The 57671-nt window shown below is 42.8% G+C and carries 54 protein-coding genes and 1 tRNA gene (2 of these 55 running past the window's edge); 33 read left to right on the top strand and 22 right to left on the bottom strand.

Going from position 1 to position 57671, the window contains the following annotated elements; genetic code table 11:
• On the top strand, window positions 1-1550 hold the 3' portion of the coding sequence (locus EHO59_RS05220; RefSeq protein WP_135585424.1) for a transglycosylase domain-containing protein. The gene continues 838 nt to the left of window position 1, outside the view; 1550 of the gene's 2388 nt are visible here — the last part of the coding sequence; the start codon falls outside the window, past its left edge; the stop codon is at window positions 1548-1550.
• On the opposite strand, the gene EHO59_RS05215 is transcribed toward EHO59_RS05220, so the two are convergent.
• Window positions 1525-3027, bottom strand: coding sequence for an ABC transporter substrate-binding protein (locus EHO59_RS05215; RefSeq protein WP_135585422.1), 1503 nt, complete (start codon window positions 3025-3027; stop codon window positions 1525-1527). The genes EHO59_RS05220 and EHO59_RS05215 overlap by 26 nt on opposite strands.
• Before the next feature lie 9 nt (window positions 3028-3036).
• Here EHO59_RS05215 and EHO59_RS05210 point away from each other — a divergent pair, with 9 nt between their 5' ends.
• The 5 genes from EHO59_RS05210 to EHO59_RS05190 all read left to right on the top strand — a co-directional run bounded on the left by EHO59_RS05210 (window position 3037) and on the right by EHO59_RS05190 (window position 10528).
• Complete coding sequence (locus EHO59_RS05210; protein ID WP_135585420.1) at window positions 3037-4920, top strand: ABC transporter ATP-binding protein; 1884 nt, start codon at window positions 3037-3039, stop codon at window positions 4918-4920.
• Between the two features lie 11 nt (window positions 4921-4931).
• Complete coding sequence (gene lpxK / locus EHO59_RS05205) at window positions 4932-5981, top strand: tetraacyldisaccharide 4'-kinase (protein WP_135585418.1); 1050 nt, start codon at window positions 4932-4934, stop codon at window positions 5979-5981.
• 53 nt (window positions 5982-6034) lie between these two features.
• Entirely contained in the window at window positions 6035-7315 is a 1281-nt protein-coding gene (locus tag EHO59_RS05200; RefSeq protein ID WP_135585416.1) for an LA_0442/LA_0875 N-terminal domain-containing protein, read from the top strand.
• A gap of 155 nt (window positions 7316-7470) precedes the next feature.
• A complete protein-coding gene (locus EHO59_RS05195) occupies window positions 7471-8829 on the top strand; it encodes an LA_0442/LA_0875 N-terminal domain-containing protein (RefSeq protein WP_135585414.1) in 1359 nt (452 codons plus the stop codon).
• A 148-nt stretch (window positions 8830-8977) separates the two neighbouring features.
• On the top strand, window positions 8978-10528 hold the full coding sequence (locus EHO59_RS05190) for an autotransporter outer membrane beta-barrel domain-containing protein (protein ID WP_135585412.1): 1551 nt from the start codon (window positions 8978-8980) through the stop codon (window positions 10526-10528).
• Here EHO59_RS05190 and EHO59_RS05185 read toward each other — a convergent pair.
• Window positions 10503-11282 (bottom strand): HesA/MoeB/ThiF family protein, encoded by a 780-nt coding sequence (locus tag EHO59_RS05185; protein WP_135585411.1) that lies wholly within the window; start codon window positions 11280-11282, stop codon window positions 10503-10505. The genes EHO59_RS05190 and EHO59_RS05185 overlap by 26 nt on opposite strands.
• A 12-nt stretch (window positions 11283-11294) precedes the next feature.
• Window positions 11295-11768 (bottom strand): HEAT repeat domain-containing protein, encoded by a 474-nt coding sequence (locus EHO59_RS05180; RefSeq protein WP_135585409.1) that lies wholly within the window; start codon window positions 11766-11768, stop codon window positions 11295-11297.
• A 158-nt stretch (window positions 11769-11926) separates the two neighbouring features.
• Here EHO59_RS05180 and EHO59_RS05175 point away from each other — a divergent pair, with 158 nt between their 5' ends.
• Window positions 11927-13084 carry an LptF/LptG family permease gene (locus EHO59_RS05175; protein ID WP_135585407.1) on the top strand — a complete coding sequence of 386 codons (1158 nt, stop codon included), beginning with the start codon at window positions 11927-11929 and terminating at the stop codon, window positions 13082-13084.
• Window positions 13085-13151: 67 nt separating this feature from the next.
• Here the strand turns inward: EHO59_RS05175 and EHO59_RS05170 are convergent, their stop codons facing one another.
• Window positions 13152-13676 (bottom strand): hypothetical protein, encoded by a 525-nt coding sequence (locus tag EHO59_RS05170; RefSeq protein WP_135585405.1) that lies wholly within the window; start codon window positions 13674-13676, stop codon window positions 13152-13154.
• Window positions 13677-14037: 361 nt separating this feature from the next.
• On the opposite strand from EHO59_RS05170, the gene EHO59_RS05165 reads away from it, so the two are divergent.
• Both EHO59_RS05165 and EHO59_RS05160 read left to right on the top strand, forming a co-directional pair.
• A complete protein-coding gene (locus EHO59_RS05165) occupies window positions 14038-14562 on the top strand; it encodes an LIC10415 family protein (protein WP_135585403.1) in 525 nt (174 codons plus the stop codon).
• Between the two features lie 121 nt (window positions 14563-14683).
• Window positions 14684-15760 carry an SH3 domain-containing protein gene (locus EHO59_RS05160; protein WP_135585401.1) on the top strand — a complete coding sequence of 359 codons (1077 nt, stop codon included), beginning with the start codon at window positions 14684-14686 and terminating at the stop codon, window positions 15758-15760.
• 165 nt (window positions 15761-15925) lie between these two features.
• Here EHO59_RS05160 and EHO59_RS05155 read toward each other — a convergent pair whose 3' ends face one another.
• The 4 genes from EHO59_RS05155 to EHO59_RS05140 all read right to left on the bottom strand — a co-directional run bounded on the left by EHO59_RS05155 (window position 15926) and on the right by EHO59_RS05140 (window position 20762).
• Window positions 15926-17029: an alkene reductase gene (locus EHO59_RS05155; RefSeq protein ID WP_135585399.1), complete on the bottom strand. Its 1104-nt coding sequence runs from the start codon at window positions 17027-17029 to the stop codon at window positions 15926-15928.
• A gap of 139 nt (window positions 17030-17168) precedes the next feature.
• Window positions 17169-18269 (bottom strand): CapA family protein, encoded by a 1101-nt coding sequence (locus EHO59_RS05150; RefSeq protein ID WP_135586504.1) that lies wholly within the window; start codon window positions 18267-18269, stop codon window positions 17169-17171.
• 84 nt (window positions 18270-18353) lie between these two features.
• Window positions 18354-19469: an LIC_10091 family lipoprotein gene (locus EHO59_RS05145; protein ID WP_135585397.1), complete on the bottom strand. Its 1116-nt coding sequence runs from the start codon at window positions 19467-19469 to the stop codon at window positions 18354-18356.
• Window positions 19470-19574: 105 nt separating this feature from the next.
• On the bottom strand, window positions 19575-20762 hold the full coding sequence (locus EHO59_RS05140; protein ID WP_135585395.1) for an acyl-CoA dehydrogenase family protein: 1188 nt from the start codon (window positions 20760-20762) through the stop codon (window positions 19575-19577).
• A gap of 235 nt (window positions 20763-20997) precedes the next feature.
• Between EHO59_RS05140 and EHO59_RS05135 the strand changes: the two genes are divergently transcribed.
• The 11 genes from EHO59_RS05135 to EHO59_RS05085 all read left to right on the top strand — a co-directional run bounded on the left by EHO59_RS05135 (window position 20998) and on the right by EHO59_RS05085 (window position 33368).
• On the top strand, window positions 20998-23418 hold the full coding sequence (locus EHO59_RS05135; protein WP_167882066.1) for a glycosyltransferase family 39 protein: 2421 nt from the start codon (window positions 20998-21000) through the stop codon (window positions 23416-23418).
• A gap of 46 nt (window positions 23419-23464) precedes the next feature.
• Entirely contained in the window at window positions 23465-23761 is a 297-nt protein-coding gene (locus tag EHO59_RS05130) for an LIC10362 family protein (RefSeq protein WP_135585391.1), read from the top strand.
• Window positions 23762-23858: 97 nt separating this feature from the next.
• Window positions 23859-24620, top strand: a complete 762-nt coding sequence (locus EHO59_RS05125) for an electron transfer flavoprotein subunit beta/FixA family protein (RefSeq protein WP_135585389.1) — start codon at window positions 23859-23861, stop codon at window positions 24618-24620.
• Between the two features lie 11 nt (window positions 24621-24631).
• Window positions 24632-25591 carry an electron transfer flavoprotein subunit alpha/FixB family protein gene (locus tag EHO59_RS05120; RefSeq protein WP_135585387.1) on the top strand — a complete coding sequence of 320 codons (960 nt, stop codon included), beginning with the start codon at window positions 24632-24634 and terminating at the stop codon, window positions 25589-25591.
• Window positions 25592-25623: 32 nt separating this feature from the next.
• Entirely contained in the window at window positions 25624-26214 is a 591-nt protein-coding gene (locus tag EHO59_RS05115; protein WP_135585385.1) for a LolA family protein, read from the top strand.
• A 3-nt stretch (window positions 26215-26217) separates the two neighbouring features.
• Window positions 26218-28053 carry a hypothetical protein gene (locus EHO59_RS05110; RefSeq protein WP_135585383.1) on the top strand — a complete coding sequence of 612 codons (1836 nt, stop codon included), beginning with the start codon at window positions 26218-26220 and terminating at the stop codon, window positions 28051-28053.
• Window positions 28050-29024: a tryptophan--tRNA ligase gene (gene trpS / locus EHO59_RS05105; RefSeq protein WP_135585381.1), complete on the top strand. Its 975-nt coding sequence runs from the start codon at window positions 28050-28052 to the stop codon at window positions 29022-29024. Before EHO59_RS05110 ends, trpS begins: the two co-directional genes overlap by 4 nt.
• 72 nt (window positions 29025-29096) lie before the next feature.
• Window positions 29097-31031, top strand: a complete 1935-nt coding sequence (locus tag EHO59_RS05100; RefSeq protein WP_135585379.1) for a ComEC/Rec2 family competence protein — start codon at window positions 29097-29099, stop codon at window positions 31029-31031.
• Window positions 31003-31881, top strand: a complete 879-nt coding sequence (rsmA, locus tag EHO59_RS05095) for a 16S rRNA (adenine(1518)-N(6)/adenine(1519)-N(6))-dimethyltransferase RsmA (RefSeq protein WP_167882065.1) — start codon at window positions 31003-31005, stop codon at window positions 31879-31881. Before EHO59_RS05100 ends, rsmA begins: the two co-directional genes overlap by 29 nt.
• A gap of 133 nt (window positions 31882-32014) precedes the next feature.
• Complete coding sequence (locus tag EHO59_RS05090) at window positions 32015-32599, top strand: TetR/AcrR family transcriptional regulator (RefSeq protein WP_135585377.1); 585 nt, start codon at window positions 32015-32017, stop codon at window positions 32597-32599.
• A 55-nt stretch (window positions 32600-32654) separates the two neighbouring features.
• Window positions 32655-33368, top strand: coding sequence for an alpha/beta fold hydrolase (locus tag EHO59_RS05085; protein WP_135585375.1), 714 nt, complete (start codon window positions 32655-32657; stop codon window positions 33366-33368).
• A 107-nt stretch (window positions 33369-33475) separates the two neighbouring features.
• On the opposite strand, the gene rsgA is transcribed toward EHO59_RS05085, so the two are convergent.
• Complete coding sequence (rsgA, locus tag EHO59_RS05080) at window positions 33476-34600, bottom strand: ribosome small subunit-dependent GTPase A (RefSeq protein WP_135585373.1); 1125 nt, start codon at window positions 34598-34600, stop codon at window positions 33476-33478.
• A gap of 263 nt (window positions 34601-34863) precedes the next feature.
• Between rsgA and EHO59_RS05075 the strand changes: the two genes are divergently transcribed.
• A complete protein-coding gene (locus tag EHO59_RS05075) occupies window positions 34864-35343 on the top strand; it encodes a MarR family winged helix-turn-helix transcriptional regulator (RefSeq protein ID WP_135585370.1) in 480 nt (159 codons plus the stop codon).
• A 105-nt stretch (window positions 35344-35448) separates the two neighbouring features.
• Window positions 35449-35994: a redoxin domain-containing protein gene (locus EHO59_RS05070; protein WP_135585368.1), complete on the top strand. Its 546-nt coding sequence runs from the start codon at window positions 35449-35451 to the stop codon at window positions 35992-35994.
• Between the two features lie 54 nt (window positions 35995-36048).
• Here EHO59_RS05070 and EHO59_RS05065 read toward each other — a convergent pair whose 3' ends face one another.
• The 3 genes from EHO59_RS05065 to EHO59_RS05055 form a co-directional block, all read right to left on the bottom strand.
• Window positions 36049-37569, bottom strand: a complete 1521-nt coding sequence (locus EHO59_RS05065) for an HDOD domain-containing protein (RefSeq protein WP_135585366.1) — start codon at window positions 37567-37569, stop codon at window positions 36049-36051.
• A gap of 83 nt (window positions 37570-37652) precedes the next feature.
• Entirely contained in the window at window positions 37653-38462 is an 810-nt protein-coding gene (locus tag EHO59_RS05060; RefSeq protein WP_135585364.1) for an ABC transporter permease, read from the bottom strand.
• Entirely contained in the window at window positions 38459-39394 is a 936-nt protein-coding gene (locus EHO59_RS05055; RefSeq protein ID WP_135585362.1) for an ABC transporter ATP-binding protein, read from the bottom strand. The genes EHO59_RS05060 and EHO59_RS05055 overlap by 4 nt, the downstream gene beginning before the upstream one ends.
• A 99-nt stretch (window positions 39395-39493) precedes the next feature.
• Between EHO59_RS05055 and sixA the strand changes: the two genes are divergently transcribed.
• Together sixA and EHO59_RS05045 are read left to right on the top strand one after the other, a co-directional pair.
• Window positions 39494-39976 carry a phosphohistidine phosphatase SixA gene (gene sixA, locus EHO59_RS05050; RefSeq protein WP_135585360.1) on the top strand — a complete coding sequence of 161 codons (483 nt, stop codon included), beginning with the start codon at window positions 39494-39496 and terminating at the stop codon, window positions 39974-39976.
• A gap of 55 nt (window positions 39977-40031) precedes the next feature.
• Window positions 40032-40103: transfer RNA gene (locus tag EHO59_RS05045), tRNA-Pro, on the top strand.
• Between the two features lie 27 nt (window positions 40104-40130).
• Here the strand turns inward: EHO59_RS05045 and EHO59_RS05040 are convergent.
• Window positions 40131-40772: a penicillin-binding transpeptidase domain-containing protein gene (locus EHO59_RS05040; RefSeq protein WP_246052721.1), complete on the bottom strand. Its 642-nt coding sequence runs from the start codon at window positions 40770-40772 to the stop codon at window positions 40131-40133.
• 223 nt (window positions 40773-40995) lie between these two features.
• Complete coding sequence (locus EHO59_RS05035; protein WP_135585356.1) at window positions 40996-41253, bottom strand: LIMLP_16025 family protein; 258 nt, start codon at window positions 41251-41253, stop codon at window positions 40996-40998.
• 120 nt (window positions 41254-41373) lie between these two features.
• Between EHO59_RS05035 and EHO59_RS05030 the strand changes: the two genes are divergently transcribed.
• Both EHO59_RS05030 and EHO59_RS05025 read left to right on the top strand, forming a co-directional pair.
• Entirely contained in the window at window positions 41374-42414 is a 1041-nt protein-coding gene (locus EHO59_RS05030) for an SMP-30/gluconolactonase/LRE family protein (protein WP_135585354.1), read from the top strand.
• A 9-nt stretch (window positions 42415-42423) separates the two neighbouring features.
• Complete coding sequence (locus tag EHO59_RS05025; RefSeq protein ID WP_135585352.1) at window positions 42424-42927, top strand: acyl-CoA thioesterase; 504 nt, start codon at window positions 42424-42426, stop codon at window positions 42925-42927.
• Here EHO59_RS05025 and EHO59_RS05020 read toward each other — a convergent pair.
• The 4 genes from EHO59_RS05020 to EHO59_RS05005 form a co-directional block, all read right to left on the bottom strand.
• Window positions 42924-43547 carry an SGNH/GDSL hydrolase family protein gene (locus tag EHO59_RS05020; protein ID WP_135585350.1) on the bottom strand — a complete coding sequence of 208 codons (624 nt, stop codon included), beginning with the start codon at window positions 43545-43547 and terminating at the stop codon, window positions 42924-42926. The two genes, EHO59_RS05025 and EHO59_RS05020, sit on opposite strands and share 4 nt — an antisense overlap.
• A 2-nt stretch (window positions 43548-43549) precedes the next feature.
• Entirely contained in the window at window positions 43550-45052 is a 1503-nt protein-coding gene (locus tag EHO59_RS05015) for an ArnT family glycosyltransferase (protein ID WP_135585348.1), read from the bottom strand.
• Window positions 45053-45074: 22 nt separating this feature from the next.
• Window positions 45075-45410 (bottom strand): STAS domain-containing protein, encoded by a 336-nt coding sequence (locus tag EHO59_RS05010; protein WP_135586501.1) that lies wholly within the window; start codon window positions 45408-45410, stop codon window positions 45075-45077.
• Window positions 45411-45578: 168 nt separating this feature from the next.
• The gene (locus EHO59_RS05005) at window positions 45579-46157 is read right to left on the bottom strand and encodes a tyrosine-type recombinase/integrase (protein ID WP_135585346.1); all 579 of its coding nucleotides are present in this window, start codon (window positions 46155-46157) and stop codon (window positions 45579-45581) included.
• Window positions 46158-46420: 263 nt separating this feature from the next.
• Between EHO59_RS05005 and EHO59_RS05000 the strand changes: the two genes are divergently transcribed.
• Window positions 46421-47458 carry an alpha/beta hydrolase gene (locus EHO59_RS05000; protein ID WP_135585344.1) on the top strand — a complete coding sequence of 346 codons (1038 nt, stop codon included), beginning with the start codon at window positions 46421-46423 and terminating at the stop codon, window positions 47456-47458.
• Here EHO59_RS05000 and EHO59_RS04995 read toward each other — a convergent pair.
• Both EHO59_RS04995 and EHO59_RS04990 read right to left on the bottom strand, forming a co-directional pair.
• Window positions 47427-49556 carry an ATP-binding protein gene (locus EHO59_RS04995; protein WP_135585342.1) on the bottom strand — a complete coding sequence of 710 codons (2130 nt, stop codon included), beginning with the start codon at window positions 49554-49556 and terminating at the stop codon, window positions 47427-47429. The two genes, EHO59_RS05000 and EHO59_RS04995, sit on opposite strands and share 32 nt — an antisense overlap.
• A 162-nt stretch (window positions 49557-49718) precedes the next feature.
• Window positions 49719-50150, bottom strand: a complete 432-nt coding sequence (locus EHO59_RS04990; protein ID WP_135585340.1) for an SET domain-containing protein-lysine N-methyltransferase — start codon at window positions 50148-50150, stop codon at window positions 49719-49721.
• A 265-nt stretch (window positions 50151-50415) separates the two neighbouring features.
• Between EHO59_RS04990 and EHO59_RS04985 the strand changes: the two genes are divergently transcribed.
• From EHO59_RS04985 to EHO59_RS04970, 4 genes are read left to right on the top strand one after another with little or no spacing between them, the layout of a single operon-like run.
• Window positions 50416-50892 (top strand): RNA pyrophosphohydrolase, encoded by a 477-nt coding sequence (locus EHO59_RS04985; protein WP_135585338.1) that lies wholly within the window; start codon window positions 50416-50418, stop codon window positions 50890-50892.
• A 3-nt stretch (window positions 50893-50895) separates the two neighbouring features.
• A complete protein-coding gene (locus EHO59_RS04980; RefSeq protein WP_135585336.1) occupies window positions 50896-51327 on the top strand; it encodes a globin domain-containing protein in 432 nt (143 codons plus the stop codon).
• Between the two features lie 36 nt (window positions 51328-51363).
• Window positions 51364-51651 carry an acylphosphatase gene (locus tag EHO59_RS04975; protein WP_135585334.1) on the top strand — a complete coding sequence of 96 codons (288 nt, stop codon included), beginning with the start codon at window positions 51364-51366 and terminating at the stop codon, window positions 51649-51651.
• 41 nt (window positions 51652-51692) lie between these two features.
• Complete coding sequence (locus EHO59_RS04970; protein ID WP_135585332.1) at window positions 51693-52811, top strand: hypothetical protein; 1119 nt, start codon at window positions 51693-51695, stop codon at window positions 52809-52811.
• 25 nt (window positions 52812-52836) lie between these two features.
• On the opposite strand, the gene EHO59_RS04965 is transcribed toward EHO59_RS04970, so the two are convergent.
• Window positions 52837-54114: an MFS transporter gene (locus tag EHO59_RS04965; RefSeq protein ID WP_135585330.1), complete on the bottom strand. Its 1278-nt coding sequence runs from the start codon at window positions 54112-54114 to the stop codon at window positions 52837-52839.
• A 175-nt stretch (window positions 54115-54289) separates the two neighbouring features.
• On the opposite strand from EHO59_RS04965, the gene EHO59_RS04960 reads away from it, so the two are divergent.
• Together EHO59_RS04960 and EHO59_RS04955 are read left to right on the top strand one after the other, a co-directional pair.
• Window positions 54290-56215, top strand: a complete 1926-nt coding sequence (locus EHO59_RS04960; protein ID WP_135585327.1) for a gamma-glutamyltransferase family protein — start codon at window positions 54290-54292, stop codon at window positions 56213-56215.
• Window positions 56216-56327: 112 nt separating this feature from the next.
• Window positions 56328-57347, top strand: coding sequence for an aldo/keto reductase (locus EHO59_RS04955; RefSeq protein ID WP_135585325.1), 1020 nt, complete (start codon window positions 56328-56330; stop codon window positions 57345-57347).
• 34 nt (window positions 57348-57381) lie between these two features.
• Here EHO59_RS04955 and EHO59_RS04950 read toward each other — a convergent pair whose 3' ends face one another.
• Window positions 57382-57671 carry the 3' end of a DUF4136 domain-containing protein gene (locus EHO59_RS04950; protein WP_135585323.1) on the bottom strand. 394 nt of this gene lie beyond the right edge of the window, so the window shows 290 of its 684 coding nt (coding positions 395-684); its start codon lies off the right edge, out of view; its stop codon occupies window positions 57382-57384.

Below are 57671 nucleotides of genomic sequence, written 5' to 3'. Positions count from 1 at the left end.
TGGATTCGAATATCCGTAAGTTTAGAGCCGCCTATTCGGTCGAAGAAACCAAAGAAGAAGGAGATAAGATCAGCATCATCTCCGATATAGGAAAGTACGGTTTCGATAAAGACTTCACAGTGAACCTCGCGCCCGACTTCAACTTCGGGATCCGTCAATTCGTGATCGAGAACTTCTCCGAAGTAGATCTCGAAAGCAGAGGAATGAACGTATACACCACTCTGGATTACGACAAACAAGAAGCAGCGGAGCGTTCTCTAAGAGAAGGAATCGAATCCGTTCGTAAAAAACTTACAGAAGAAAAGCTCGCCTACTTAAAAGCAGGAAAAACGGACGAGGTATCCATCGAGAACAAGATCATAGAGAACATGAACGGAAGCCTGATCTCCATCAATCCTTCTAACGGCTATGTGGAAGCGATGGTGGGTAGTTACAAAATTTCTAATATATTCAGATTGAACCGTGCGATCTCAGCCGTCCGTCAACCAGGGTCCGCAATCAAAGGACTCATATATCTTCTCGCATTCGAGAAGAGACTTGCCACACCTACTTCCATCGTAGTGGATGAACCGGTTCAGATCAGAGGCTACGCTCCTAAAAACTGGTACAAGGGTTACCGAGGCCAGATGCAGGTCCGCGTTGCATTCGCTCAATCGGTAAATACAGTCGCAGTGCGTTTCATGGACGAGATAGGAGTAAGTGATTTCATTTCCACATTAGGAAAGATACTCGATCTGGATCGTTCCGAGTTAAACAGAAGATTCCAACCCAACTTAACATTGGCATTAGGCTCTGGAGAGGTATCTCCCAAAGAACTCGCAACTATCTACGCAACCATCGCCAATCTAGGAAAGAAAGTAAAACCCATAGAAATATTAAGAATTACTGATTTTGAAGGATCGGAATTATTTTCGATTCCTCCTTTTGATCCTAAGGATGCAGAACAGATCCTGGATCCGGTAGCCTGCGCAATGACTCTTAACTTGTTAGAGGCAGTTGTCTCCGAAGAAGGAACACTAAAAGTTGCCGTAAAAGAAGGAGATAAATTTCCTCTTGGTGGCAAAACCGGAACAGTCCAGTCTCCTAAAGAAGCCCAACAGCGCTGGGGAAAAAGAAAAGGAGTCCGAGATGTATGGTTCGCAGGAGTGAATCCGAACCTAGTGACTTCTGTCTGGGTGGGCAACGATGTGGGAGCTCCTTTTCCAGGCTCCGGTTCTGCAAACAGCGGTTCCATCTGGTTCAGATATGTTTCTCATGTTGCGAGAACCATCGGTTTCGGAGAAAGTCTGATTCCTTCGTTTAACGGAGATTATGTGAAAGTAGATATTTGCGCAGAGACCGGCGGATTATTGTCCAACGAAGCGGACTGTAAGCATCCTCTCTACGGACAGTACTATTACGTAGGCGACCAACCCACTTCTAATGCCAGCACGAACACTGCCAACCAAACAGACACGACTTCTCCTTCAGGAAGCGAAGAAGCATTGTCTGGCGAAGATGCAGTAGAATTGGATCTGCCTGAGACTAGAGAAAATTCGAGCGAAGAGTAGAATTTCCTTCTACTCTATCTCCGACTAGATACAACTCAAAAGGTGACCAAAGAAAGATCCAAGGCGCCTCTTCTGAAAGAATAGAGAGTGTCTTTTCCGTTTGAGGTCTAAGATCCGATCGATCCGTGGACCTTACATCCTCGAAAATCTTTTGCAAAGAAGGATCAGAGAAGAAGGCTCGATTGCCTCCATTCCCAAAACGATCTCCTGCAAATAAAGGATCCAAGAAACCCCAAGGTCCAGGAATATCCGCAAACCAAAAGAGAAGAGTCAGGTCTCCCTTTCCTTCTCCATTCTCCTTATACAAAATCGCCTTCTCCATAGGAAGGATCTTGATTTTCAATCCGAGTTCTTTCAGATCTTGAACGATTGCAGCTCCATTCGCTTGGTTCTCTTCGTCCCCTCTCATCCTAAATTCCAATTCTCTCTCTAAGATCTTCGGATAACAGGAAGACTGGGATAGATATTTCTTCGCCAAACTGGGATTATGCGGATATGATTCTTCTGGTTTAGTCCATGCATTCGCAACAGTTTGGGGGAAGGGGCCGACGGAAACCTCAGCCTTGCCTTCTAACAAAACCTTTATGATGCGCCTTTTATCTACGGAATAATTTAAGGCTTTTCTAAAATTCTTATCGAAGCATTTATCCTTGGCATTGATCGCAACGTATTGTACACCGCCTCCTTTGCGAACAGAGATATGATCCTCTTGCACCATGGAGTTACGAGCAAGAAAGATCGGCAGCTTCATCAGATCCAATTCATCCTTCCTATACAAATACAAACCTGTACTCGCCTGCGGAAGAATTCGGAACAATATCTCCGAAACCGAAGCATTCGGATCGCTAGCGACCAATCGAATATAATTATTTCTCTTCCATTCAAAAACTTTAAAGTCTCCACAAGCCTTCTCCGGAGATCCACAATCGATCCAAGCTTGAGGAAGAGAAAGTTTTTCTAAAGCTTCTCTCAAACCTCCTTCGAAATAGATCTCTAGAGAGAAATCGGAGAGTATTCTTCCTCCTTTTAGGAAAGAGTACGTGCTTCTTCTCGGCCCGGGAGTGTTTCTTAATTTTTCTAAGGAAGCTAAAACGATTCCTGCAGAAATCTTTCTCTGATCTACTTCTGAGTTTTTTAATTCTAAGACAAGTCCTCTAGCCTTAGGATCTCTTCTTTCGGATAACTTGTATGATCTCACGAGAGAAGGGACCGGAACACCTTCCTCATTCATCTCGAATAATTTAGGTGAGATATATTTTAGAATAATTCGAGAAGATAAGTCCGTGGATCGGAAAGGCTCCAAAGAAATAGGATCAGATGGCAGCGAAAACACCAGTTTTCCGGGGATTCTCTCCGCTTTTCCGCAATGACAAAAAAGAAGGGACAAAAGAAGGAAAGCCACAGAAAAGGTAAGAGTCGGTTTCGTTTTTGCCTGAGAAAGGCTCGGAGCCGCATCTAGAAAGCTAGGATAAAACATTCCGGACCTATGAACGTCTATAGACGCCTCTTGGGGTATTCCTTCAAGTATAAATACAGACTGATCACCGGGGTCGTACTATCCTTTCTCGTCTCCGTACTAAATGGAGCGTCCTTAACCAGTATCATCCCTATCTTCGATGCGATCGGAAAAGGCGGCAAAGCCGACTTTCAGATCACTCTTACAAAAAAAGACAGATCCGTTTTAGAAATACAAAACTCAGGCAAGGAAGTAGAAGGCGTTCAGAAACTAGAATTGATCCTTGCGGAAGCAAAGGTAGGCGCTAACGGATATTTATCTTCTCTTCCTAAAGACGAATTAGTACTTCTTTTTTGTTTGTTCATCTTTCCGATCTATTTGGCAAAGCTTCTTTTCCTCGCAGGTGCAGTGTACTGCATCAACTCGGGAGGATATCTCGCCGTCAGGGATTTGCGACTCGAGCTATATTCCAAGGCCCAAGAACTTCCTCTCAATCAGTTCGTGCAGGAAAAGACGGGAATTTTCATGAGTAGGATCATCAACGATGTTGAGGTCTTGGCAAAGTTGATCAGCTCGGACTTGAAAGATGCAATTGTAGACTTCTTCTATATCATAACTCACTTGCTCATCCTCCTCATCATCAGTTGGGAAATGTTTGTTGCGGTTCTCGTAATCGTTCCGTTGATCATGGGACCGGTAACTTCTTTCGCAGATAGAATTCGCAAGGCCACACGCAACCAACAGGAAAGATTATCCGCTTTGAACGGTCACTTGCAGGAAGTCATCTCAGGGATCCGAGTCATCCGAGCCTTCTCCATGGAGAAGACCGAAGCTGGCAGATTCTGGGAGATCAATAACGATCTCTCCGAGAAAACATTCAAGGGACATTTTTATCATCAGATCGGTCCTTCCTTAGTGGAACTTTCCAGTTCAATTGTCGCGGTAATTTTCTTAGGCTTCGGAGCCTATTTAATGGAACTAAGACAATTCTCTTTAGGAGACTTCATGGTCTTCTTCTTAACTCTTGTGTTCCTTACTAGACCGTTCAAGCAAATGGGAATGCTATCCAACTCTATCCAAAGTGCGGTCGCCGCAGGAAACAGAGTATTCGAAATGCTGGATAGCGAAACGGATATCAAACAACCTGCAAATCCGATCCTTCCTAAAAGACTTTCTAAAGAATTAAAATTCGAATCCGTAGGTTACACATATCCGGGAGCAAAAACACCTGCGCTCTCCGATCTGAATCTTACTATTCCGAAAGGCGCCACAGTTGCGTTAGTCGGAGCTTCCGGTGCAGGAAAGTCCACCATCGTGGATCTAATTCCTAGATTGGTTGATCCAAGCGAAGGCTCCATCACTTGGGACGGAACCGATCTAAGAAATTTGGACCTTGCTGCATTACGCAAAAAAGTCTCTATCGTAAACCAACAGGTATTTCTATTCAACGGAACCATCAGAGAGAATATCTGCTACGGAACCGAAAACGTCTCCGAAGAAAAAATGAGAGAAGCTTCCGAGATGGCATTTGCCACCGACTTCATCCTTTCCTTTGAAGATGGATTCGACACGGTGGTGGGAGAAAGAGGGGTCATGCTATCCGGAGGCCAAAGACAAAGGATCTCGATAGCAAGGGCATTATTGAATAATCCAGAGATATTGATCCTGGATGAAGCTACCTCTGCGTTAGACACAGAATCCGAAAGAGTGGTCCAACAGGCACTCGAGTCCTTATACAAAAATAGGACCGTACTTATCATTGCGCATAGACTTTCCACAGTGCAGATCGCAGATACTATCTTTGCTATGGAAGCAGGAAAAGTGGTAGAATACGGATCTCATTCCGAGCTGATCCGCCTGGATGGAAAATACAAGAAATTATACGAAATGCAATTCGCCGAGTCTCCGACTTAAGAGGCAGAGCCATGCTTTCCTTTCTTAGAATCCTATTCTTTCCTATTCTTTATCCTCTCAGTCTAGTCTATAAGATCCTTTTCTATTTGGATAGACGTCTTAAAAAGACAAAGACTCTTCCGAATGCATTTACAATCAGCGTAGGAAATTTCAGTGTGGGAGGAACCGGCAAAACTCCTTTTACCATCCATCTCGCAAATTTACTTCATTCAGAATTTCCTAAAGTACCCATCCTAATATTGACTCGAGGTTACGGCTCTTCCGGTTCAGGGATCCGAAGAGTGGATCCTAGTTCGGAACCTTCTCAAGTAGGCGATGAACCTTATTTATTAAAAAAGAATCTGCCCTTTGTGAATGTCTATGTAGGAAGCAATCGCTACGAGTCCTATTTGCAATACCGTAAAGATGAGAGTTTGAAAGAGAATGATATCGTCTTCGCATTGTTAGATGACGGATTCCAACACCATGCGCTCGCAAGAGATTTGGATCTGGTGCTTTTGGATTGCACTCGGATTTCCAAAATGGATTTCGTACTTCCGCTAGGACTTCTTAGAGAATCCTATTCTTCCATTTCGAGAGCGGATGTTTTGATCGCGTCCAAATACCAAAGAGAGTTCGAAACGGATCTCTCCGATTGGATCTCCAAGTACAAACCCAAACATACCTTCAAATTTCAATTCGAATCCAAAGAATTAGTATCTCTCGGTTCTTCTTCTAAATTAAAAACGGATCAATTGGCGGGGAAGTCAGTGTATGCAGTCGCAGGACTCGGCAATCCTACCCCATTTTGGAGATCCTTAAGCGATTTAGGTCCTTCTCAATTGAAAACCAAAGCCTTTCCCGATCATCATTCTTATACTCAGAATGATGTATTAGAAATCTCGAGAGACTCGGAGAACTTCGATCTGATCGTCTGCACAGAAAAGGACGCGGTGAAAATTTCCCGCTTACTAAATTCCTCTAAAACTAGTTCTAAATGGTTTTATTTGGCCCTGCAAACCTCCTTACCTTCCAAAAAAGATCTGGCAGAATTGATAAAAAAGAAATTTCCAAATAGATAAAAACGCTTTTCTTTACATTAAAACTCTTTAAGATCTTCAATCTTGCTCAGGTTATGATGAGAAAGAAACTCGCATTTCTAATTTGTTTATTCCTTCTTCCGTATTCCGTATTTTCGGAACCGCAAACGATCTATTTGCGAAACGGCAAGACATTGAAAGGAGAAATCCTTAACCAAACCGCAACCTATATAGAGCTGGAATTGCCGAACAAGGAAGTGCAAAGGATCCAAAAGGTTACGATTCTTAGGATCGCCTATAAGGATGGAACCACTCCTCCTCCCGAAAAGAAACCGGAACCGATCCCAGAAAAGCCTCCAGAGCCGGCAGTTGTTCCTCCTCCTGTGGTAGCGCCTCCTCCCGTAGCAAAAGTGTACAAGAGAGTCGTCAGAAATCCTTTGGAAAGAAATTTCTTAGAATTCTATGCAGGTGGTGGCGGTGGAAAAGATGATTCTCATGCTATAAATCTCTATTATAAGTACCAGAATATTTTTGCAGTGGTCACGAACGGGACACCTTTCCTTTTAACTAAGGGACCGAATCAAACTCCGAATGGAGCAGGCACCGCAGGCATCGCATATAAATTCAAAAGGTTTTCGATAGAAGCTGGGGGAATGAGCACTCACTCTTCTTCTACTTCACAAAATATAGGACCAGAAGCCCAACTTATCCTAGTCACAGGAACATATCCTCAAGAACTAAAGGCAGGAATGTTCAAAACGTCTTATTCTCTTCTGGCAAAGCCGAATTTCGAACTCTATCCTACGATCGGTTACACAAGAATTTGGAATAAGACTACGGACGATCAATCCACAGTCTTCCAACCGAGTAACGTAACAGGATACTCTATCTTCCATTCTTCCGAGCAATTAAAAGGAGGCACCTTTGGCCTTGGCTTCGCTTACTTACTCGGATCCAAATTCGAAGCAAGATTGGAAGTGGAAAGAATGCAATTGAAGGGAAACCAAACTCTTCATCAGCAATATTCAGTTACTACTTTGGCAATTCCTACGCAGCCACTCATCCTTCCTGCAGATTACACCTTTAGTTGGAAGGCTACAGGAAATCATGTTTCCTTAAAGCTAAGTTATTTCTGGAGAATGGGTCTTGGTTTCTGGATCAGATACGACAGTTACCAATGGAATTATTCTCTCCAAGATGGAACATTCCCTTCCGTCATCAAGCCTGGAGATCCGGCGCCTTCTCTCCTTCAAGCAACGCAATTGAATTTGCAAGACAAGGCAATTGCAGGATCTGTAGGAAGTGTTTCTAAGGCGACCACTCTGCAGATAGGAATTTCCAAAGCATTGAATTTCGGACCGGAAGAAGATTTCTAAAATTCTTTTGCCATCTTTGCATCATTAAGCGAATAACAATTTTTTCTGTAGCGCCTACTATATTGAGGAATTGCATTTCTGGTTAGTCAATTTATTGCTTGAATATCGTTTTTCGGAGGAGAGATTGGCTTTCCAACTATTGGATCGGAATTCGAATGCAACAAATACAAATGAAAATTCGAGTCTTACTCTGCGTCGGATTTGTAATATTCTCCGCGAGCCCATTATTTCCAAACGATCAGGTAATTTATCTGAAAGATGGAAAAGTACTGACCGGAGAGATCATCAACCAAACTGCAGTAAAGCTTACCGTAAGATTGCCTGACGGAACCATACGAGAGATTTCCAAATTGGAAGTGAGGCGGGTCGCCTTTAGAGAAGCCGGCAAACTTCCGGAAACAAAAGACAAAACCGCTACACCACCTATAACTCCTGTTCTTACGCCGGAACAGATCGCTCAGCAGCAACAAGAAGATTTAAAAAAACAGGAAGAAGAATCTAAGAAGCTGGCCGCAAAGAATGAAAAGGCTGAGCAAAGAAAGAAAGAGATCGAAGAATCAAGACGCCATAAATTAGAAATCTTTTTGGGTTCAGGTGCAGGAAACCTAAACTACCAATCTCCTTACTTCTATGAGCAAGCTGTCGCTACTGCACAAGAGATCGGAGGAAATAACGGCCAATTCACCGCGCCAACACCTCCGCAGATCTCTTCGGGAAAGGCAAGTGCTGCAGAGATCCGATATTCTTTAAATCGATTCGTTGCCGAAGTGGGTGGAAGCACAATTACGTCTAACGCAAAACAAACATCAGTAGGGACAAACAATATCAACGCAGTGACAGTCCCTGACGTAGAATCCGGCTCCTACCAGAATTCGATGAAACACGTATTCGGAAACGTTTCTTATTCGGTATACCCTAAACCTAAATACGATATAAGACCTGTCGTTGGAATGCATCAATTTTGGTTCAAAGGAGATGATAACTCTCGATTCACTTTTTCTCCAGGTTCTTCTACCGGGACAGAGCAATATTACGGTTTAATCCCCAAACCTGTAAGCGATTCCTTAAAAGGATATTCTATAGGATTGCAATTCGATATGAAATTGCCCGGAAATTTCGAACTCAGAACAGGAATCCAATCCATGCATTTGAGAGGCGACGGAACTTATAAGCAAAGTACTTACCTGTTCGCTCCTATTCTGGACCAGTTCAGTACTGATTCATTCGGAATTTATAATAAATGGAATGTCACCGGGACTACCATCAATCTGAAATTATTATATAATTGGAAGTACGGAGTAAATTTCTGGATCGGGATCAATTCTATGGATTTGAAATATAAGATCAATAACGCGAATCTTTATTTCGAAGGAGGAGGCAATAACGCAGCCCCAACCGATCTGATTGCAATCAAAGCTCTATTCGATTCGTTTCTTGGACCGACTTATGCCAAAGATACAAAATCGACTACAGTACTAATCGGTGCTTCTTATTCTCTCGATTTTAACAAATAGGGATTTTCTATTTCTCGCGAGATTTTCCATTTAGAGAAAAATAAGACTTCAATCTTTCCGATAGAATCTTTTTTTGAGAAAAACGTAACCTCAAATTTTTTGACCTTTCGGATATAGATTTTAATCTCTTCGTCTAATAACCTCGCGCATGAGTAAATACTCTCGTTTCTTTTTACTATTCTTATTCTTTGCAACAAGTACGTTTGCCGAGGACCAATCCGTTTACATGAAGAACGGAAAGATCATCAAGGCAGAAGTGGTACAGCAAAACTCCACCCAAGTATTTTTGAGATTAAAAGACGGGACGATTCGAGAAGTCTCCAAATCCGATATCAGAAAGATCAGTTTCAAAAAGACAAAACCAATCGAAGAACCTAAACCGGAACTAAAACTAAAGAAAGCAGAGAAGAAGCGCAAACTAGAGATCGGCGAGAAAGAAAAGGTCGAAAAGCCAACACCGGAGCCTAAGCCGAATGAAGAAGAGATAAAGGCCAAGCCGGAACCTCAACCAAAAGAGGAAGAAAAGCAACCCGAACCACTTCCTGAAGAAGTTTCGAAACCTACTCCAACAACAGAAGAGCCGCCTAAGCAAATCCAAGTCCAGGAAGAGCCTGTTAAGCCAATCCAATTACAAGAAACGCCGAAACCTCTCGAGGTGCAGGAGCAAACTCTAAAACCTCAGGTTGCCGAGAGCAAGGATCAGGATGAAGAGGTTCGTAAACGGATTGCAGAAAGGAATGGTCTTGAAATTTCCTTCGGACTGGGTAGGAGTTCCTACCAAAGCCAAGTCTCCAATTTCCAAAGAGGAGTAGAACAATACGCAACCATCCTTGGAAACAACGGAGGGTTTTTATATTCTTCGCCTCAGTACCAGAACGGCCCGGCAAAGACCATCAATCTAAGATATTATTGGAAACGATTCGTAGGAGATCTAGGCGGAAGCGAACTGCAGGCCAAAGAATCCGCACAAAACTTCGGGCAGATCGTTTATCCAGTCTCGGGAACTTCTATCTTTCAGAATGCTTTTACGGTAGGTTCTCCTTATCATTCTCTGAGTTATAAACAGGCTTATGCGCAAGTGTCTTATACAGTATATGCCAACCGATTCTTTGAATTAAGACCGATCCTAGGTTACCAAAGGATTTGGCAGAAGGGAATAGACAACTCCACAACAGAGATCTCTCCTAAAGATCCTTCGAATGCACTCGCGTTTAACTGGGCGATCCGAAACGGCACAAACTTCAGCGATTTTCTACAGGGCCAGTCGATGGGATTGGCAGTCGACTCCAAATGGAATGAGAAATGGGAGACCAGATTCGAGATCCAGAAACAATTCCTGCACGGGGACTCCAATTTTACCAGAGACCAAATAGCTGCAGTCCTAGGAGTAGGATTTGAGGCAAGAAGTGAGCTGACCAATCAATGGAAAGCAAGCGGGCTCACACTTTCAGGAAAGCTAATATACAATTGGAAGAGTGATATCTTTTTCTGGACTGGCTTTCAATATTCCAAGATCAATTATTCCTTACAGCATTTCGGAGGAGATCTGAATCTAAGTGGAGGACCTGTTAGCGCTTATGTAAGCCAACAATTGATCGAGAGTCTTACAAAAGGATTGGCGGGGAATTCGGTCGCAATGGGGATCTTTTTTGGCGCTGGCTATAATTTCGATTTTAAACGGTCAGTTTCTTTGCAATAAGCAAAGAACATGCTTCGCAATCTTCTCTCTTGCAAATAGGAATTGTTCGGAACTCCATAGATTTAGAATCCACCTGCAATATTTTCCCGAAAAGCCCGGATCTACTATCTTCCGTATTTAATAAAAATTGAATACTCTCAGTGGCTTGGATTGTACCGATCATTCCGGCCATGCTCCCGATCACTCCAGCATCAGCGCAAGAAGGCACATGTTCCGGAGCAGGAGACTCCTCGTAAATACAACGAAAACAAGCATCTTCTCCCGGACGAATTCCCATCACCATTCCTTCGAATCTCAAGACTCCTGCGGTGATATACGGGATCTTTTCCTGAATACAGATATCGTTGATCAAAAACTTGGTCTCGAAATTATCCGAACCTTCTAATACCAGATCGGAACCTTTCAATAGATCGGAAGCATTCTCCCGAGAGATCCTGGCCTGAATCCCTTCTACCGAAATATATGGATTGAGAGAAGATGCATTCTTTGCCGCAGCGATTGCCTTAGGCTGGCCTATATCTGAATGTTTGTAAATGATCTGTCTTTGTAGATTGGTGGTATCTACAGTATCTGAATCTATAACACGGATCTTTCCGACGCCCGCAGCGGCCAGATACAACAAAGCCGGCGATCCTAGTCCGCCGGCTCCTACGATGGTCACAATTGAATTTTTAAGTCGCTCTTGACCACTTCTCTTAACTTCGTTTAAGAGAATATTTCTAGAATAGCGACTGAGTTCTTCCGGACTCAACATCCGAAGAGAAGATTAACCTTTTAATTTCTTGTTCAGAACGTTCAGGAAATCCGCTACGAACTCGTCGGATCTACGGTTCTTATCCGCAAACTCGACTGCTTCTCTCGTTGCGTCCTCGACCTTCTCGCTTTTGATCACGATATTCAGAAGAGCAGCTAACGCAGTATACACGATGTCTCCGCTGTCGGAGCTGATAATCTTGTTCTTAAGCGCGATCGTTGCGTCGCCTGGCTCTGCAATTAGACCGAGAGCGATCTCCGCAGGAACTGCGACTTTCGAGTCGTTCGAGCGGTTCAGCAAATTGATTAGTTCAGGGATTGCGGATTTTTCTTTTTTAGATCCCAAATAATTGGCGGCTTCGATCTTATCTTGGTCGGATCCGCTGGACAGGGACTTGATATAGTCCTCGGTGCTTTTTTCGGCCGCGACCGAAGATGCGAGAATAAGGGTAGTGAAGATTACGAGCGAAAGAATGCTTTTTTTCATGGTCTCCTCCTGGTAACCGAGGAATCTTCTCGCCTTGCTCCTTGCAGTCAACCGAAATAAAGAGCCCGACCCTTCTATTTCCATAAAGGGACGTAAACTGGACCCCCTAAAATAGATCGAAGGAATCCGAACTACTCCGAAAATTGGACAAAGGGATTATGCAATTCAAGCTGGAGCAAATTCGCCCCAAAGAACTTCTGCAAAAGATAAAGGAGGAATTTTTTCCGCCTAAGATCTTGGACAGATACCTATTTTCGGAATTCATCAAGACCTTTATCGGGACATTCATCGCAATCACCTTTCTTGCCTTGATGATGAAGTTCAACGATATCAGCAATGATCTCAAGGCCACCAAGGCACCGAAATTTCATGCTTGGCTGTACATACTCTATTCCATCCCGGACATAGCGGTAAATTACTCGGTCAACTTATCCGCATTATTCGCAGTATCTTTCACCCTCGGGCAATTCTCCGCGAACAAGGAGATCGTTGCGATGATGTCTGCAGGAGTTTCTTTTCGTAGGATAGTCGCTCCCATCATTGCCTTCAGTTGTATGCTCTGGGTCGGGGTCTTCTTCTTTACCCAGCTCGCAGTGGCTCCTATGAACGCAAAGGCAAACGAGGAGCATAAACTTCTTAAGGAAGGAAGCGGAACCAACCTCTCAGGAGTCGTCTACCAATTCCACTTCAAAGGAAAAGAAGGTTTTTATTATATATATTACTATGACCCGAAGGACGAGGAGATCAAAGGAGGATTCAACTATATCAAATTGAATCCGGACCAAACTCCGGATTTCCTCTTGGTTTCTCAAAAGGCAAAGTATGATCCAGCCAGAGATATTTGGATCCTAACGAATGTAGAAGAGACTAAGATAGACGATCTGAATCTTACTTACGTAAAGAAGTATACGGAGAAGGAATACTATCTTCCAGAAAAGCCAGAATACTTCAAAAAACCCAAAGGCTCCGTCGAGGAGATGAATCTATTCGAGCTCTTGGAAGAAAAAGAAAGCAGATTAAAAAAAGGACTTTCTTACGGAGATGTGGATATCGCAAAACATTCCCTCTTTGCGAATCCTTTCTTTATTGTAGTGGTTACCTTAGTAGGTTGCGTGAGCGGATATTTTACCAAAAGAATGGCGGTGGTCGCTTCCTTAGGAGTCAGTATCATAGTCGCGCTTGTATATCTGATCATGAACCCTTCCTTCAAATCAGTGGGAGAAAACGGACTCATTCCCGCTTGGCTCGCTACCTGGATCACACCTGCAATCTTTCTCTCTGTTCTCTATATTGTTTATAAGAGAATGAAGCTTTAAATTTTTAGAATATAAAAAAGCCTCCGAATGGAGGCTTTTCTTTTTAAGACCGCAATCAGAAAATATCTTATTTTGCGCCTTTAGGAGTTACGGTAGCTTTTGGAAGAATGACCCTAACGTTACTCAACTGGATCTTGTAACCGCCGGAAACAGTGATCATTCCCTTGAACAGATCCGAAAGATCCGTGACTCTCGCCATGAACCAGCTTCCTGTTCTAGCTTCATCCTTAGTCTCAGGAGAGCGGTATCCGTCATCGGTGCCCATATCGAACATGATCACGTTCATTCCTAATTTAAGATCCTTTTCGGTAGCTAGGCGAGTGAGATAAAAATACTTGGTCCAGAACTTCTTACCGTTCGTAACTTGTAGGAATTCCCCTTCTCCCTTGGTCTTAGTCACAGAAGCAGCAGTGATCTCTTTCGCAAGAAACACGTTAATGTACGTTTGATCCGTAAAATCTTCTCTAGTAACGAAGAAATCGTCCGGTTGGATAAATTGAGCGTCCTCTTCTGCAAAGATCTCGGTAGAGAAAAGGCTCGTAAGAAAAATAAGGATCGCAACGGCTTTCACGCCGAAAGATTGTTTTGTCATCTTCAAACTCCGTAAACTGAAATGTTCCTTCCCCTTCCGAAGACATTCCTTCCAGGTAATAATTTTTTTCATATTCAAGATCGCCGAAATTTAGTCAAGGGTTCGTTCAGACCCCAAACCGGTTCGGATCGGAAGATTGCCGGCTTTAGGCCATCCTGAATATTTCGGAATTTTTTTTACAAAAACCGAGGCCAGGCAAAAAAAATTCATTGGTCCTCGAGAGTTTTTCCGATACTTAGTACAGATATACCTGCGGAGTAACCGTTTAGATGCGACATAAAGGCTCTGAAAAAAGAAGAATCGGACTTATCGACCGATTTTCCGAGCAGTCGCCGGATACACCGAAAGGAGGGTAAAGAACATGGACGTTCAACTAACGAATCTAGTCTCCTCAGCCGAGAAACTTCTCCGCGAAAAGAGATCTTCCGTTCCTGGAAGAACGGGAGTACCCTCAGAAGCCCAGAATGCGACCGACAAAACCGAGTTTTCTAGCGGTTTGACTTCTAGATACCTCAAAGTCCAAGAGACTTTGGCGAATCTTCAGGAAGAACTTTCCAAGGAACAAATGAAACTCGGAGTCCTGAGCGAAGGGAATGTACCAAAAGATGATCTAATCAATATTCTTTTTGGCGACACTCCTCTGTTTCGCGAATTAGTAGAAAATCCGAAACAAGACTTAGAACAGGTACGTGCACAGGTCCAAGTGAAGAAGGACCAAATCATGGATTCTATCCGTAAATTCGAAGTAGAATCCGAAAACGTGCTATCTGTCGGAATGCTGAAGAGTCCGGACAACTTCCGGAAATCCATCGAAGATCTTTCCACCAAAGATATTCGTATGAAACAGCTATCTGAGAAAACAATAGAAAGACTGATCCAAGACTGATCGGGGACTTACATTCCACATTTCTAAAGCTCCCCGCATGTCGGGTCAGAGAGTCTTATAATCTTTTCGCTTAATAAAAAAGCTTGCGAGTCGCAACTTGAGCATGATTCTTTGGTAAGCAATGCTTTCCAAACTTAGGCTGCTCGCATTACTCTTATTAATCTATGTTTATGGTTCGATCCAGGGACAACCCTCGGACCCTTATCACTATGTGCTGATCACCTCCGGAGTTCTGAATGTTCGAGAAACACCGGAAACAGGAAAAGTGGTCTTTACCCTAAATAGGGGAAATCGAGTCCGTATCCAAACGGATAACGCAAGTAATACGACAGAGTGGACCAAGATCAAGACTGAGGATGGCAAAGTAGGTTTCGTTTCCAGAAAGTATTTGGGACTCACTCCGCCGGATACATTGGATGAATACAAACTCATCGGCTTTGTCTGGTCCGGATACGATCCAAAAGATCTTCCAATCTTTGTGCCTCTTGCATTCTTCAGCAAGAACGGTTGGCAGGAAGCCAAAGACGAATACGAATTCGATTATAAGTTCCGAAGCGGAGTGAATTCTGCACTTCCTTCTGTCGCACTGTTAGAAGGAGAAAAGGGTCCTTCCTTTACTGCTTCCGCATCGACCACATACGGTTGCCAAGAATTCCCCGCATTGAAAGTAAAACCTTCGGTACCAATCACTGCAAAGAAGGATTGGCTCGTATATTCCCCCGATCTCTCTTTACAATCCGTTCATCTGCAAGAACTAGCAAAGACAGATACCGATTATACTCTCTTTAAGAATTTAGCCGAAACGATCTGGAAGGCTAAAGGATATCCAGAAACAGAATGGCTTCATTCTACTATCGAAGAAGTCTATTTGTTCAAGACATCTAAGAAAGAGACATTTATCTCCGGAAGAATCGCTTATCATTCCAAAGGTGCGGAGAGAAGATACTTATATCTACTCGGGAGAAAATCCGGTGCGGATCGCATCCTAGTCTCCTATGAAAAATCCGAAAAACTGACTGAGGAATTGGGATTTTACGGCGGTTCCTATCATTTGATCGGAGTCATCTTTAGAGAAGAAGATCCAACTCCCATTCTATTATTCACAGATATTGGATACGATTCCTCCATACATTCTCTCTATGAATTGAGAAACGGAACTCTACAGCTACTTCTTAGAGGAGCCGGAGACGCCTGCTAATTCTGCCGAAGAATAGATTTCAAACCGAAGATATATTATAAAAAATTGATATTTAAAAAGAAAGGCCGGATTTTCACCCGGCCTTTTGATTTTTCTCCATTTGCTATCTACGCAAACGAAAATTCGTTTTACTCCACTTGCAATCCATGCGGATGGAAATCGTTCTTAAACTCCAGAAAGCGAAGCTACCGGATAGTCGGTATATCCCTTTTCTCCAGGAGTATAAAAGGTAGAAGCATCCGGTTCCGCAAGAGCAAGTCCCTTCTCTAATCTTGTCACTAGATCCGGATTAGAAATAAAACTTTTGCCGAAAGCGATCAGATCTGCGTCACCTGAACTCAGGTCCTTATGAGCTCTCTCCGGATCATAACCACCTGAGAGAATAAAGGTACCATTCGCGTTGCCAGCCTTGTACGCTTTACGGATGGATTCGATAGTCGAAGCTTCCGGTTTCGGAGCTCCCATCGAAGAATGATCCACAATATGAATATAAACCAAACCAAGCTTACCTAAAGAAGAAGCAAGTTCGGTGTATTGTTCTTTGATCTCATCAAAAATCCCTAAATCATTGAACACGCCATAAGGAGAAATTCGGATCGCCACCTTGTCCGGCCCGATCGCTTCTACTACAGCTTTTGCAACTTCCAAAGCGAATCGATTTCGATTGCTTGGACTTCCGCCGTATTCGTCTGTTCTTTGATTAGAAGTAGGATTGATAAACTGATCGATCAGATAACCGTTCGCTCCGTGTAATTCCACACCGTCAAAACCTGCTTCGGTCGCAAGCTTAGCAGCGTTCGCATACTCTTGAACAGTCTTCTTGATATCTTCCTTAGACATTTCCTTAGGAGTGGTATGAGGTTGACTGCCTTCTGCATCCGTCCAAATCGTTCCTTTCATCTCGATTGCAGAAGGAGCCAGCACTTCAGCTCCTTTGGGAAGATTGATAGTAGTTCCCACACGTCCGGTATGCATGATCTGCACAAAGATACGTCCATCGTTCTTGTGAACTGCGTCAGTCACCTTCTTCCAACCTTGGACTTGTTCTTGAGAAAAAACTCCTGGAATGCGCGCATAACCCAATCCGTTAGGCGAAGGAGAAGTTCCTTCCGTAACGATCAGACCGGCACCTGCCCTCTGCGCATAATATTCCGCCATAAGATCATTCGGAATATTTCCGATGGCTCTCGATCTGGTCATCGGACTCATCACGACTCGATTTTTTAGCCAATTCTTTCCAAGTAAATGTTTCGTATATAACTGATTCATAAGCTCCTCGACTCTTAGACAGAAAATACTTTAAAAGTGAACTATTTAATGGCAAACAGAAATAAAAATTTGGGCAACTATTGCTTAGTGGGACCGGGCCACCTTGGGTTCGCGGTTGCTCCCCTTCACCGACTCTTGTCTATTTAATTGGACCTAAAACTTCTACAGTATCTTTATAGAACTGTTTCATTCTTTGGAAGGATGCCTCAGGAAGCTTTCTTTCCTGGTCGTTGTTCAGATACTTTTTCACAGGAAGAAGTCGAAACTTGGATTTAGATCCGCTTCGGTCAATATAAACCCAAAGAGGTTCGTAACCTATATCAGAGATATTTAATCTATCTCCATCTTTAGAAAGAGAGAACTTGAGAATAATCCCTCCATCCACGTGTCTTCTATCCTGGCCCGAGATGAAATTTCCCAAGGAATAAATGAAGAATCTCTCCTTCTCTATTCCGAATTTATCTTTTAAAGTCTTCTTTCCGAATCTTTGCAGAGTATGAGGATGTCCTCCGAGAACTATATCCGCTCCGGACTGAAATGCAAAGTCGACCATCTCCACTTGGAACGGATCGGGCTCATGCAGATATTCCGTACCATAGTGATACATCACAATGATTGCATCGGGCTTGGATTTCTTAGCAAGTGCTATGTCCGAGGCAATCAAATCCTTATCGATCAAATTGATCACAGTTCCCGCAGGAATTTCCAGACCGTTGGTTCCGTACGTATAATCCAAGAAAACCAAGGAAAGATCTCCGACCGAAACCTTTAATATTCTATTTTTTGAATATTCGTCCTGGTCCTTGTAGGTGCCCAAATGTTTTAGGCCGAGCTGGTCCAGAACGGAAAGAGTGCGAACTACTCCGATCTTTCCTTTATCGCAAGAATGATTGTTTGCGGTCGAAAGAACATCGAAGCCTATATCTTTTATCGCTTTTGCTAAGGAATCCGGCGCTCCAAACTGAGGATAACCTGAATACATCTTCGGGTCTCCAGGCAAAGTGGTTTCCAAATTTCCAACGGCAAGATCCGCCTCAGAGATCATAGAAGCAACTTCATCAAATACTCCGGAAAAGTCCCAGCAATCACAGTCTTTACTATAAGCAGAATCAATCTGGGTCTGGTGGGACATGATGTCCCCCACCGCCACGATTCGCACCGGTTCGCTCGGAGAACTAAATCGGATATTCTGAGGAGAACAAGGAACGGAAAGAAGAAGCATTCCGAAACAAAGGATCATTTTTTGGAATTTTATATTTTTATAAAATGGATCTCTCATTTCGGACTTTGCTTTCTTTGTTTGGATCTTTTTGTCGGCCGACTTTTACTGTTTATTTGCGGGCTTTTGATTTGCCGCAGCAGTAGCCTCATTCGGCTTGCTTGTTTCGGTTGGTAGAGCCTCTATCGTCGAAAATCCTTTTACTCCTGGAGTGCGAGCCTTCAGGATCAAAGTAGTATATACAGGATTTAACTTAGTCAGCCATACTTTAAAATTATCTAATGATTGCACATTATAGTGAAAAGGAAATTCTTTAGGGAACATTTCTCCGTCAGGAAATCCGTAGATCTTTGCTCCCTTAGTAAGAGTCCTGACTACGATACTCCTGGAATCACCGTATAAATTCAGAAAATTACTCTTCATTCCATCCGGATATCTAAAGTATTCCTCAGCATTGGAAGTGTATAGAATGCGGACAGGGATCCCCAATTCCTTTGCTTTTTCGGAAACGGAATGCAAGGTTTTGTCCCCTAAAAGATTTCCATCTACGGCCAAGATCCTACCTTCCAATACCATGTTTCTAAGGAATTCATAGTCCTTAGTATCATTGTGGAAAGATGTAAAGGCAGGATATACCTTGGAAATCTTTGGCAAATCTCCCAATCTCTGAGCCACTCCTCCCTTACGAAGAGCGATTTCATAGGATTTCAAGATCACTTGGTATTCAGGATCGGTGGAGAATTTCTTTTCCAAGACCAAGAGAGTTTCTTTTTTATTCTTAGGATCCCAGAGCTTTGCAAATTCAGCATAGTTAGGAGCCAATTCTAAAAAGTATAAATGGATTCGGTTAATAGAGACTGTTACTGGATCGAAATCGGAAAGATAGGCGTAGTCGCTTTTTGCCCATGCGATTAAGGTAAGATTCTGATCCGTACCCACTCCCACATAGCCTCCGCCTAAGCCTTCTACTCTGGATTTGAATAGATCTAGCCTTCTCTCATTAGAAGCAGGATAATGTTCCGCATGAAGGTGACGGTCTGCAGGAGGAGCATCCGTTTGCTTTAATATCAGATCCTCGGCATCAATGGACCCTCTTCTGCGAGAAGAACCGTCCGCGCTGGGCAAACTAGAGCAGGATTGTAGATAAATTACGGAGCCTAATAATAAGACAGCTATCCTTGAAATCGTTCTTTCTTTTCGAATCTTTTGTAAAGCGACCACTCTGTTCTTTCTTCTTGTATGAATTTCCCGTGTATCTCTTAAGTGCTTCCGGGAAAAAGCCCTTTGAAACAGAACTTACAGAGTGGGCCTTATACGGGAAGAACTTTACGGGGTAGAGCTTGCGTAGATTTTCTTCAAGTCGGCAGCTATATTCTTCTGCATCGCCTCGTTGGTCCCTCCACCAATAGAAAGAAGGATGGCATCTCTATGCAGTCTCTCTACAGGATATTCTCTACAATATCCGTATCCACCTAATACCTGTATTGCGTTTCTTGAAACTCTTTCGGCCATTTGAGTCGCTACAAGTTTAGCAGAAGCAGCACCAAGAGAGTTTCTATTCTCTGGATGGATCTTAGAAGCTACATCATATACAAGAGCTCTTGCTGCTTGATAATCTGCGTATGATTCTGCCAAAAGTCTTTGGATCTGACCGAACTCGATCAGCTTCTTATCGAATGCTTCTCTATGAAGAATGGAGTATTCACACATAACGTCAACGCAACGCTTTGCAATTCCCAAAGATTGAGCCGCCAAGGTAACTCTTTCTATCTCCAGGTTTCTCATCATGTGAGTTAGAGCACCATCCTCGCTTCCGATCAGGTTCTCTGCGGGTATCTCCACATTCTCGAATACAAGTTGAGTCGTAGGAGAAGATCTCATTCCCATCTTCTCTTCCTTCTTGCCGAAGCTGAAGCCGGGATAACTACTCTCTACGATAAAGGAAGTTGTCCTTCTGGAGTCCTTATGAGTCTTTGCGTATATTAGAAAAACCTGTCCTACGATTCCGTTGGTGATGAATTGTTTGCGACCATTCAGAACATATTTATCTCCCTTTTTGATCGCGACACTTCCCATTCCCAAAACGTCAGTACCTGCTCCAGGCTCTGTCATTCCCATTCCACCGATCCATTCGCCGGACAGCACTTTGGGTAAATACTTTGCTCTTTGCGAAGGATTCCCGCTGTTATAGAAATTGTTTACGAATAGAACTTCGTGAGCGAGATAAGAGAGAGTAAATCCGGGATCGTATGCCGAAAATTCCTCGTGAATGATCACGCTGGCAACAGGATCCAATCCCATTCCCCCGTCTTCTTGAGGAACTGTAACTCCGAAGATCCCTAGTTCGGCTCCCAAACGACGGAATAACTCTCTATTAAAGATTTCCTCGTCGTCGTGATCCTTGGCTTGTAAGTCCAAATTCTGTTTTGCGAACGCACTTACGTTCTCTCGTAACGCAAGATGATCCTCTGTAGGATTGTATAAATCGATCTTTCTCTCTTGGATTCCCTTCATTCTGAGCCTCTAACTATATAACAGCTTAAATGTTTTTAATGAGTCGAAAAAAGCAACCTAGTTCCGGGTCAAATTTTACCTCCTTTTCTTTCTTTGGTCTTTCCTTTTTATATTCTTCGCGGTAACAAACCATGTTCGTTGCATGATTCTTTAATTCTTGACCGGATCGGATCGGAGTCCAAACTTTCTTTCGAACCTGGCTCCAAATTCGATTCAAATTGTAGAAGGAACCGACTTGGCATTATTTTTCTTTTTATCCGCGCTCGCGCTCGCCTACCTGATCTCCGTTTTTCTTTTTCACAAAGGATATCTATTATCCTTGGAAAGAAATAGTATCTCGATCGCTCTAACCGTTCTCGCATGCGGAACAGTTTCCTTTCTCTTGGTTCTCCTCGGAATCTACAAACTATTGTATGTAGTTTATATTATTTTAATATTTTGTTATGCTATTGCGGGATATCTTCTTGTTTCGAAAAAGAATTTAAGGCTTTCTCCTTTAGTGGGGAAGGATCCGAAACTAAAGCCTTTTCATAAGATCGCATTTTGGATCTTAATTCTTTCTAGTTCTATTCTATACTTCTTCTTTCCGACTGAATACATTAAGGGAGATCGGGACCAAGGAGTTTACTTAATATTCGGGAGTCAGATCCAAAAAACGGGAAGCTTCGAATTTTCAGATCCCCGTTACAAAGAACTCTCTCCTATTTTAGAGAAAGCGATCGTTCTCGGTTATCCCGCCATCGAAGCAGACAAGTCTCTTCCGGAAATAGACGCTAGCCTCTCTCCTAGATTCTATCCTTTGTATCCCTCCTTCTTGGCAATCGCACTCGATCTTTTCGGAATAGAAGGAGCCTTTCGAATCAACGGTGTCTTTGGCATCTTATTCTTATTTTTTGTTTTTCTTCATACAAAGAAGATCGTGGGTCCGAGAGGAGCAATCTTAGCAGTATTTTTCGGTTCCTTGAACACCGCTCAGATCTGGAATCTTAGGACCACTCTCTCCGAACCTCTAGGGCAATTTCTTTTGATCTTCGCGATCTATCTGGCCCAATCCAGTTTCGAAAAAAGAGCTTTCTCTAGAATGATATTCGCAGGAGCGATCTTGGGCGTTAGCGGCTTCAATCGGATCGACAGCCTGATCTATCTGCCTGCAATCTGCTTTCTTGTTTGCTATCTGTTATTTGTGAGTAGAAGATACGCGATCACTGCAATTTCATTTCTATTCGGATTCTCTCTACTTTCCGGACTCGGGATCCTTTACGGATACTTTTATTCCAGACCATATTTGATCGATCTTTGGGAAAGAGGTCCTCTTTCTAAACTAGTATTTCTTTGTATTCTTTCTTTAGTAGGAACTGGGATCTTATACGCATTTTCTCGTTCTTCTGTTGGAACTAAGATCTTGGATCTACCAAGAAGATTCGCTCTGTCACAAAGAAATCCTCTTCGTATCTTGTTAGCAGCGTTCTTGTTTGGGTTGATCGGATTTGCATACTTTGTTCGGCCCAAACTCGGGATCACGGAGAATATCTCCCAAGCTCTTCTGTTTCAAAAGAATTCCTTTCTATGCTTCTTATTCTATGTTCCTACAATTCTAGTTCTATTCGCAGTAAAAGGATTCGATACCTTACTCTTTCGCAGAAGGTATTTGAGCTCTCTCTTCTTCGTATTTATAGGATTCTTTCTTTTGATCGTATATCTATATGAACCAAGCATTCATCCGGATCATTTTTGGGCCTCCAGAAGATGGATGTTATTCCCGGTTCCGTTTGCGATCATCATGGGGATTGTAGGACTGAACACTTTCCCGATGCCTACACAGTTCTGGAAGAATGCTCTACTAGTTGCTGTAATCTCGAGCAATATATACAATCTCTATTTTCATGATTCCTTGATCTTTTCGGAAAGAATGCTTTCCGGTTATGCAAAAGAATATGGGAGATTAGGCTCTTCCTTACCCAAAGAAAACGCATTATATTTTACTAAAAGACAGGATATTGCAAGCCCGCTCAGATATTTGGAAGAAAGAGAAACCTATCTGATCTCGAACACAAATCTCTTCCTATCCAAGGCAACGAAACTTTTAGAAACAGGCAGAGATATCTACCTAATCGAAGAGGATCCGAATTTACAAAGCCCTGGATTTTCTTTTCAAAAAGTAGAAGAGATCAATCTCTCCGGTAATTTTCCTATAGAGAGCATCAATCGTTATCCGGACATGTTGTTAGAAAGATCTTCTAGACTGCAAGTGTATAGGATCGAGAAAAATACTTCTTTTCCAAAGATCCAAAAGGATGAGATCCCAGTCTCCAAACCTTCTTATTCCATTCGAATCTCTAAATCTACTACGAAGAGTCGCTTCTCCGGATGGGACGAAGTGATCGGTTACGACAAGCATATCTCTGAGAATGCAAAGGGTGAATATAGATTGGAGCTTTCGGGAGAATTTTTGTCTCAATCCGCATTCAGCGTGGTCGCTGGAGATAAGGGAGCTCGGGTACTTCTTCAGGAAACCGCAGGAAAAGGAGACGATCAAAACAGATATGCCGAGTTTGTTTTGGATGAAGATCAAATCGACCAGATACAGATCCGTTTTCATCGCAAGAAACAGAGTGGGTCCAAGTTAAAGTTTGTAACTCTCTCTAAGATCCGCTGAACTGAATCCGAGTGGACAGATCATCAAGGCAAACTATTATTTCATCATGCTGTATTCTGTCGTATTAACTTTGATTTGCCTCTTAAGTTTGCTTCTTGGCATCCGCAATATTAGGACTTCCTCTAAGGACTTGGATGGGATCAGGGGGGCAATTGAAGGATCGATCGCTTCTCCCTTACAAAAAAGATCATGGATCTGGTTTCTTTTTATAGCTTCTTTCTTTCTCTTACCGTTTTTTTGGGGGCTTACTATCTTCTTAAAATCGGATGCGAACGTAGTAGTGATCATCTTAGGATTAGTTTGGATCTATTTCTGGAGTAGAACACTCATTCTGTTTCGATAAGGGAGATTTCCCGAAATGCGGCCAAAAAAGTAGTTTGCATTCAAGCTTTTCAGAAATTTCGTGTTTATAGCCCTATTTTATTGGAGAACCCAGGTTCATGAAGATCATCGTTTTAGTGAAACAGGTGCCTGACACCGAAACGAATATCAAAGTCGGGGACAAGTCCATCAACGAAGCCGGAATTAAATGGATTATCTCTCCGTACGACGAATTCGCAATTGAAGAAGGACTTAGATTACGTGAGAAAAACGGAGGAGAGGTCATTGCAGTATCTCTCGGACCGGATCGCGTGCAAGAGTCTTTACGCCAAGCTTATGCTATGGGAGCGGACCGTGCCGTTCAGATCAAAGTGGACAACTACGTTCCATTCGATACGACTCTGACATCGGAATTGATCGCTAACTTCGCAAAATCAGAAAACGCAGACGTTATCATCGGCGGACGCCAATCCATCGACAGCGACAGCTCTCAAGTAGTTGTTCAAGTTGCCGAGGCTCTTGGTATAGCTCATATCGCTTTCGCAGTTAGTTTAGAGATCAGCGGAACAGCAGTAAAATCTACTAAAGAAGTAGAAGGTGGAACTCAAGTTGTTGAGACCAGCCTACCTGTTGCAATCACCGCTCAAAAAGGATTAAACGAACCTCGTTATCCTAACCTAAAAGGTTTGATGGCTGCTAAGAAGAAGCCTATCGAAACCAAAACTCCTGCCGACCTAGGCAACCCTACCAGCAAGATCGAAGTCGTTGGATTGGAGCCACCTCCACCACGTATTCCTGGTCGTAAACTGGAAGCGGCTGACGCAAAAGGTTTCGCAGAGCAACTCGTTAAAGCTCTTCGCGAAGAAGCTAAGGTTATCTAAGGAGAACACCCGTGAGCAACGTATTAATCGTAGGCGAACTCAAAAACGGAGAACTCAAAAAGATCTCCAAAGAAATCACTTCCGCGGGCCGCAAAATCGCAGACGCTCTCGGAGGAAAAGTTACCGCTCTTTTGATCGGATCCGGAGTTGAAAAATTCGCAGGAGACCTAGGAGCAGTAGGCGCAGACAGCGTAGTTACCGTTAACGCTGGTGACTTCAACGCTGAGACTTGGGCAAATCTGGTTGCTGGAGTGATCAAGGACAAGAATCCATCTGTGGTTCTTCTTCCTCACACTTCTCAAGGAAAAGATTATTCTCCAAGAGTCGCTGTTAAAGCAGGCGCTGGAATCATAGCCGACGTAGTCGGTCTTTCCGTAGACGGAGGAAAAGTCGTAGCTAAGAAGCCGATCTACTCCGGAAAAGCATACGGTAACTTCAAAGTTACAAGCCCTGTTGCAATCTTCACCGTTCGTCCGAACTCTCAAGAAGTAGTTCAGAAAGCGGGAGCAGGCGCAGTTGAAGCTGCAAGCCCTGCTGCTGGCGACGCAAAAGTTAAGATCGTATCTTCTGACCTGAGCGGTGGAAACAAGGTTCAATTAGCCGAGGCTTCCATTATCGTATCCGGCGGACGCGGTATCAAAGGACCTGAAAACTGGCCTGTTCTCCAAGCATTGGCGGACATTCTTGGCGCGGCTCTTGGAGCTTCCCGTGCGGCAGTTGACGCAGGATGGATCCCTCACAGCCACCAAGTTGGTCAGACTGGAAAAACCGTTTCCCCGAACTGCTACATCGCTTGCGGAATCTCCGGCGCGATCCAGCACTTGGCCGGAATGGGCTCTTCTAAGTACATTGTTGCAATAAACAAAGACGGAGACGCTCCGATCTTCAAAGTTGCTACCTACGGAGTCGTGGGAGATCTTTTTGAAGTCGTGCCAGCTCTTACCGACGAGTTTAAAAAAGTACTTGGATAATTTCGTCTAATGAAGCCATAGTAGGAACGATTATGGCTTCATCTAAGGGTATCTTATCCTTTATGGGTGCCGCAGTTCTATTGGTCTGCGGCACTTCTATTTTATCCGATCCGGGCAAAGATCGGCTCAATTCAGTCATCGGAAAGATGAATGAGATCAGCAGTTTTCGGGCCAGCATCACCATCAATAACGAGCTGACCGGAACCCTTTCTTATAAAAAACCCAATCAGATCCACGTTAAATTTTCCGACGGAAGAGTGATCGCATCCAACGGAAGATATCTTTGGTTTTATTCCCCCGCAAGAGGGATTGTAGGCAAACAGGACGTAAAAGGTCTTACCGGAGGAATGGCAGGGCTACTTTCCGGTTACGAAGAAGTGACGCCTGTTGGCGGTTCTATCCGTCTAAAATCAAATAACCGGACGTACGAGGAAATCGTGGTCACATTGGGACCCGATAATACTCCCAGAACTCTCAGAATGAAAAATAAGGGAAGTGGGGAATATACCTCCGTAAGTTTTTCCGGCGTGCAAACGAATGTTGGTCTCTCTGCATCTCTTTTCAATTTCGGGGCTCCTTCTAACGCACAAATTGTGGAGAACCCTCTAAACGAAAGGGAGTGAGTCTTGTCAAATTCACGTACAGACGCCCATAAGACCTTTGCGGATCTTTATCGCAAGTCTCGCTCTGCGGAACACCAACAGCAGATAGACGAAGTCATACAAAAATCCAACGATATCTTTATCCGGATCGATCTGATGAAAAAGGTCGATGAGGAATTCGAGCAAAAAAAGAGAGAAGAGAATAGCAGCAAAAAAGCAGAAGAAGACGAAAAGTCTTCTCGGTCTAGCGGCACTTCTTCTGCAAAGACTCCTCCTAAACCTGTTAAGAGACAAACGGATGTTTCCGGACCAGGACTAGGATTCTTAGCAAACCTGTTCGGTGGAAATGCGAACATCACGAAATTCGCGAAAGAAACCGGAACTGTCGAGGTAGGTTTCTTAGGAAGAAATTCCAAGATCGCTCCTTCTGTCGAAAGGATATTCAAGGCTCTTAAGGAAGATCAGATCATCTCCACTCTGCAAGCACTTCGCTTAGCAGAGAGCCAAGGCTGGAGACACTGGAGACCTTTAGTATATAATGTTGTTCTAAATTTTAATAAGTTCTTCAATAATTTCATCTCGTTGGACTCTCTCTTTATCGACGAGATCTCTCCCGAGATTTTCCTAAATCGTTCCTTAAAGATGCAGATGTACTACGCTCGTCATCTTTCTAGAAACGATGCTCGAGAGATTATCTTAGGAAATGTTCCGGAGCTTGTGAAGAAGGATGAGAAATTATCCACGAAACTTCCTTCCATCATTTCAGGGCTCAACTACGGACTGAACCTCGAAAACGGAAGACCTAAATTAACGGATGCGATCCGTGCCTTCTATGTGGTTTCTAATAAGAAAGTGATTACTTGGGATGAGATCCTGGATTCTTTGAATGTCCCTCCAATCAACGAGACCAAGTTCCAAGGAGCTCCGGATATCACAAAAGAAGTGGATACCACTCTTATCAAATTGTCCGACGATATCCAGACCAGGACAAACAAGAAAGAAGAATTACACGGACTCAGACAACGTTACTTCAAGATAGATGAGAACGGAAAAATCTCTTTCGATTTCTTGAACGGCGTTGTGGATGATTATTTCGCACATCACATGCCGGAGAACATGAACTCTGCGGCTTTCAAATCTTCGTACAAGGGAATGCCTCATAAGCTGATCCATATCCTTCTGCGCGATTTTCAATCTTGTTATACTCCTATCTTAGAAGGTACTGTCAAGATCGGGACAAAGAACCACAACAGAGATGTTCTTGTAACACAACCCGGCCTATTCAAGACTGAGATCGAGGAGATCAATAATCTTCTCCGTCAGTTGGACGCTTTTAACAAAAAGTATCCGAGCTTTCAATACACGTTCAGTAACTTCAATCAGAACACTACCGGCGGAAATGCTGTAGAAGATCAGATTACGGTAAACTTGCTCAGGCTTCTCACTGAGGCTTCTGCATTTATGGGCAAGTTCGCGGAGAAGATCAACGTTCTTGTCGAAAACCATCTATTAGCTAAAGACTACGAAGCTAAAGGTCAATTGAACGAAAGAGTGTTGGCTTCGAAAGAAAAGGTCATAGAAGAGGTCAAGGTCCTCCATAGATTTATACCTTATTATGATTCCACCATGGTTTCCGGAAATCGTCTGAACGGAAAGACTCTCGAGTATGTGTTCGTGGACATGGCCCAGTTATTATTCAATTATGCGGTAATTTATAAGGATAAATTCACCGTAAACAAACTTACCGCACATAGAAAAATAGATGCGGAACTCGTTGCATTAAGAACAGAGTATGAGCGTTTATCGGGTAAGACTTTCGATGATCCGCAAAGCAGAATGAATTCCTCGGAGGTACAATGAGGATATTAACCGGGGTTCAACCTTCTGGTAAATTGCATTTAGGAAATTACTTCTCCGTTATACGCAAGTTAGTCGAATATCAAAACAACGTAGATCTATTTTGCTTCGTAGCAGATATGCATGCGTTGACTACGTTTACTTCTGCCAAGAACCAAACCGAGAACACATACGATGCAGTCTGTGATTTCTTGGCGTTGGGAATAGACCCGGACAAATGTTCTTTTTGGATCCAATCAGAGGTTCCGGAAGTTACGGAGCTTACCTGGTATCTGAGCATGTCCATCACGGTTCCTAAGTTGGAATTGGCTCATTCATATAAGGATAAGGTCGCAAAGGGAATTACTCCGAGTGGAGGGCTTTTCTTTTATCCGGTGCTAATGGCCGCGGATATTCTAGCATTTGATAGCGATCGAGTTCCTGTTGGAAAAGACCAAAAGCAGCATCTTGAATATACAAGAGACATCGCTGAACGTTTCAATGCGCAATACGGAGATACATTCAAACTACCTGAGCCCGAGATAGACGAAGAGACCGCTATCGTGCCCGGAGTAGACGGAGCGAAGATGTCCAAATCATACGGAAACACGATCAATTTCTTTGATGATGAGAAGAAGCTTAAAAAATCCGTAATGGGGATCGTGACAGATTCCGCTGGCGTAGATGAGGCAAAAGATCATGAGAAAAGCGTAATATATGCCATCCATTCTCTTTTCTTGGACGCAGAAGATAAGAAAAAACTTCAAACAAGATTCTCTACTCCTGGAACGGGTTACGGGGACTTGAAAAAAGCTCTCTTAGAAAATATCTTGGATTATTTCGGCCCTTACCGCAAAGAAAGAGAAAGAATAGCCGCAGATCCTGCATACGTTCGTTCCGTAATGAAGAAAGGCTCCGAGAAAGCAAGAGCCACTTCTTCTCAGATCCTGGATCGGGTCCGGTCTAGATTGGGAATAGGGATCTCCCGAGTTTAAATCCAACTCCATTTAAGATTCGCGGAATAGAAATTCCGCGAGCGACTCCTTTCATTCAATACAGGTCCAAACATGGGCCTATCCTTAGAAAAACATTATAGGGACTGCATCCCTTCTTCCTTATTTTCCTATTTTCTGTTCGGTGTCTTGTCCGGTTGTTTTTTCGAAAGATTCTATCCGGACCTGACCCTGATCTGGTCTTCAATACATGCGGTAATTATAATATTCTCCTCTCTTCAAGAAAGAAGAAACAGAAAAATACTCTCGCTTTCCTGGGGAGTATTATTCTTTCTATTGCTAGCCATTTGCGGATACACAAGACGTTCTGCACCTTTCTTGTCAGAATCCCAATTTTGGAAAAAAGACTTCCAATCCAAAATAGAAATCTTACTCGACGAAGCGAATGTCAAAGACGACGCGAGAGAAATTTCCTTGGGATTAGTTTTGGGAGATGCAAAAAATCTAAACAGGGATTTCAAAAAGAGTGCTAAAGAAGGCGGAATCCTACATCTATTCGCCGCCTCCGGCTTGCATCTCGGAATACTGATAGGATGTTTGTTCTCCATTTTTAAAAGGATTCCATTCTTAGGCTACTCTCTGCCCAGGGTCCTTCCGATTCTATTAGGATTTCTTTATCTAGCAATCCTTGGATTTCCGATCTCTCTTGCAAGAGCCTGGGTATTTTCCACTTGGATCTTAGCACAATCCTTGGTATTCAGAAAATCCAGGCCTGCAGATCTACTGATTTCTTCCGCGGGAATTTTATATCTATGGGATCCTATCCGATCTTTTGGAGTTTCCTTTTTACTTTCCTTCGGCGCGGTTGCAGGCATTCTTCTTTTGCTTCCTAGTTTAAAGAATTGCTTACCTAAAGTCTCCGAAGAGAAAACAATCTTAAACAGGATCGCGAGCTTTTGGAGAGAGAATCTTTCTGTCAGCACTGCCGCAGGCTTAGGGACCCTTCCCAGTTTAGTTTATTATTTCGGATCTTATAGCTTCGGATCCTTAGGATTAAATCTGATCTTAGTTCCCATCTGCGGGATCTTATTGCCTCTATTATATTTTTCATTATTACTCCAAGCCTGCTCATTCACATGGATCGCAAAGCCGATCTGGTTGATCGTCCTCTCCTTATTGGAATTTTTAGAAAGAACTACTCTGCTTTGGAGTGAACTCGATTGGAGTCTAGTTCGCACGTATCGAGGAAATACGAAATTCTTTGCTTTAGTGATCTGGGTAATATTCTTACTCTTCTTGTTTTTATGGAAATGGATGGGAGCTCCCAAAGAAGAAGAAGGTCACAATTTAGATCTGAGACTTGATTTGTTAGAGAGCGAGGCATTCTTAGAAACAAAGTCTCATGTCGATAGAGGCAGGATTTTCAAATTTCTCCGAAGAAAAGTTTGGATCTTAGGATTTTTATTCTGCATCTTCTTTCAATTGCTACTCGCAAGATCTTCCCATTGGATTAAAATTCCGCCGGTCTTCTTCGGAGACAAATTTAGTTTAGTTTTGCAAGAAGAGAAGAAGCTCGCATTGCTAGGCAAATGCAAATACAGTTCTAAACTATTCTACAAGTCTTTCGGAAAAGATCCTGAGCTATTTTGCGGAGAACATCTGAACATAAGAGAGATCTATATAGAACATGAATCCTGTCTGCAATGGATCTCCGAATGTTTAAAAAGAAGAAATGATCTCCACCTAAAATATGGAGGAAAAGAAATCCCAAAGGTCGCGAGTTTAGAAAATTGGATCCTTGTACCAAAGCAAAAAGAATTCTCGCTTTCCATTCCCTCGAAAAAAATGATCCGATTCGAAGTTGGAAAAGATTCTTTAATCGAATTGAATACAAGGACTAAAAAAGATTTTGGAGTCATCTTGTTAGTGTCCAGGTTCGGCATTCCGGAAGATCCAAGAGAATGGAATCGACTCAGAAAACAGCTTGGAATCGGCCCCGGCTGGCAGTTTATTGGAAGCGATGAGCTCCCCGGAATACCCGTTTTATAAACCTACAGCAATCCGGGAATTTCTCTCTCAAAGATCTTCCGCCCCTTTAAAGAAATGGGGACAAAATTTTCTAATCGATCCGAATGCGGTTCGCACCTTATTTCAAAGTGCAGATGAACAAGCCTTATCTAATGCAAAACTTGTGATTGAGATCGGCCCCGGCTTGGGTGCTCTCTCACATCTATTGGCAGGCCTGAATAAGCGCCTCAGATTGTATGAGATAGATCCGGTATATTACGAATGGCTAAAGGAATTCCTGCCCGATTCAGAGATCATTCTAGGAGACGCGAGAGAAACGCTCCCTCAATCAGAAACCCAGACTTGTTTTTTATTCGGCAACTTACCGTATTATATCACTTCAGAGCTCATCCTACTTTCCTTAGAACGACTAGAAGGTTTACTCGGAGCAGTCTTTCTGGTGCAAAAAGAATTCGCGCAAAGGATAACTCAGGAGATCTCGTCACTTTCCATTTATGCCGGAGCGTATGGAACCTTTCAAAGTAAGAAGACAATCAAGGCAGGGTGCTTTTATCCGGCTCCGAATGTGGATTCAAGTATCCTTACCTATTCTTCTAATAAACGCTTTCAGAAGAAGGAATCCTTTCTCGTTTTAGAACTACTTTGCCGTACCGTCTTTTGGGGAAAGAGAAAGAAGATCGGCTCCTCCTTAAAAGAAGCGCCATTGCATTCTTTCTATCCGCAAGGTCTTCCTTTTTCTTTTTCTGAAGAAGTCTTGAGACAAAAACTGAAGTTCTCTTTAGAATCCGCCGGACTCTCTTTCGATAAACGACCAGAAGAACTATTGGCCGAGGATTTTTATAAGATTGTAGACCAATTCCAACTTCCTTAATACGAAAATTGAAATCCGTGCTTCAAGATGTGGAAGATAAATCTTCCTGATGATGAATAAATTTGCTTCTTTTCTTCTTTAGAAAATTAAAAATGAGTTGACTATTGGACCGATTGGTCCAATAGTAAGACTAATGAGTACTGGTCGACCTATCGAATATGATAGAGAGCATTCTCTCCAAAAAGCCTTAGAATTGTTTTGGCGTAACGGATACAAGGGAACGAATCTCAAAGACCTTTGCGATGAAACGGGACTTTCCAAGAGTAGTCTTTATTCCGTATTTGGGGACAAACACCAAGTCTTCTTACTTAGTATTCAAAGTTATAGTGATGCTCTTTTAGATGAACTTCGACTGCAATATCAAAGTAGCGAATCTCCCTTGCGATTCATTGAAAAAGTCCTTCTCGATTTAGCTGACGAAGCGAGCCCCGGAAAAGATCGAAAAGGATGCCTCGTTATGAATTCTGCTACTGAATTTGCCCAAACCGATCCCCAGGTTGCAAAGATCGTCGGAAATACTCTGCGAAAGATGGCTTCTATATTCGAAAATGCTGTGAGCTCAGGAAAAGAAAGTTCAGATATAAATAAGAACGTCGAGCCTCATTCGACGGCCCTCTTTCTGGTGAATTCGATAGCAGGAATGAAAACAATGGTAAAGGCCGGACATCCGAAAAAAGAATTACTCGAAATAGCAAAATCCGTTATGAAGCATCTGTAGTTTTTTTACGCAATTATGGACCAATTGGTCCTAAATAGATTAAGAGGGAATTTCAATGAAAACTTATTTATTAGTTCATGGAGCCTGGCACGGCGCTTGGGCATGGGAAGAAACGAAACAGATTTTAGAATCGCATGGGCATAAAGTTTTTACGATCGATTTGCCGGGACATGGACAAGACAATACGCCGATTCCGAAAATTACGTTTCGTGCATACGTCGACTCGGTAAGATCTAAGCTAGCAGGAATTTCAAGCAAAGTGATTCTAGTCGGACACAGTTTAGCTGGAGCGATTATATCTCAGGTCGCCGAGGAAGAGCCCGACAAGATAGAGAGCTTAGTATATGTAGCCGCTTTCATATTAAATCAAAATGAAAGCGTGCTCGATATCATGAAGTCAGATGCGGAAGGTAGTCTATTGCCAGCTTTGATTTTTTCCGAAGATCAAACTTCTGCTACAGTTTCGGAAGAAACGCTAAAATCAATCGTATATAATGGAGGGACTAAAAACCAAATCGAAGCCGCGGCCCCGAAATTAAAAGCCCAGGCGACAGAACCTTTTTTTGCCATGACCAATACGACTGACTCTAATTTCGGAAGGATTCCGAAATCATATATCGAATGTAATTTGGATAAAATTCTATCGTTAAATATGCAACGAACATTAGAGCAAAAGTTTCATTGCAAGACATTAGCAACTCTTTCTACCGGGCACGTTCCTTTAATTACTGCTCCAGATCAGTTAGCTGACGCTCTCTTGAAGGCTTAAGGCATTACGTAGTTTGCGGATAGATTGATATTATTCTCGTACACGCTTTAAATGAATTGCTTAGCTAATATAAAAATAATATTAGCTAAGCTTTGTTTTCGAATATCTTACTGATATCTCTCTCGATCTCTTTGCTTTTTCATTCTTTTCTGCTCCTTGTGAACGGATTTCCATTTCGCTTTTTCAGCAAGTTTCTGCTGAGAGGAATTCGGAGAGCTATGAATAGCGATCCGTTTCATTTCTCTTTCTAACTTTAGAAAACTTTGAAATCTTTCCTGCGAGATAGTGCCGGTTTCCAAAGCTTCTTTTACGGCACAGCCCGGTTCCGATGCATGTGAACAGTCTTGAAATTTACAACGGCCAGCAGCCTCAAAGATCTCCGGAAAGGTTTCCTCTAATCCGGAACCGTCGGACCAAAGTTGGATCTCTCTCATTCCTGGAGTGTCCAAGATCCAAGCTCCGTTTCCCAATTCGAACATCCAACGATTCGTGGTCGTATGTTTTCCCTTCGAATCGGAAGCTCTTACTTCCTTTACAGATTGGATCTCTTTTCCAAGCAAAGAATTCAGTAGAGAAGATTTACCTACCCCAGAAGATCCGATGAAAGCAAAAACTCCCCCTTCTCTCCAATAGACTTCTAAATCTTTCAATCCTTCCTCGTTCCATGTGGAAATCGAATGTACTGGAATCCCAGGGCAAGATCTCCTTACTCTATCCATCTTTTCATCCAGCTCCATTTCATTTTCTGAATATAGATCTTTCTTTGTCAAAATCACGATTGGGGAAGCTCCGCTCTCCCAGAGTTGGATCAGAGTTCTTTCTAAACGTCTAGGCTGAAAGTCTCCATCCAAGCCTTGCAAAAGAAAGATCTTGTCCATATTCGCGCAGATAGGATCCGGCTTTTGGATCTCTCCTTTTGATTTTCTGACAAGAAGGCTCCTTCTATCTAGCACTTGATGTATTAGAAAATCATTCTCTTCCAATTGAGTAACAAGAACCCAATCTCCTGCTACAGGAAGGTCCAAAGCAGAAAGCGCACCATATCTTAGGCTTCCTGTTAGTACGCCGTTTCCTTCTTTTTGATCGCTTCTAAGCCTAAATTCGTTACCTTGCTCACCGATAACTCTCGCAGCTAACGCATTAGAGATCCCGGACTTATAAGCCAGCTCTCTAAATTCTACTTCTCTATCCGCATCCCAAGCGGATAAATGATTATTTTGTTTTGGATTCATTGTATTGCCCGCCCTATCAAAGGGCATTCATTTACAAGACATTGGTATGTCTTTGCCTCGGGGAGAGGCGCCTTTTAGGAAAAGGTTTTAGTCGTTCAGGCAATCATAGACGGCGTTTCTTCTAAACTAGAAGAACGAAAATCTAATGTAAAGTCCTTTTAAGGTTTTCTGGGGCTTTTCTATTCCCAAAATATTTCCGATTCATTAAGACTTCTGCGGATTTTTCTTTTGCAGACTTTAAGAAGAAGGAAACTGATCAAAATATGTCTTCTGATCCTAAAAAAGAAACTAGCCTCATAGATACAGCGTACGCCTATTATTTCCATCGCACAAATCGGCTTCTGCATCTGCATTTTACCAAGTTAATGGCGGATCACACAACGGATCTAACTGTTGAGCAATGGTTTCTTTTGAATCGACTATCGAATGGAAAATCGGTCTCTCAAACGGATCTGGTGGATAAGACTTTTAAGGACAGGCCCAATATCACAAGGCTCCTGGACGGATTAGAGAAGAAGAGCCTTGTCGCTCGAAAAGACGATCCAAACGACAGACGAAAATTTACAGTCAGCATCACTAAGGCCGGAAAAGCGCTTTTGGACAAGACCATTCCAGTCATGCTCGAAGCCAGAAAGGCAGTGTACAAAGGCCTAAAACAAGAAGATCTGGAAGCCCTAAAGGCTATCTCAGAAAAGATCGAATCCAATATCCTCCAGGGCTGGGACTGGTCCGAATCCATTTAAAATAATCGCTCCTCAAAACCGAATTATAATCGATTTCCTTACATTTTTTTGTTGCATAGGCAATAATTACTTATACAATAAAATGACCAAGGAGTGAAATAGAAAATGATTCATTCAAGCGAACTCGCTAGGGATTTTGAATATATGGATTTAGAGGGGAACTCTCATAGACTCTCCGAGCTAAAAGGAAAAAAGATCCTCCTCTCTTTTTTAAGGAACGGAGCATGTGCACTTTGCAATCTAAGAGTCCATTCCCTGATCAAGAGCTATCCAGAACTAAAAGGATTGAGTATTCTTGCGATTTTTGAATCCAAAAGAGAGGATATGCTTCCGTATGTCGGCAAACAAAATCCTCCGTTTACTCTCGTCTCCGATCCGGAAGCAAAGATCTATTCTCTGTACGAAATTGAAGTTTCTCAAGAGAAGGTACAGAACTCGATGGATTCCGCTACCGTTCACGATAAGATACAGGAAGCGAACGCAGCAGGATTTTCCTTAACCCCTCAAGAGGGATCGAATTTCTTTAGAATACCTGCTGATTTCCTGATAGATGAGGACTTTAAGATCCACAAGGCATTTTATAGCTCTCTCGTAGGAGATCATATCGATCTTAAAGAAATCGCAGATTGGTCAGCATCCGTTACGGTTTGAATGCTCGAAGGAATAAGCTTGGTATTTGGCATTATAAAATTATAATGCTGAATATCAGGACTGTCTTTGGAACGCCTTATATTCTTGAATGACTTGCTTACCGAAATCCATCCATTCCTCATCTTTCTTAAAGCCAAAATGCTGGAGCACTTCCCAATGGATTGCAGCGGGATCCGCTTTACCTTCTTGGCAATCAATGATCCAATCGGATAAGTAAACTGCAAATACGATGTCTCTAGATTCCTTCTTGGCCATGAGAGGTCTATGGTGATACTCTGCAGCAACTCGGATCGTGTCGGAAAAATTCCATTTCTCACAAATCATTCCACCGAGAGAAGTATGAGTGATCCCAAGGGCGGCCTCTTCTAAGCCTAGGGTAGAAGGAAGTAGTTTCTTTCCGGTCAGGTCGGTCAATTTTGCGATCGTATCTCCTTCGAGAGACAACAAGAGCACTAGACCTATATTATGTAATAATGCAGCACATACTAGATTCGTGAGGAAGGTCTTTTTCCATCCCATTCTTTCCCCAAGTCTGCGACAAATATAAGCCGAGAGACTGGACATTTCCCAGATCTGTTCGAATTCCTTGTATCTTTCTTCGAGGATCTTTTTAGTTCCAAGGCTCAGAAGAATATTATTTAATTCTGATAAACCAATCAGCTTGATCGCATCATCCAGAGTTTCTACTTTTCTTCCCTGAGCAAAGGAAGCAGAATTGGCAAGTTTCAGGATATTCGTGGATAAGGAAACGTCCTTAGTGACCGACTCTGTGATTTGCTGTATAGAAGAGTCCGGTTTATTGATCAGACTCATGATCTGATTCAAGTTTTCAGGAAAAGTAGGTAACCTGTCTATCTCCGCAATAATCTCGACTGTCTTTTGATACGAAACGTTGCGATGCTTGAAATCGAGAGGGATCTTGATATAGGCAGAAGTCACGGTTTCTTCGGCGATAAGCTTATAGCAATCCGCGTCTATTCCTTCATTCTTCATCATCAAGAGAGACATGGCGAGACCAAGACCGGCACCCTCGGAATCATCCGCGTGGTCGGCGAATACCTCTCCTAAATCGTTGTATTCCTTACTCTTTCCGATCCGGTTCTCCACCCTCTTTAATTCCTCAGGAATGATCGGGGCGTTATTGGAGACCCTCATTAAAAAACTATTACGATTGAATGCCAAGGTGATCAGGCAGTGGAATTTTACTTTTTCCAATAAGGCAGCGTATCTCTCCTTATCCTTGATCATTTCCTTTTTGAAGTTTTCCATTCCTCGAACGTAGTCGTCCGGGTTGGAAATATTCAGATTATTTTCTGCGAAGAAGATCCTCTTTGAATTTGCCTTAACAGCGTTCATCGCGCTCTCTCTCAGGATCGAGAAAACGGATTCTTTCAGCGATATTGCGTCCAGATAGACCAGGTACCTGTCCAATAGGATGCTTAATAATTTATCAACATTCTTGTTTAAAGTAGTGAAGCGGATATAGAGAGGATTTAGCTTTTCGATCCGTTCGCTTACATTACGAACGCTCAGATAGTATCCTTCCTTTTCGAAATGGTACCAGTTTATATTCATCTTGGTTCGGCGGAAGGCCAGCTATATCCTACTCTTGAGGAGGTTTTGTCAACCCTAGATTAAAATCCTCTTGTCCAAGATTCTTAAATCTCCTGTCTTCGAGTCGTCAGCCAAAGACTCGCCTTTAAGATCAGTAACCAAGCACTGACCTGAAAGAAAGAATAGAGTCCATAAGATACAGGACCGTCTCCCTTCCCTTCTAAAAGATTACTGGAGTGGTGATATACTGTCCCAATTTGTGGGAGAACCCAATAGAAAATCTTAACAATCAATTTCTGGGTCTCGTTCAGCATCGGAGTGCTATCCAAGTATCCTTGGTACACGATCTGGTCCAAAATCGAAGTCACCAGAAGCAATCCGAAAGAAAGCAATATCGAAAGTGTTTGATTAGAGGTTAACGTGATCAGGAACGCAAAACTCAGGAAGAATATGTATGTGAACATCATCGCTCCCTGAAAGATCAAGAAATCCCAGGGAACTTCCAAGGCGTACCAACTCTGGATCCCGAACACCGCGAGGATAAATAGAACAACCAAAAGAAGAAGCGCGAAACCCTTCCCCGCCAAATAGACTCCCGGATCCAAAGGTCTGCTTAACCATAAAGTATGGATTTGTGAATCTATATCCTGGCGGAGCAGATCGGAAGTAATGATGATCAGAAATATGGTTACCCACAGAGAAGTCAGAATGAAATACACGCTCATTGGGATTCCCTTAGTGACTTCTTGGCCTACGCTAGTAGTGCAGGTCCATTCCCCCACAAAGAAGAAAAGCAATAAGGAGAATAAGAAGAAGATCGCTCTGCGTCTGAATACTTGGATTAGAGTAAGCCTGACTAAGACTGGGATCTGGCGTATATATGCCTGAAAGAAAAAACGAATCGATCCGCTCAACCTTCTTCTCCTTTTTGATGATTTTGCTCTGAGTCGGAGCCTTGTGTCAGTCGGAAGAATACATCCTCCAAAGATTCCGTTCTCTTTTCATACAGAAGAAGGTCCGCTCCTCTCTCTACCAATTCAGCGGGAAGTCTGCGCAAATCAGTTTCCGGCTTTGGACGTATCTCCCATTCCTTTCCGTCATGTTTCACTTCGGAAGAGATCTCCCTTAGATAGGATTCAACATTTCCTTCCAATCGAATACGGATCCTATCCTTGCCTTGTCTGAGCTCGTCCAGTTTTCCTTGGGCCATCATCTTTCCCTTATGAAGGATCCCAACTTCGGTACAGATCTGCTCTACTTCTAATAATCTGTGAGAGTTGATCAGAATGGTGACTCCTCTCTTTTGGTTTTCTTCCAGAATGAATTCTCTGAATTCTTTATAGCCGGCGGGATCGAGTCCGGTTCCAGGTTCATCCAAAAGAAGAAGTTCAGGTTCAGCACCTAACGCATTCGCGAGTCCTAATCTTTGTAACATACCTTTGGAATATGTGGAGACCTTTCGGTCAGCGGCTTCTGCGAGTCCTAGTTTTTCCAAGAGTTCTTTGCTCTTCTTCTTAGCATCGGAAGTAGAAAGAAGTGCAAGTCTTAGGCTCGCCTCTAAGAATTCTCTACCGGATAAGTATGTAGGCACTGCCATTCTCTCCGGAAGATATCCTATCTTTGCGCGAGCGAAGGGAGAAGGTTTTTTACCGAGCACTGTGCAGAAGCCCTCGGTCTGTCTAGAAAATCCCAAGAGTATTCGAACTAGAGTAGTCTTGCCGGCTCCATTTTGTCCAAGCAGTCCGAAAACTCCTCCCTGAGGAACTTGCAAACTGATTCCTTTAAGAGCTTGTACTCTCGGATAATTTTTGCGTAGGTGTTCTATTTCAATTGCAAATTGAGGCATTCGAAAATTCCTTAGACCCAAGTGCCGAGAAAGATAGTTCCATTGCCCTAGGAGGCAATCCTTTTTAAGGAAAACATCGGCCCATTCTTCTTTTATTCCATGAAGATCATCATAGCTAGACACGGTGAAGCGGATCCAATTTCCGCGGACGGTCAAGATTCTTCCAGAGTTCTGACTCCGAAAGGACAATCCGACATTGAAAAGATGGGTCGCTTCTTTCAGACCGGATTCAAGATCAAAAAAATATACCACAGTCCTTATTTGAGAACAAAGGCAAGTGCTGAGATCTTCTCACGAATCTTACAACCGGAGCAAGAGACTGAGTCCATGGAGTATCTACTCCCGGGCGAAGATTATCTTAGAGTATGTCCTCTACTCAAAGATTATTCTAATTCAGACGCAATACTCATAGTCGGTCATAGTCCAGACGTAAGCATCTTTGCAGAAAATCTTTTAGGAATTTCAGGAGTCGGAAAATCATTTTTATTCACTCCTGGATCTGCATTAGCAGTGAATATTCCCAGAGAGAAATTCAAAGGAGGACAGATCATTTGGTTTGTTTCTCCCGATTTTCTCTGCTAATAAAAACCGATTTACATTCGTACGCATTCCCGGAGATCATCCTTATCAAGAGAACCGGGGTGTAGCGCAGTGGTAGCGCACTTCTCTGGGGGGGAAGGGGTCGCTGGTTCAAGTCCAGTCACTCCGACAGTTCTCTTTTTTCTATTTGCTTCCTTCACTCCAAACTAGGAACAGTGCATCCAACCAACTCATAGAATCTTTGAATCGTTCCCGTTCTAGAACCGGACGGATCTCGATTTAAGATCGTGTATATGACAAAATCGTTCTCGTCCTTTACCAAGGCTCCTTGGAACCAAAAACTCTTTTCCCAAGAACCGGTCTTGCCATATACGTTAGCCGCTCTTTCCTTGCATTCCGACCAGAATAAACTCTTTTTCCAATCGGAAAGAATTTCCTTTGGATACAAATATCCATCCCTAAAGATCCTGACCCAATGAGAATGTATTTGATCCGGGCCGAGTCGGATCTTTCCCCCATGCTTTAATCCTTGCATATCCGTCCACCAAGAGATCGCCTCTCCTTTTTTGGTTTTGGGAATATAACCAATATGTAACAAAGTTCGATCTAACTTCTTTCGGCCCAGATCCGGAAAAACCTTCTCAAAGTATTCATTAGAAGAATAGAATAAAGCCCCCCTAAGGTCCAAGCTTCTCGGCGAATTCGGGATATGTTTGTCCCCACATTCCATTTTTTGATCGGGAGAAATCGTATGATTTTCTAATAAAGAAAGAGTTAGATAGGTCTTAAAGGTAGAAGCAGGAGAATATTTCTGTTTTAGGAATTCGAGATTTCCAATCGAAGTAGTTTCCGGCTCCTTTTTCAGGTCCTTGGAAAATCTAGTAACTAATATGAGTTCATTCGGATGAGAAGAGACTGTTTCTGCGAAAAGTGGATTAAAATTCAGGACCAGAACCGATCCGAATAGAAAAGATAGAATAGAGGAAAATTTCTCCCGACTGATTTTATATTTTTGGAAGAAGCAGTTATGCCTTCGTAAGCTCAGAGGAGAAACTCGCCTTTTATTTCTTTAAAAATTGTTTTAAGATATTCTCCCGAATTTCTTCAATTTTGACGATTCCCCAAGCCAGAGGAACTTTGAACTTCAACGCGCTCTCGCTCAGGTCTTTTTCTCCCTGCGCTTTTAGCTCGTCGAATCTCTGTTCCACCTTCTCCTTACCTTCATTCAGATCTAAGAGAAGTTTATCGAAAATTTCTTTCGAAGTCTGGACGGCTCCAATACCAGCATTGATCAAATCGTTCAGCTTTTGGTTGTCCATACTGTTCAATTCCTTTTTACCACAATTTTTGTGCGGTGCATAAAAAATGCAACAATAAAATTCCTCCAGCAAAGACGAATCTGGTTGCAGTGCCGGATTTAGGGCAGAGTCTATTGTCCCATGCGTTTCTATCTTAATTCCCTGATTTTCATGATTCTATGCTTGGCTCTTCCTGGTTGCTCCAGTGATCTGAAAGAGATTCCTCTTAAAAATTGCTCCAAAATCTCCGGACTCCCAGGTCCAGAAGACCTAGCAGTGGATCGAGCAAGCGGTTTGCTTTATATTTCCTCGCATGAGCGTAGGATTTCCGACCAAGAAGGCAAATTGTACTACTTGGATCTGAATTCGAACAAGCCGGAGCCCAAACTTTTGGAAACGAATTATCCAAAATCGTTTCGACCTCATGGCATAAGCCTCCTCATACAAGGAGGAAAGCAAAGGCTCTACGTTATATCTCATATCACTCTTTATAAAGAGCATTCTATCGAAGTCTTTGAACGCACCGAAGCTCCCAAAGGAAATTCTAAGGTAGGAAAGTGGACTCATATCCAAACTCTGAAAGATCCTCTGATCACAAGTCCGAACGATCTATTCGTAGCTTCTGAGAATGATATCTTCGTTTCTAACGATCACGGCTCAGGCGGATATATGACCTATCTGTTCAACGATATATTCAGAATGAAACGGGCCGAGATCACCCACTTTGACGGAAAGTCTTGGACTAATCTTGGCAATCCTATTTATTACGGGAACGGGATCATCTTAGTAAAGAGAGAAGACGGAAAAGAATTCCTATATAGATCCGATATAGGCAGCAAATCCGTTCTGAAATTCCCACTCACGAGACAGGCAGGAAAGATCACATTAGAAGAGCCTAAAGTGATTTTTCTAGATTCGGCACCGGATAATTTGGAGCTGGATGAAAAGGGAACTATCTATGTTGCCGCTCACAAATCCCTCTTTCAATTCCTGAAGCATGCTCGAAATAAGGATACCCCTGCTCCTACTCAGGTCTTTGCAATCTATCCGGATGATAGTATTCGCGAGATCTATGCAAATTCCGGAGAACAGATCCCTGCTGCAAGTACTGCTCTGACTTATAAAGAAAGGATATTTATTTCTCAGGTGTTCAACGATTTCATTCTGGAATGCGGGCTTTAATCTTTACAGATGTCCGATAGCGAAATCGTAAAAACGCCGAAAGAATCAGCGGCAGAGACCAGACATATCGTAATGCCGGATCATACCAATCATTACGGCACTCTTTTTGGAGGCACTCTCATGGCCTGGATCGATTTGATCGCGGTCATGGTTGCCCAAAGACATTGTGGTAGAGAGGCAGTGACCGCGAGCGTGGATAAATTGAATTTTCTGGAGCCTGTATCGATCGGAGATCATGTGATCTTAAAGGCTTCGGTGAATTACGTTGGGCGCTCTTCTCTCGAGATAGGAGTACAGGTCTCTAAGGAAAATCCATATACCGGCATAGTTGTCCGGGCTACGACTGCATATCTCACTTTCGTAGCCTTGGATGAGAATAAGAAGCCATGCGCGATCCCTAAACTAAAACCGGAAACCGTGGACGAAAAGAGAAGATACGAAAACGCACTTCTCAGACAAGAAGCAGGCCGGAACCTGATCAAGAGAATCCGAGAAAGCAAGGCTTCTTCTTAAAGACCGAATAGCTTAGCTACTTCTGTCATATATACTGTTTTCATAATGGAATATCCTGCTGGATCCGGGTGGATCGGATCATCAGTAGGATATAATTCTATTTTGGTTTCAGTTTGTAAGAAGGGGGTTTCCATATCTGCAATCGGATACGAAGACCCCAGGCTCTTTAGAAATACGTTCATTTGCAAAATATCAGTCCGATATGATGCATTGGTGGGAGGAAGCACAGTCACCATAATAAGAGCACTGGATTTGGACTGAAGATCCGAGAGCATCGTATTATAATTTCCTGAAAAAGATTGATCCGAATGATACAGCAGATCGTTCAATCCTAGTTCTATGATGATCAATTTAGGAGTGTTTACCAAGGCCAAATTCAATTGAGGAAGCCAATCCGCTACCCCTCTAAGAGATACACAAGCCTCGGTAATTTCAAAATTAGAACCCAAGCCTTCCCGCAAACCGAAAGCCTGAGATCTTTCACAGAGAGAATCTCCAAGCACAGTCACCGGGATTGGATCCATATTCGGAAGAAGAGAAGAAATAGAATTTGTATCTTTCTGTGAATAACAATGAGTAAAAGAGAATAGAAGTAGTGCGAGAAGCCAGGCTCTACTCATCTCTAACGCCTACGATAGACTTCTGCTTCTACGCTAGCGACCTTTCTGAGAGTAGAAGGCTCCGCACTGATCCTGATCTTTTTAAATCTGGATGCATTCCCTTCTAGATAGGCCTGCACATGTTCATTTCTTTTCTGGCGATCCGAGAAAACGAATGTATCTATAGAATCCAAGGTCTGGATAAAATCTTCTTTCGGGATGGGCAATTCTCCCGGGATAAATTCCAATACCTGCAAATCAGGGCGAGCTTTTCTGATCTGAAAATAAGGATCTGGAATTGCCTGCAAATATATCTTTTTAGAACCCTTTAATTCTTGGCTCAAGGATTCATAAAGTCTTTCTCTCAGATCAAAATCGGAATTCGCAAAACCGATCCTTTTATACGCATTTACTAATATCGCAATATTTGAAAAAACTAAAATAGCCGCGATGAATTGCACTCTTCTGCTTTTGATCCTTTCAAAAAAGAATCCACCCAATGCGGACAAAGGAACGCAGAGATACATTACGTAATAGTATTCCGTAGAGAGTATAAGAAAGAATAAAATAGAGATAGTCCAACAAGAAAAGAAAAAGGTAGTTCTGAATTTTTCCAAGATCTCTTTTCGGAATACCCAGAGCCCCAAGCCAAGAGCTATATAAAAGAATAATCTCAATCCAGGTGATTCGTATCCACCTAACAATACTTTGATCTTAGTAAGAGGAGAGAAGGATTGGAATAGATCCTTCTTTCTTCCGAATTGAGCACCGAATTGATACAGAAAAATATCCCAGTGAGGATGGATCCAAATTCCCCAAGCAAGGATCGGAACCAAGCCTCCCAACCAAAACATCCATGCTCTCCATGCCTTGGCTTGATGGATTAGTATAAGCGCAGGAATTCCGAAGATGGCTCCAAAAGGATGAGATAAGAAAGAAAGTCCCAAGAAGAAACCGGAGAGAAACGCTTCCCATTGTTGTAATGGCAGAAAGTTTTCCGGTCTTGCTCTTCTTGCCAAAATGTACAAGGAGAATAAAGCCCAGAAGAGGCAGAGAGCTTCCATTCTTGCTGTCCAACCTACTCTTAAAAAAAGTAGATCCGAGATCAAAAGCAAGGAGGCTCCTAATCTTGCGCCAGGCGAGAAGTCGAATGTCTTTAGTAAGAACCAAAAGATCCAAACGCTCCCAAGAGAAATGATCGCAGCAAAGATCCTGAGTATTTCTAACCCTTCTCCAAAGAATCGAAGCACCCAACCGTTCGAGATAAAGAATATGGGAGGCATCCAAAGAGTTTGGACTTCCATTCCCTTTACTAAACCTTCCAGCACATCCGTTCGGAAGGTCCCATTCTTAGCAAAGTCGAGAGAAGGAGAATAGAATAAGACTTCGTCCGGCCAAACAGGTGGGAATTCTAGTCCCGAAACCCGAAACAAAAGAAGATAAAGAAGAGAGAAGGCCCCGAGACAAACAAGGCCTTGTAATTCCGAAAATTGAAAGTTGCGAACGGATTTTGAGGGGGACTCCATATTCGATAGCTCCCCTAAGGATCTATTTTAAAGTAGCTAGTGCTTCTTGTTCGGTTTCGTAAACTTCGAACAGATCCAAGAGTTCTACCACATCGAAAACTTTTTTCACGTTAGGCGTGATATTGCAGAGTTTTAGTTTTCGGTTTTGCTTCTCTAATTCACGAACCATTCCTACGAATATTCTGATTCCGGAAGAAGAGATATAGGAAATATTCTGCAAGTTAATAACGATATCACCTTGGCCGGCTTGAACATCGTCTAGAAGTTTTGCTTCTACCTCGTCCGAGTGGGTGATATCCAGCCTGCCGTCTAATTGAACTAGGGTATGCTTACCCACTTTTTTAGTTTTGATTTCCAAGCTAGGCTCCGAGCGACGATCCATAGGATCAAATTCCGACAAAGAAAATTTCCTTTTTTAGATTCAAAAGGGGAGCGGAAAGTTCGCCGTAGACTAAATTAGTGAGGAAATGGGGTTTTACAAGAATTTTTTCCCATCTCCTCGTGCATGTTCCCTCTTTGTAGAAATTTAAGCGGCCGAACCCTGGATATCTTCCAAAGGAAATATCTTGCCAGATCGAGTCTCCGGTTTTTCGCCCACTAAATCCCTGAGTGACTTTCGGGAGGACAGTCCGAGCTGCTCCCGAATACTTTCGTGGTCCCAACCCGCCTCCATTAAATGAGAAGCAAGCGATCTCCTAAGACGAATTACGCTTACCGGAACTCCGGTCATATCCCCAAGTTTCGTGAACATTTTCTGGATGGTCCTAGGATGAACCCTACCCGATCTTCCGGAGCATAGAAAGTCCTCATATTGCTTTCCCTGAGAAGCGAACCAGAGATCTCTACGCAACGAAATCGGGATCAGAGGATTTCTAGCATTCAGTTTTTGGGAATGATGGATACGCACCCGATGACTTTCCCAATCCACGTCCCCTACTCTCAGGGAGACCAGCTCCGCCACCTGCAATCCGAAAGAGTACAACATTCTGAACCAGAGATAATGATTCTCATGAGTCTTTGAGGCGTTCAATAAGACTCGGATCTCTTCCTTGCTTAGCGCGCTGGACTTTGTATTGAAAATCTTGGCTTTTCTTTCTTTTTTCATTCAAATACCCTAATGTGATTTTTTCGGAGCATTGGTATTTTATAACCCAGGCAAAGAAGAATTCGCCCGTTCGAAAAAGAGAAGTCCGGAAAACTGATTACCGGAATTCTGGAACCTATTATGATTGGAACACGGAATCCGCATTCCGGGCTTTTTGCTTAAAAGAATGGATTGCAGGCTAAGTAATAGAACTTTTGCACAGGACCGTAAATCGTCATGAGAATGTTATCGGATCTTAACCCAGAACGGGCTGTAATACGAATATGAAATATTTATGGAAGGCAGCGAAATTCGCTCTCCATTGCCAATTACCGACTCCTCCGAAAGTATCCGAGAAGGAGATCCAAATCGAGATCAAAGGCGGTTCTATTCCCGCTATTTTATATACCCCCAAAGGAAAATCCTGCGGAACCATCCTTGCAGTCAATGGCCTAGCCTATCTCGGAAATAAGGACCCTAGATTTGCAATTGTTTGCCAATCTGCGGCCGCCATCGGATACACAGTCATCTCTCCTTTACTGGTGGAAGTAACCGAGTTCAGGATCGTAAAAGAGACAGTAGATAGGATCAAGGAAATGATCCTTTGGCTCTCTTCTCATTCAGAATATTGTCCGACTCAAAAGATCTCCTACCTTGCTCCTTCCTTTTCCGGAAGCATGGGCCTCATTGCAGCCTCCGATCCGGAAGTAGGGAAGAAGATCGCATCTATACTTACGATCGGCGCCTATTGCGATGTGCAAACTACTCTGGACTATGTAATGACTTCCGAAGAAGGGGACGAATACGGAAGAATGATATTACTTTATAATTTCATAAAGTTTGCACTTCGTTCCGAGAATTCCGAACTGGAACACGCGCTCAAGGCATGCGTATTAGATGGAAGTTTTTCCCGTGATACGGTTGAGCTACCTAAAGTATTAGAAAGCATCAAACCGGAAAACAAAGAAGTCTTTATCAAACTGAGAGAAGATAAGAATTTTAGAGAAAATATTTGGAAACAGATCCTAGAAAACGCAGGAAGCAAGAGTTCTTTCTTAACTGAACTGCAAGTAAAGGACAAACTGCATCTTTTAAACTGTCCTGTTTCCATAGTGCATGGAGTCGGAGACAATGTAGTTCCTTCTCAAGAAGCAAGGATTATGAAGGATCATCTTCCAAAGAAAAAAGCAAAATTAGTACTTACTCCTTTGATCTCTCACGGAGACGTAGGAATTTCTATCTCACAGGTTCCGGCGATCTATCAGTTGATCCAGGGCTTTGCATTCTTCTTCAAGAATGCAAGAGAGAAGAAGGCCGCGTAATCGGAAAAAATAAACGTATACTTGTGCCCTTGCCGGGCTCGGAGCTAACTTGGATCATTCCTTCATGTGTTTGCATAATCCCGTAAACCATGGACATTCCCAATCCGCTTCCTTGCGTCTTATTCTTGGTGGTAAAGAAAGGCTCGAAGATCCTTTTCTTAGTCTCCTCGCTCATTCCTTCTCCGTTATCCGAAACCTCTAAGCAAATATATTCTGTGGATTCGGACAGCGGAAAAGAATCTCGTATCGTAGTTCCTTTAACCGCAAAGCTTCGGATCATAATTTCTCCTCCATCCGGCAAAGCATCCTTTGCATTGAGACAGAGATTGATCAACACCTGCTCTAACTGAGAAGAGTCTCCTAGGATCAGAGAGGATCCTTCTCTCAATTCCTTTTTGAAATGAATATTTTCCGAGAATGTGGGAAGAAGCAGATCCACGATATCGCTTACGAGCTGGTTGATATCTATGGTTTTGAAAATTCCTCCGCCTTTACGTGCCAAAGAAAGAAGTCTACGTACTATAATAGCTCCTCGCCCCGCGGCGGCATTGATGGATCTAGATACATCTACAAGAGAAGAAGGCTGCAGGGTCCCGAGTTCCATGCGAGTCGCATATCCGGATATGATCTGAAGAATATTATTAAAATCGTGCGCGATCCCTCCTGCCAGAGTTCCTATCGTTTCCAATTTTTTGGACTCGACCAATTGGTTCTCCAATTTTCTGCGAAGAGTATCATCCAATAGATAACCTCGGATTGTATCTATTTTTCCAGATTTGTTCAAACTCGCAAAATAGTTTCCAGTTGTATGAACAGGAACTCCGCTCTTGTCCAAAAAGAATTCCTCGTGAGATTCTAACTGAGAACCTATCTGGATCTTCTGTAAAAACAAAGAGTAATCATCGTAAGAAGGAAATAGATCCGAGAGTCCCTTGGATACTGCCTCTGCTTGGGTCTCGAATCCGAACATTTTTATGAAGGAAGCGTTTGCGGCTAATAAATTACCGCTGCCGTCCGCTATGAAATTCGCAGAAAGATTTTCTTCGAAGAACTTTCTGTATTGCTCTCTGCTAGAGATCAATCTTGCTTCTATTCTTCTTCTCTTATGTAATTCTTTTCTTGTATCGCTAGTTGCTCTTCCTGTAATCAAAGCAACCACGCACAAGATGGCAAGATCCACTAATAAGACTAGGTCGTGCCCTCCTTTGGATCCTTTAAAACTATCGATCTCTCCCAATAAGAAAGGAAGGATCAATGTCACTACTTGCACCCAAATATTTGCGATCAATGCAAGAGTGATCCCGAACCTTAACGCGGCCCAGAGTACGAATAGACCGAATACAAACCAATATTCTATAGAAGGGATCAATCTGCCAAAGATCCCACAGAATAAGAACACAGAGATGATCTCGAATAATTTTCTTTTATTTAAGTTGATAAAACGATTTCTATCCCAGTTCGCGTCGTTTCTTTCCGTCCAGGCTCCGTTAGTCTTGCTCCAGCCCTTAGATTCCATCCAAGGAGTAAACCATAGCAATGCTGGAACAGAAAAACTTAATGTATCATATAAGGTAGCGACTACTCCCTGTAGACTCGATATAAATAAATGATCCCAAGGCAGATCCCCGAAAAATACAAGACCCCAAGCAACTAAGAACCCATTGCAAAAAGAAGCGGGAAATGCAACCCATAGTACGAAGCGAACTGTTTCTCTTAGATCCGGTAACCAGGGCTTTCCCTTTCTCCATTCTATAAAGAAGAGCCAGGAAATTCCGACTGCCAACACTTCCCAGATACAATACACAGGATATTCGATAACGTCATGTAGTCCCCAAAGACTTGCGGAGAAAATCGCGTTGGCGTACATTGCGGGAAGAACTCTCGCAGGCCCCCACCAAAAACATAACACGATACCGACAGGGATGGGTAAATAAGAGATCGACACTCCCGTATCTACTTGAAAGGCCAAAGATATCCGGGTAGCAAGATGAAAGAGTAAAAGAGGAAGGACCCAAGTCCAGTAAGGCAATGCCTTATGCGAAATATAGACGGATCTTCTCTTATCTTTTATGTCGTTTGCAGAATAAGGAACCGCCATCGATTCCAATATTCTTTTCTGTTTTTCAAGAATCCACTACTTGCCTGAATTGAGGCTTAAAATTGAAGGATGGAAAGTACCAAAAAGTTCTTTCCTGAGGCCAAAATCAGACCTCTTACGTCGTTAAACTAGGATTATTTGCGTCTTAGACTGGATTTTCTATTAGTTACGTTCTAACGGAGAAACATCCAAATGGATCCAGTACTCGTCACCGTAATCGAAGAATAACTCTTCGCCAGCTTTGATCTTACGCATTGCTTCGAACCTTGCTGTCTTCCAACGAGTGGAAACGACGAGTCGGACATTTGGCTTAGTACTATGATTAATATAACGGGTATAATTGGACTCTTTACCTTCTCCATAGATCCAATGATCCTTGCATATCCAGAGAAGATACTTAGATTCACAATATTTTGCTGAATTGGCTAATCTATCGTCTAGGACCCGGCCAGTATAAAATCCTACCGTATCGCCTTTGATCAGAGTTTCCTTTGGAAATAATCCCATTCCGATTCCGGGTATATTAGATTCTCTGATTACAAAATCCTCTTCCGTTAGTATTTGGGTTCCGCGAACTTTCAATCTGACCGACATCGTTAGAAACTCATCCTCTTAAGAGTCAAAGAATATTAATCCAAAGAATCTTTTGCCCTCTCTTTGTCTATCCTCAATTCATCTATCAAGTTTTTATACTAATCTAAGCGAGAACTTCTTACTCTCTTATCACTAAAGGTCCAAGACTTCTACTTTGATCTAGCATTAGTAGATGAGATTCAGTCTTCATTTTCAACTTAGTGTTTTCTAATTTCCCCTTAGAATCGGCTTGTAAGCTCGATAACGGTCCCGAATCTCTACTTAGATGGAAAAGCCTTATAGAAAGAACGTAGGAATGGTGGTCTTTAACTCTAAAGGAGAGGTCTTGGTAGGAGAGCGCTTGAATTTCAAAGGCTCTTGGCAGTTTCCCCAAGGTGGGATCGACGATGGAGAAGATCCAAAGACTGCAGCCGAAAGAGAACTATATGAAGAAGTCGGTGTTAAAACAGCCGAGATCATCTATGAATATCCGACTTGGATCGAGTATGACTTTCCGGAGAGCTTGAAGCTGAGCTCTAATCTAAAGAAATACAAGGGCCAAACTCAGAAATGGTATCTAATGCATTGGGATGGCAAGGCCGAGGACTGCGATCTAGATATTCATGAAAGAGAGTTTGAAGTAGTTCGATTCATTCCTTTTCAAGATTGTCTCTCGACCGTGGTCTCGTTCAAGAGAGATGTGTATGAGAAGCTCTTGGTTGAATTCGAACCTAAGATCCGTACTTACTTGGCAAACCGATAAACAATGAACCAACCTGAATTCTATACTCCTCCGTTAGGACCCCCTTCACCGAATCCGAAGCTTCATACTTTATTCCAAACGTTAGGTGAGGCTAAAATTAGAGAACTGGTCGCTTCCTTTTACTCAAAGATCCCATCCAGCGAGATCGCCTGGATGTTTCCTGAAAATCTAGAAGAGAGCATCAGTAAGTCAGCGGATTTTTTGGTCCAGGCCTTAGGCGGACCTGCTTACTACGTTCAAAAATACGGACCTCCCAGAATGAGAGCAAGACATCTACCCTTCCCCATTGATGAGAAGGCGAGAAGAGTTTGGTTGTCCTGCTATCGAAAATCGATCAAGGAATGGGAAGCTGGAGAAGAGGAGAAAGAAATTCTTTGGAAGTTTTTAGAGGATTTCTCCGCGTGGATGGTAAATAAGGCTTCTTCTATCGACTAATAGCGTATATTTTAGTCGCAGGAGTTCCAACACTGAATGGCTGCAAAAAATGATACTAGGGCAAAAATCCGGATCAGAGGAACCGTACAAGGGGTAGGATTTCGATATTTTGTCCTACAAAGAGCCCAAGAATGCCGTTTAAAAGGCTACACGATGAACCTACCGACAGGAGAAGTCGAAGTGGTCGTCGAAGGTGATAAGCTTTTTATCGAAGATCTCTACAAAGCAGTGCAAAGAGGCCCTTCAAAAGCAAAAGTAACCGAAGCCACAATCCAATGGGAAGAGGCAAAAGGCTCTTTTAGAACATTCGAAATTAAACGTTAATTTTACTGACGAAAGACTGAATTCGCGAGAGATTGGACCGTATGAAAGCGAAGTCGAATCGAAAAAGATCTTTTCTCTCTTCCTTCGCCCTCTATCTCGCAAGATTTCCCTTCTTCTTAATCTTCTTAAATCAAACACCGATCTACTCCGTAAATCCGATCCCGGTTTCTCTCATGAATCCGGTACTCGCGGTCCAAGAAGACAAAGGAATTCTCAGACTCATCTCGATTACACCAGGCAACGGAAAGACCGGGCTCATCTATACAAGCACTCAAGACAAAGGCATCCCTGTATTTAGAAAACAGAATCTCATCCTGTTTCGAACATCTAAAGAGCTTAGCCTCTTGAACCTGAGCAATTCCAAAAGTAAAACCATCAAAGGAAGCTCGGATGCATATCCCGGAAATAGCGGCTTCTTAAAAGATAAGTCTGTCTTACTCTTCTCTCGTAAGAATGGAGAACGTTGGGAAACTATTTTGTATGATTACGATCGGGAGAAGGAGTTAAAATCCCTTCCTGGATATCAGCCCTTTTTATCCTTCGATCAAAAGACAATCGTACTTGTAGGAAACGAAGTCCGATACTCCGAGCATGGAGAGGATTCGTTAAGAGTTCCCATTCATAAGTATTCTATTGATTCGGGAGAACTGAAGACTCTTGCGTGGATAGAAACGGATAAGGAAAAATTACAGATCACTGACGTATATGCTATGTCCGAGGATCAGTTCTTAGTTAAGGTCGCGACAGAAAAAGAAAATCGTCTCTACAAACTTCCTTCTCTGACTGGCGAATTAGTTAAGCTTGCCATTCCTTTTTATGCTCCTTTGCCAATAACGGATCCTAAAGAACAGGTCAATATCAGCATAGGTCCCGAAGGAAAGTTACTGACTTTTACGGAAAGATCGGACGGCAAATTAGGGAATATAGTCATCATAGATACTAAAACCAAACAGAGATACGATTCTTCTTTTGTAGGATGCTTTCCGGTCATCAAAAACGGTTCCGTATATTTTCTAGGGGATCCCGAATTCGTGAAATCTTCTAAGGATAGGGATTATCGCCCGTATAACAATTTCACGTTATACGAGCTTGATTTTAAGAAGGATAAGATCCGAGCCATCACTCCTATTTCCGGCAAAGTGGAATTATTGCAGGAATAAATTACCGACTTCCTATAACAGAATATTAGGTCGCAAGCTCCGCATTCTCGGGGATTTTGACTTCGCTCTTTGTAGAGATCGCAAAAATCGAAACTGCAGTTACCACACATAACGCCCCTGCAAGCATGAACGCGTTATCATAATGACCTTGAGTAGTCCTAAGAATCCCGGCCCCATAAGCTGCAGTCGCAGAACCGATCTGGTGAAACGCAACCACCCATCCGAACATCATCCCTACTTTCTCTCTTCCGAAAGTTTTCGCAGTCAATGCAACTGTAGGAGGAACTGTAGCGATCCAGTCCAAACCATAAAACACTGCAAATAAAGAAAGCCTATCAGATTCAGGGTCGAATGCTTGAGGAAGAAGTAAAAGAGAGATCCCTCTTAAACCATAATATGCAAATAACAGAATTTTGTTATTCACACGATCGGACAACCAACCTGAACCTACTGTTCCTACAAGATCGCAAAGTCCCATGAGAGCTAATAGACCCGCCGCTCTTACTTCTGGGATCCCATGATCCGAGCAAGCCGGGACCATATGTGTTCCTACTAATCCGTTTGTACTCGCTCCGCAGATAAAGAAGCTTCCCGCTAAAAGCCAGAAATTCTTAGATCTCATTCCTTCTCTCAAGGCAGAGATTGCTTCTATAAAAGGATTCCCTCCTGGAGGAGAAGGGATCACGTCCCCTTCTTTCGCTCCGAATGGTAAGAGATCCAATTGTTTAGGTGAATCCTTCATCAAAATAAGTACAGTCGGCAGCAAGATCCCTAGGACGATCGCTACCATATATACTGCGTTTCTCCAGCCTTCCTTCTCCGTTAATGAGGCAAGCAATGGAAGAAAAATGATCTGTCCTGTAGCAGTGCTCGCTGTCAAGATCCCCATAAGAAGTCCTCTATGAGTTACGAACCAGCGATTCACCACAGTGGCTCCCAGAACCAGAGCTGCCATTCCAGAACCGAACCCGACCATGATTCCCCAGAGAACGACTAGCTGCCAATTTGTTCGCATAATCGTTGTTAGCAGGATTCCGGAAATCAGAAGAGTAAGCCCTACAATCATGATCTTCTTTAATCCGAAACGATTCATGAGTCCCGCTGCGAATGGACCAACCAATCCGTAGAGCAATAAGTTTACGGAAACTGCAAATGAAATTGCAGATCGATCCCAACCGAATTCCTTTTCTAAAGGTAGGATGAGAATGCCCGGCATGGAGCGAACCCCTGCGGCGACGATTAACGTGAAGAAGGTTACGATTAGTACAATCCAACTGTAATGGAAAGGAAGGCGTCTGCTCAAGTTGATCCCCTGTATCTCTATATAAAAAGTCCTAAAGAGGACCCCTTACATAGTTTGACTTTTCAAGAAAGCAAAAGTTTCGGCAAGTCTCTTGCGAATTAGTTTTGCCCTTCCGGAAAAAGATCTTGCTCCTAGGATATTTTAAAATAGAAAGAGCCTCCCAAAGGAGAGGATTATGAAAAAGAAAATCCTAAATTACTTTTTAGTCGGAACTGTTTCACTCGTCCTTCTACTAGTCTCGCTTTACTATATATCTTCTCGTCCGACTGACATTATGACCTTCGACGATCCTCATCATACGGATCGCCCTGTTGCAAAAGGACAAAAGCTCATGGTAGCAAGCGGACATCCTCTCGCGACCAAAGCAGCTCTGGAGATACTCGAATCGGGAGGAAACGCTGCCGACGCAGGAATGGCTGCCTTGCTCGTATTGAATGTAACTCAAGGAGAGGAAGCTTCCTTTCCCGGAGTGGCTCCCTTATTGTACTACGACCAAACGAGCAAGAAAGTAAGTAGTTATATCGGAGTGGGAACGGCTCCCTCAAAAGCCACAATCCAGTATTTCAAAGAGAGAGGACATGATACTGTTCCGATGTTAAAGTATTCCTCTCAACTTGTTCCAGCTTCTCCCGATGTACTGCTGGCGATGCTGAAGAAGTATGGAACGAAATCTTTTTCTGAGATTAGCAAACCTGCTATACAGATCGCAGAAGAGGGATTCCCAGTTCATAGAATCCTAATGCGAAATCTAAACATGAATATTTTCAAGAGATTGGGTTTTCGATTCCTACTCCCGTATAACGCAGAAGTCTACTTAGAAGGAAAATGGTGGAAGCCTCTCTACCATGGAGAAAGATTTAAAAGGCCAGCGTTAGCCGCCACATTAAAAGAATTGGCCAATCAAGAAACCGAAGCTCTTTCTAAGGGAAAAGATCGCAATACTGCTCTGGAAGCCGTTCGAAATTATTTTTATAAGGGACCGATCGCAGATAAGATCGCAAAGGCCCACGAACTACATGATGGCACGATCGTAAAATCAGATCTAGAAAGATATATGGGAGATTGGGAAGAACCTCTGACTGGTAATTTCGGTCCATATACTATCTTTGCAAATCGTACTTGGAACCAAGGAGCCGTGGTTCCGATGGTACTGCAAATATTAGAAGGCGTGGATCTAAAATCCATGGGCCATAATTCTAAAGAGTATATCCATACAGTAATCCAAGCGATAGAACTCGTAATGGCAGATCGAGAAAAATACTTCGGCGATCCAGCTTACGTAGCCGTTCCGGAAAAGGGTCTATTAAGTAAAAATTATGCACAAGAAAGAAGAAAGCTCCTACAACAAAAGGCATTCGGAAAACTTCCTCCATTTGGAGATCCTTTCTTCTTTGAAAGTCCCAAGAATGAGAAGAGAGCCGCTTCTATTTCGAAAGAGGTTGATACAGTCGCCTTAAATGAAGGATCAAATTTCAAATATAGCCCTTCTTTTTGGGAGAAGACTGATAGTGGAAAAGTGGGAAGGGATACGACATATCTGAGTATCATAGACTCACAAGGAAATTCGCTCTCTTTGACTCCGAGTGATTTTCCTCAATCCCCAATGATCGAAGGAGACATCACTCTTGGGATTCGAATGACCCAATTCAGATTAGATCCAAATCATCCTTCCGCTTTAGTGCCTGGAAAAAGACCAACAATTACGCCTAACGCGTCCATGGTTTTTAAGGACGGAAAATTCTGGATGGCCTTTGGAACTCCAGGAGGAGACATGCAGACCCAGGCAGTTGTCCAAGTATTCCTGAATCTTGTGGTCTTCGGTATGGATCCTCAAGAGGCAGTGAATTCTCCTCGCTTTCGATCTTTGAATTGGCCGGATTCTTTCTCTCCTCATAAATATTATCCGGGCAGAATAGAATTAGAAGAGGAAATTTATAAGCAACAAGGAAAGTCTTTAGAACAACTAGGCTACGAAGTAGTTGAAAGAGAAAAATGGGAGTATGACTTTGGAGCTCCTTGTATTTCTCTAAGAGATCCTAAGACTGGAGTCTTGTATGGAGGCGCGGATCCTAGAAAAGAATCCTGGGCCCAAGGAAAATAACTTATACTTTTGAAATTCTATTCGCTCAGCTCTCAGGAAATCTATCTTGCCCTGGGAGCTTCTTCCTGTACTTTGATAGGAAAGATCATCCATCCTATTCAGGAGTTCCTGCATGAAAAAAAGAAGAATTGGCAAAACCGCTTTATCCGTTTCGGAAATTTGCATGGGAACCATGACATTCGGTTCCACCTGCGATGAAAAAGAGGCACACAAAATCTTGGATCGCGCTTATGACGCTGACATAGACTTCTTCGATACTGCAGAAATTTATCCGGTTCCTCCCGAAGCAAAGTACGTGCACGAGACGGAAAGGATCTTCGGAAATTGGCTTAAAACAAAAAAGAGAGATTCTATCATCATCGCCACAAAGGTTTGCGGCTCCGGAAGCACTTGGTTTTCTCCTCCTGTGAGAGCAGGAAAGACTGCATTAGATCGCAGGAATATCAGAGTTGCTATCGAAGGAAGTCTGAAACGACTCGGCACCGACTATGTAGACTTATACCAAACGCATTGGCCCGATCATGATTTCGGTTTCGAAGAAACATTAGAAGCTCTTACAGAACTCATAGACGAAGGAAAAGTAAGATTTATCGGTTCAAGTAACGAAACCGCTTGGGGAACAATGAAAAGTCTCGCTGTATCTCAAGAGAATCGACTGGCAAGATACGAATCCATCCAGAACAATTTCAGCATTTTGAATCGAAGATTCGAAGATGCTCTTTCTGATATTTGTAGAAGGGAACAAATCAGCCTTCTACCTTATTCTCCTTTGGCAGGAGGAGTTCTAACAGGAAAATATAATGTTCCCAGTCCGCCTGAAAATGCGAGATTCAGTCGTTACGCAAAACTTCCTACAGAAAGGCAGAGAAAAATGGCCAATCGCTTCTTAAACGAAGGAACTCTGGCATCCACAAAAGAACTGATGAGCATAGCTGCAGAGGCAGGGATGAGCGTGACTACAATGGCAGTCGCCTGGTCCAAGCAGCATGACTATGTGGCTTCTACGATTATAGGAGCGAATACTGTGGAACAATTAGAAGAGAGCTTAAAAGCCACAGATCTAATCTTAACGGAAGATATTTTGAAAAAAATAGATGAGGTTTCTAAAAAGATCCAATATCCGATGGGTTGATCTAGAACTCGGAGATCTTTTCATATACTAAGATCTATTTGCGGTGCCAAACTTCTTCTTCGGAGATCGTTTCCGGTTTTTCTCCTGCGAATTCCGGGAACGATTTGAAGAAGCCTGTGATCAGATACGGGATCACGTCGAACATAGGACCGGATCTTCCTTCTCCTTCTACATTCGCTTTTAATAATACACTTGTAGGGACTCCTCTATAAGTCCTTCCATCATAGATCACGATCTTAAAGATCACATCGTAGAAGTTTTCGTAATAAGGCGTTTGCCCGCTCGTTCTAGAAAGCGCTGAATATCCGCCAAAGAGTCCTAAAC

It is taken from the genome of Leptospira semungkisensis (assembly GCF_004770055.1).
Lineage (GTDB): Bacteria > Spirochaetota > Leptospiria > Leptospirales > Leptospiraceae > Leptospira_B > Leptospira_B semungkisensis.
Note: the sequence above shows the minus strand (reverse complement) of the source record. Positions and strands in the feature narration are given on the sequence as shown.

Excerpts from the sequence above, each read along its gene's own strand:
- rsmA (WP_167882065.1), top strand. The coding sequence starts at position 31,003 with ATGAGCTCCCCGGAATACCCGTTTTATAAACCTACAGCAATCCGGGAA.
- EHO59_RS05215 (WP_135585422.1), bottom strand. The coding sequence starts at position 3,027 with ATGTTTTATCCTAGCTTTCTAGATGCGGCTCCGAGCCTTTCTCAGGCA.
- trpS (WP_135585381.1), top strand. The coding sequence starts at position 28,050 with ATGAGGATATTAACCGGGGTTCAACCTTCTGGTAAATTGCATTTAGGA.
- EHO59_RS05140 (WP_135585395.1), bottom strand. The coding sequence starts at position 20,762 with ATGAAGGGAATCCAAGAGAGAAAGATCGATTTATACAATCCTACAGAG.
- EHO59_RS04990 (WP_135585340.1), bottom strand. The coding sequence starts at position 50,150 with ATGTCGGTCAGATTGAAAGTTCGCGGAACCCAAATACTAACGGAAGAG.
- EHO59_RS05125 (WP_135585389.1), top strand. The coding sequence starts at position 23,859 with ATGAAGATCATCGTTTTAGTGAAACAGGTGCCTGACACCGAAACGAAT.
- EHO59_RS05085 (WP_135585375.1), top strand. The coding sequence starts at position 32,655 with ATGAAAACTTATTTATTAGTTCATGGAGCCTGGCACGGCGCTTGGGCA.
- EHO59_RS05165 (WP_135585403.1), top strand. The coding sequence starts at position 14,038 with ATGGACGTTCAACTAACGAATCTAGTCTCCTCAGCCGAGAAACTTCTC.
- lpxK (WP_135585418.1), top strand. The coding sequence starts at position 4,932 with ATGCTTTCCTTTCTTAGAATCCTATTCTTTCCTATTCTTTATCCTCTC.
- EHO59_RS05175 (WP_135585407.1), top strand. The coding sequence starts at position 11,927 with ATGCAATTCAAGCTGGAGCAAATTCGCCCCAAAGAACTTCTGCAAAAG.
- EHO59_RS05150 (WP_135586504.1), bottom strand. The coding sequence starts at position 18,269 with ATGATCCTTTGTTTCGGAATGCTTCTTCTTTCCGTTCCTTGTTCTCCT.
- EHO59_RS04980 (WP_135585336.1), top strand. The coding sequence starts at position 50,896 with ATGAACCAACCTGAATTCTATACTCCTCCGTTAGGACCCCCTTCACCG.
- EHO59_RS05190 (WP_135585412.1), top strand. The coding sequence starts at position 8,978 with ATGAGTAAATACTCTCGTTTCTTTTTACTATTCTTATTCTTTGCAACA.
- EHO59_RS04955 (WP_135585325.1), top strand. The coding sequence starts at position 56,328 with ATGAAAAAAAGAAGAATTGGCAAAACCGCTTTATCCGTTTCGGAAATT.
- EHO59_RS05160 (WP_135585401.1), top strand. The coding sequence starts at position 14,684 with ATGCTTTCCAAACTTAGGCTGCTCGCATTACTCTTATTAATCTATGTT.
- EHO59_RS05065 (WP_135585366.1), bottom strand. The coding sequence starts at position 37,569 with ATGAATATAAACTGGTACCATTTCGAAAAGGAAGGATACTATCTGAGC.
- EHO59_RS05130 (WP_135585391.1), top strand. The coding sequence starts at position 23,465 with ATGCTGTATTCTGTCGTATTAACTTTGATTTGCCTCTTAAGTTTGCTT.
- EHO59_RS05210 (WP_135585420.1), top strand. The coding sequence starts at position 3,037 with ATGAACGTCTATAGACGCCTCTTGGGGTATTCCTTCAAGTATAAATAC.
- EHO59_RS05200 (WP_135585416.1), top strand. The coding sequence starts at position 6,035 with ATGATGAGAAAGAAACTCGCATTTCTAATTTGTTTATTCCTTCTTCCG.
- EHO59_RS05035 (WP_135585356.1), bottom strand. The coding sequence starts at position 41,253 with ATGGACAACCAAAAGCTGAACGATTTGATCAATGCTGGTATTGGAGCC.
- EHO59_RS05070 (WP_135585368.1), top strand. The coding sequence starts at position 35,449 with ATGATTCATTCAAGCGAACTCGCTAGGGATTTTGAATATATGGATTTA.
- EHO59_RS05195 (WP_135585414.1), top strand. The coding sequence starts at position 7,471 with ATGCAACAAATACAAATGAAAATTCGAGTCTTACTCTGCGTCGGATTT.
- EHO59_RS05155 (WP_135585399.1), bottom strand. The coding sequence starts at position 17,029 with ATGAATCAGTTATATACGAAACATTTACTTGGAAAGAATTGGCTAAAA.
- EHO59_RS04975 (WP_135585334.1), top strand. The coding sequence starts at position 51,364 with ATGGCTGCAAAAAATGATACTAGGGCAAAAATCCGGATCAGAGGAACC.
- rsgA (WP_135585373.1), bottom strand. The coding sequence starts at position 34,600 with ATGAATCCAAAACAAAATAATCATTTATCCGCTTGGGATGCGGATAGA.
- EHO59_RS05090 (WP_135585377.1), top strand. The coding sequence starts at position 32,015 with ATGAGTACTGGTCGACCTATCGAATATGATAGAGAGCATTCTCTCCAA.
- EHO59_RS04970 (WP_135585332.1), top strand. The coding sequence starts at position 51,693 with ATGAAAGCGAAGTCGAATCGAAAAAGATCTTTTCTCTCTTCCTTCGCC.
- EHO59_RS05015 (WP_135585348.1), bottom strand. The coding sequence starts at position 45,052 with ATGGAGTCCCCCTCAAAATCCGTTCGCAACTTTCAATTTTCGGAATTA.
- EHO59_RS05030 (WP_135585354.1), top strand. The coding sequence starts at position 41,374 with ATGCGTTTCTATCTTAATTCCCTGATTTTCATGATTCTATGCTTGGCT.
- EHO59_RS04960 (WP_135585327.1), top strand. The coding sequence starts at position 54,290 with ATGAAAAAGAAAATCCTAAATTACTTTTTAGTCGGAACTGTTTCACTC.
- EHO59_RS04995 (WP_135585342.1), bottom strand. The coding sequence starts at position 49,556 with ATGGCGGTTCCTTATTCTGCAAACGACATAAAAGATAAGAGAAGATCC.
- EHO59_RS05075 (WP_135585370.1), top strand. The coding sequence starts at position 34,864 with ATGTCTTCTGATCCTAAAAAAGAAACTAGCCTCATAGATACAGCGTAC.
- EHO59_RS05000 (WP_135585344.1), top strand. The coding sequence starts at position 46,421 with ATGAAATATTTATGGAAGGCAGCGAAATTCGCTCTCCATTGCCAATTA.
- EHO59_RS05115 (WP_135585385.1), top strand. The coding sequence starts at position 25,624 with ATGGCTTCATCTAAGGGTATCTTATCCTTTATGGGTGCCGCAGTTCTA.
- sixA (WP_135585360.1), top strand. The coding sequence starts at position 39,494 with ATGAAGATCATCATAGCTAGACACGGTGAAGCGGATCCAATTTCCGCG.
- EHO59_RS05020 (WP_135585350.1), bottom strand. The coding sequence starts at position 43,547 with ATGAGTAGAGCCTGGCTTCTCGCACTACTTCTATTCTCTTTTACTCAT.
- EHO59_RS05185 (WP_135585411.1), bottom strand. The coding sequence starts at position 11,282 with ATGTTGAGTCCGGAAGAACTCAGTCGCTATTCTAGAAATATTCTCTTA.
- EHO59_RS05025 (WP_135585352.1), top strand. The coding sequence starts at position 42,424 with ATGTCCGATAGCGAAATCGTAAAAACGCCGAAAGAATCAGCGGCAGAG.
- EHO59_RS05055 (WP_135585362.1), bottom strand. The coding sequence starts at position 39,394 with ATGCCTCAATTTGCAATTGAAATAGAACACCTACGCAAAAATTATCCG.
- EHO59_RS04985 (WP_135585338.1), top strand. The coding sequence starts at position 50,416 with ATGGAAAAGCCTTATAGAAAGAACGTAGGAATGGTGGTCTTTAACTCT.
- EHO59_RS05100 (WP_135585379.1), top strand. The coding sequence starts at position 29,097 with ATGGGCCTATCCTTAGAAAAACATTATAGGGACTGCATCCCTTCTTCC.
- EHO59_RS05005 (WP_135585346.1), bottom strand. The coding sequence starts at position 46,157 with ATGAAAAAAGAAAGAAAAGCCAAGATTTTCAATACAAAGTCCAGCGCG.
- EHO59_RS05180 (WP_135585409.1), bottom strand. The coding sequence starts at position 11,768 with ATGAAAAAAAGCATTCTTTCGCTCGTAATCTTCACTACCCTTATTCTC.
- EHO59_RS05170 (WP_135585405.1), bottom strand. The coding sequence starts at position 13,676 with ATGACAAAACAATCTTTCGGCGTGAAAGCCGTTGCGATCCTTATTTTT.